Genomic DNA, 56,091 nt, shown 5'->3' with positions numbered 1-56,091 from the left:
CCGTGCGGGTTCTTCGGGGGGTTCTTCGCATCGACGGGCTGGTCGCTGATCGTGGTCGAGATGTCCGCCGCCGCCTCCCGCAGCCTGCGCAGCTGCTTCTTGACGGTCTTGGCGTCCTCGCCCGCGGTCCAGGACTTGTCCAGCTCCCGCAGATGCTTGTCGATCACATCGACGAGATGGTCGAGCCGTGCCTTGCCTTCGAGGAACTCGGCCGCGGCCTGGCCGATGAGCTGGGGCTTGTTCTTGGCCAGCGTGTCGCGGAGCAGATCCAGCGTCGCGCCCTCGAACTCGAGGCTGCCGATCTGGCCCCTGATAGGCGCCTGGTACTCGGCCATCAGACCTGCATCGCCTTCGACCGGCCCTCACTGTCCACCTCGGCGCCGTCGTAGTTCTGCAACGCCTGGTCGAGGAGGCCGATGACGTTCGCCACCTGGCCGGTGATGTTCGAGTAGGTGCTGGTGACGGTGGTGATGGCGTTGGTGGTGCTCTGACGGAAGCCCATGGCCGCCGGCCAGAACCCGCCCAGGGCGTCGTAGTCGCCGCTCAACTGCTCGACGGGACCGGAGCCCGTGAAGATGGCCTGCACGGCGCCGCTGCCGCCCGTCTTGCCGGCCTCATGGCCGGGGTCCAGCATGGCGAGGGCCTCTTCCAGGTCCGCCTTGGCCGCCTTGATCGCTCTCCGGCTGAGCTCAACCCCGCCGTTGTCGCTGCCCATGTTCCCCCTCTGGAGTCGGCCCCCGCGCTACGCCTTACTTGCCGTCGAAGATCTGGGAGTTGATCCTGTCGACCTGCTGCATGTTCATGTTCGTGACGTTGATGTTCTTCTTCATCAGGTCGATGAACTGCGACATGTCGTTGGCCTCGCGCTCCCAGAGCTGCCTGACCTCGTCGAAGACGGTCTTGGCCTCGCCCTGCCAGATCGCGCTCTTGGCCAGCAGGTCCCGCTCCAGGTTGTCCAGCTCGGTGACCATGTCGTTGAACGCCTTGGCGAAGTCGGTCTCACCCTGGCTGAGGCCGGAGTAGTTGACCTTTGTAACGTCGAAGATGTCTTCCGCGGGCATTGCGGCCTCCCCTTGCTGCTAGCTGAGACGCGAGTCGAACTTCTGGTTGATCAGGTTGGCGATCTGGTTCGCCGCCTCGGTCCGCTCTTGGTTGAACGCCTGGTAGTTCTTGTTGCTCGTGCCGATGTTGTCCGCCAGGCGGCGCAGGCTGCCCAGGATGACGTCCATCCGCTCGTGCCACTTCTTGTGGACGGCGTCGAACGCGGCCTCCGACTGGCCCAGCCAGTGCGTCTTGAGGCTGACGCCGGCCTGGTCGAGCTGCAGCTGGATGCCGCGCAGGCGCTCGGCGGCGTCCTCGATGCGGGTGACAGCGGCGATGAGATCGGATTCACTTACTTGAGCCTGCGGTTGTGCCCCCACAGTCCCTCCCTTGCTGGTCGGCTGACTCCCAGCCGACTACTGGAGTCGGCCCATTTGGTCACATTAGTGAACATCCATCACTAGCGTCGCATGTGATCACGTTAATTTTCCATATCTTCGAGGCGGATGGTGGGTGTATTGACAGAATGTAGGCATTTGGGGCCTTGCTCCTGGTGAGTGGTAACAGGCCGTATCTGTCTGTACGGCACATGTGGGGCTGGCGTAACGTATGGGCCGTTCGTGACAAGGGGGGCACGTGGCCGAGGACAGCAATCCCTACTCGAGCGCCCTGAGCGGGCTCGGCGGGCTCGGCGGCGGCGCCGTCGACCCGCGTACCAAGGATCCCGACTTCTCGATGAAGTACTCCAGCGTCAACACGCTGGGGAAGAACGTGGGCAGCTACGGCGACGACCTGACCTCGATGAGTCAGAAGACCGGCGCCATCGACATGCACCAGTTCACCTTCGGCGTGATCGGCGGCGGGCTCAACGTGGCGCATCGTTCGGTCCGCGACAACGCCGTCGAGGCGCTGAAACAGGCCAAGGAAGTGCTGGACTCGTGGAAGCAGGCGATCGCCGACGCGGCCGCCAACGGTAAGGACGCCGAGGAGGCCAGCAAGGCCGGCAAAGGCCCCGGAGGCCCCGGCGGGCCGGGCAGCGGTGGCCTGCCCAAGAGCGGGCTGGGCGGCCTGCCCAAGGGCGTCAACCCCGACGACCTGAAGATCGACAAGCCTTCGACGGACATCCCGAAGCCGGACATCCCTGGATCCGACATCCCGAAGCCGGACATCCCCGGGTCCGACATCCCGAAGCCGGATATCCCCGGGTCCGACATCCCGAAGCCGGACATCCCAGGGTCCAACATCGACCAGCCGAAGATCGATCAGCCGAACATTGACCAGCCCGACATCAAGCAGCCGGACGTCAAGCAGCCCGACCTGAGCGCCCTCAACCAGACGCCCAAGACCAACCTGGAAGGCCTCAACCCCAGCGTGCCGACCTCGACCACGCCGCAGGTCCCCAGCACCCCCGGCTACGACCCGCGCGCCTCCGTGCCGCGCACGTCGGTCGGCGTGCCGGACAGCGGGGTGGGCTACACCGCCGGCGGCGGCTCGCCAGGTACGAACGCGGGCGCGCCGGGGAGCATCGCCCGCGCACTGAACAGCGGGACGCCGCTCTACCCCATGACGCCCGGGATGGGCGGCGGAGCCGGCCAGGAGGAGAAGGACCGCGAGCGCGGTCCCCACCTCGGCGAGGACGAGTCGGTCTGGGAGACGGACGAGGACATCACGCCGGCGGTGCTCGGCAGGGAGGAATAGGCGAGCAGGTGGCTTACGAAGCGGATGTCTGGATGTTCCGCAGTGCCTGGGCGGCCACTGCGGCGGCGACGATCGTCATGCCGTACGCGGCGCCCATCCTCGGGCTCATGAGCCTGGTGATCGCGGACCCGGCCGAGCAGGCCCGGGCGGCGGACCAGTGGAACGACAAGACGCCGGTCAACATCGGGCAGGCCGACAACAAGGACTGGCACCCGCCGATGGCGGCGGGGGCGAAGCCCGCGCAGCAGAGCCCGCTCCTGGCCCCGGCCGGGAACTCGGGGGGCGCCAGCGACCTCGCCTACCTGCGCGGCGAGCTGAAGCGGATGGCCAAGGAGATCGGCGACAACAGCGACTGGGCCGGCCGGGGTTACGCGTCGTTCGTGCAGAAGGTCAACGAGCTCGACGCGCAGCTGGACAAGCTCGACAACAACCGCGTCGCCTGCGGGGAGACGCTCAAGTGCTCGGCCACCGCGTTCCACGTCGTGGCGGTGCTGTGCGACGTCATCGCCGGCATCCTGACGGTGATGGCGGGGATCGTGCTCGCCGTGCGTTTCATCCCAGGGGGGCAGGCGTGGGAGGCGGCGATCATCCGCGGGGTGATGAGCATCTACAAGTGCCTGCAGACGGTCTTCAAGAACCACTGGAAGCTCGTCATGAAGGTCACCCTCTACCTGGGACTCGCGGGGACGGCGTTCAACCAGTTCACCAAGGACCTTCCGTTCCTGAAGGCCATGCCGTCCACCGGCGCGCCCAACCTGGTGAACGCCAGCGCCATCTGGGACCCCAGCAAGGCGGACATCGTCAAGAACCCGACACCGCAGATGCCCAACGTGGACGACTCGATGATTCCGGAGTTCGGCTTCTAACCCGGCCCCGCCCCTGCCGGGACGCCGGGAGCCCGGCTGCGCATCACCGTGCCGCCGGGAAACCGGCTACGCCACCGTGCCCGCTGTGCACGTCGTGCCTGTAGGTCACTGGCTGGGCGCATCGGGTCGGCGGGTAACCGGTTACGCCCGCCGGCCCGGCCCGGCCCGCTCCTCGGAGAGGCGCACGCGAGCCCAGACGCAGACTCGAACTCGCTCCCGAACCGGACCCGAACACTCCTGAACCCGGATCCGAACCCATCCCCGGGACCGACCATCCCCGGAACCGAACCCATCCCCGGAACCGAACACTCCCGAACCCATCCCCGTGGCCGAACCCACCCCCGATGGGCCTACCGGCTGCCGACGGTCAGGGGCACCATGGCCGCGGCGGGATCCAGCGCCGGCCCCTGCGGAATCGCGTGCATGATGTTCGTCGGCACGGGCGCGATGTCCGCGGCGTCGTACCCGAGCTTCGCCAGCACGTCAGCCGACGGGACCGGATAGCGCACCCCCTGGTCACTGATCAGCGCCAGCGTGCCCGCCACCGCCCCGAGCTGGCCCTCGCCGGGCAGCACCCCGGCTACCACGGCGCTGCCCGGCGGAAGCAGCACCTGGTCGAAGCGGTCCTGTACGCCTGAGCTCGGCGGCGTCGGAATCGTGACCCTGCTGCCGACCGTCACCTTGGCCACGAGCGAGCCGGCCGCCGTGTTCGGATAAACCGAGCAGAGCGGCGTCGTCCCGGACACGTTGATCGCCTTGGGCATGGTCGTCGGCAGGGTGGGGTCCATGACGTTCTGGCGCGAGGGCGAGGCGTTGGCCGAGGCCGCGTCGATCTGGATCTCCCGCGCCACCCGGTTGCCGTAAGCCTTCTTGATGTTCGGGTCCTCCAGCAGCAGCCTGGCCTGGACGGGGGAGATGGGCGCCAGGCCGTCGTTGAGCAGCACGTACCACCGCGCGGCCGTACCCGGCATGGCCGGGACCACGAACACCTGCCCCACCGCCGCCGTGACCTTCCCGTTGGCCCGTACCTTCCTGCCGAGGTTCGCCACGTTCGGGCCCCTGAAGTCGTGGCCGACGGGCAGCGCGTTCAGCCATGCCGCCGGCACCTTCCTGGGCTGCGCGTTGAGCGCCCGCACGCCGTGCTCGTTGACGCGCATGCGGCGATTGCCCCAGATCACCCAGTTCTGCTGCCCGTCGGAGACCACCATCGCGTCCCCGCCCACGGGCCTCCCGCCGAGGTCGGTCCCCCCGACAAGGGTCGTGTACGGCTTGCGCCCGCCCGTGCTGTCGGGCCCCTCCACCACGCACACCGACCACGGTGCCTTGACCAGCTTCTTCCGATCCGGCAGCGAGTCGGGAGCCCCGGAGATCCCGATCAGCGGCCCTCGGGCGTACCCGGCCAGCGAGGCGGCGCTCACGCTCCGGGTCGTGATCTCCCCGGCATCCAGCACGAGCCGGGCCGACACGTAGTTCGCCACCGGCAGCAGCCGCCGCTGCTGCTGGCTGTAGATGAACTTGGCCCCGCTCTCCTCCTCGACCAGCAACTGCCCCGGGTCGGTCAGCTTGGTCGCGTTCCCGGGCCGCACCAGCCCCCAGATCCCGAACACCGCCATCACCAGGACCCCGATCAGGATCCCGCCGAACGTGGCGACGTTCTGCCGGCGCATGGGGGACTCGGGGACATCGGGCTCGGCCTGCAGGAGCGCCATGCCAAGCCTCTGCTGCATCAAGCGGTGTGCCTGATAGAGGTCCTTCTTGGTCTGCACAGCGCCTCCCCGCGTCAGAATCCGCGCATCAGCATAAACGCCTCAAACCCCACCCGCCCCAATCCCCCCAATTCCCGCCCTCTCTCACCCCTTCACCCACCCCACCCCCAACTTCCACCCCACCGCCCCATCCCACCCCTCTCAACCACCGCCCGCCCCAGGACTTGGACCCCACCCTCAGCCCGCCCGCTGCCAGGCCCAGCGCCCTGCGACCACCGCTCACCTCGCAGCTTCCAGCGCCACCGATCCGCCTCTCCGCCCCGCCCCTGGCTGGAGCCCTGCCGCCTGTCCGGCGTAGTCGCCGTCCCAGCGTCGTCTCAGCGCCTCGGATCACCGCCCGCCGGGGGCTTCCAACCCGCCCGCAGCCGATCCCGCCCGCCCTGCGACCACCCCCGCCAATCCACCCCAGCCCTTTCGATTGCCGCCCGCCCGGGGCTTCAGGCCGCCCTCAGCTCACCCGCCGCCGGCCCCAGCGCCCTACGACCGCCGCCCACCACGCGGCTTCCTCGCCTCATCGCCCTGCCGCCTACGGAAGGAGCAACCCCCAGTACAGTGCCCACGGAACGAACACGACGCCGCCCGCCATCAGGAGCCCAACCCGCACCCTCTCGCCGACCGGAGCAGACCGGGGCCACCGTACGAAGGTCAAGACGGTGCCCACGACGGTCGCGATCGCGAGAGCCTGGAGCGCGAGCCAGATGAGAGGCCGCTCCACCACCAGAGGCCCCGGCGAGGCCAGCTTCCCGCCAGTCATGATCGAGTAGAACAGGTAGAGGAACGCGCCCACGACCACCGCGAGCCCACCGGCACTCACCAGCCACGCCCCCTTGACGGGCGCCGCCTCACCCTGCCCCGCCCTGTCGACAGACGACCCCCCGCCACGCCGCCGGACCCGGCGTACCAGGGCCACCACCGGATACCCCCCGAACGCGACCAGGAACAACACCAGCGCTGCGCCCTGAACGCCCGCAGACTCCCACCACTCGGCAGGCGGCACCGCCACAGTGTCGTCCGCCTGGACCGGCGCGGGCCCCGTCACCTGCGCCACGGGTGCCCGCCCCGAGGTCGCCTCTCCCACCCAACTGCCGACCAGCTCCGGATAGCCAGGAGCGAGCTCGGGCAGCCGTGTGACCCCACCATCAGGTGTCCGATGAGCGGCATGATCGGCATCCGCGAAGAACCGGAACGTGTACTGCCGGTTTCCTCCCTTCTCCAAGGCCTTGGCGAAGATGGGCGGCGTCTCCCGGGGTGGCGTCAGCAGGTCGTGTACGCCCCAGATCCCGAGCACGGGCTGCCGCAGGCTCGCGATGACCGGTTCCGGATCGTAGTAGGGCTCGGGAAACATCCCGGCGTCCGTGATCACCCGGTACATCGTGGGCTCGGCCCGATCGACGAACGACCCGTGCACCCCCGCCTTCCGCAACCCTGCCGCCACCGCCCAGGTCTGCTGCCGTAGCGGCTGCAGCGCGTTGGCGCCCACCACGATCACGAACGAGATGTCCTTGGACCGCGACGCCGCCAGCGGCGCCACCCATCCACCCTCACTGAGGCCCCAGATCCCGACTTTCGCCGGATCGACCCCCGGTTGCCGCCGCAGCGTCTGTACGGCCCCCAGGGCGTCGTCGGCCAGTTGCGAGTACGACCTCTCGAACAGCGAATACCCCTCGGAACGCTTGTCGTAGATCAGCACTGACAGTCCTTGGCGGGCGAACGCCACGGCCTCGCCCAGCAGCTTGTTCCGTTTCGTCCCGGTCCCCGCCCCGTGCACCAGCACGACCCCGGCCCGCCCGCTCTGCGCCCGCACCGGACTGATCACGCTGCCGTGCAGCACCAGCCCACCACTCCCTCGGAAGCTCACCTCGGCGGCTGTCAGGTCGTCGGGCACGTCCAGCCCTCCATCGGGCGCAGCACCGGAGCGTGCCCCGACTCCACCTCCGAGCTGCCTGGCCCCGAGGCCCCGCTCCCGGACGGCCTGTCCGCCGACGTGTTGGGCCGAGAGTCCGACCGCTAAGTGTTCCGAAGGAGTGCTGGACGCAGCGGGTCCCACGGAAGTGCCGAGCAGTGAAGAACCACCAGAGGGTCCGGCCGCCAGAAGCGTGGCGGCGACGACCGCAAGAATCTTTTGCATATCGCCGAACCTACTCTGCAGAGAAGTCTCGGCAAAGAGAAGTCTGCAGATATCGTTCGGGAGGACTACCCTCCTCCTCATGAAGGAGGACGAGACGAAGAACGACCACGAGCCGTTCATCCTCGACGACCCGGACAAGCTCAAGGCCCTGGCCCATCCCATGCGCCGCCGCATGCTGACCCACCTCAACATCCACGGCCCCGCCACCTCCACCACGTTGGGCGAGCTGCTCGGCGCCAAGACCGGCACCACGAGCTACCACCTGCGCCAGCTGGAGAAGTACGGCTTCATCGAGGAGATCCCCGAACGCTCGACCGGCCGCGAACGCTGGTGGCGCCGCGCCGAGATCCCCAGGGACATGCGCTTTCCCAACCCCGACCAACTGGCCCCGGAGGACCGCGCGGTCCTGGGCGAGTTCCTGAGGGTCGGGTTCGAGGAGGACCGCGCCCTCATGGAACGCTTCCCGGCCGCCTACCGCGCCGACCCCGACTGGGCAAGGGGCTCAAGGGGCCTGGCCCGCATGACGAAGGAGGAGCTGAACGAGTTCTACAACGCGTACATCGCGCTGCTCCTCAAGTACAGCCACCGGCCGGAGGACGCCCCTCCGGACGCCCGCCCCGTCTACGTCCGCTTCTTCACCCTCCCCGCCGACGAGCCTTGACCCCTACGCCCAACACAGCCCTCCACGTCGACGAGCCCTGGCGCATCCTCCACGGCCCGCGCAACCGCACGCGCCGACGAGCCCTGACACACGCCCTTACACAACCCACGGCCCCACCTGGCAAGGGTCCGGGCACCCCCCGCAGCGCCGTCTGCTGAGGAACCGGGCGCACCCCCGACATCGCAAGGAGCCCTCTCACGGAGCACCACCATCACGCCGGGCACTACGACGACTGGGTGCTTCCGGGGCGGATGTCTGTGACGGGCAGGGTCCCGCCGTAGCCGGTGGTCCCGAGGGTGGTGGGGCTGGCCGCTCGGCCTCGTACGTCAGGCTTCGTCGGGGAGTGCCGCTTGGATGGGGGTGATGTTGCCCGTTCTCACCAGGAAGCCTCGGCCAGGGGGGCCGCCGACCGTTCCGCGGGGTAGGCGGATCGAGAAGATGTCGCCGTCGGCCTGGCTCTGGACGGCCAGCAGCACTCCGGTGCGGGCCTTGCGCGTCTCGGCGACGAACCCGCGATAGGCGACGGCCAGATCTCCGGTCGTGCCGGCGATCAGCAACCCGTGATCGCCGTCCCGGCCCGACCGGTGCACCTCCTCCAGGGCCATCCCCAAGGGACCGTCCGCGTTGATCAACTCGGCGTCGTCCACCAGCACCACGTACTGCTGCAGCTCCGCGACCAGCTCCGGCAGGTTGGCGGCGTTGCCGTCCAGCACGGCCAGTGCGCCGTTGAGCTCCCTTAACGGGCTGCGCCTGGGAGCGACGGCGATGACGGGCGTGCCCCGGGCGATGAGTGAGTGGGCGGCGGTCAGCAGGACGGACGAGCGGCCGGAGCGGGACGGACCGGCGATCACGGCGCCGGGCCCGTGGGCCAGCAGGTCGAGCCCGAGCGGCGCCAGGGAGTCGCCGCCGGCACCGATCAGTGCCCACAGCGGGGACGGGGACGTGAACGTGGCGTCCAGGGCGAGTGCTTGGGATGCCGTGACGCGCATGGGGAGGGCGTCTACCCGCAAGGGGGGCTCGCCGTTCCACTGCCGGCCGCCCTGGCCCGTGCTCGCGGACCGCCCGTGAGCGGGACCGGGACTCCGTCGAGGGCTCGCCGAATCCGCCGTCGACGTGCGGGCCAGGGATTGGAACGCGGCGACCTGGGCCGGGCCCGACGGGTCGGAGGAGAGCAGCGCGATGTGGTGCTCCACGATGCCGTGCTCGCCCATCGAGAGCGCGCGGCCAGGCGGCATCGACGAGGGCAGGCCCTTGAGGGGGAAGCCCGCCAGGCCGTAGTCGGAGGAGTCCGAGAGGCGCAGGAGCAGCCGGTCGTCGAAGACCGTCGAGACCTGGCCGAGCAGGCCCGACCGGTCGCTGGTGACCACGGCCCTGAACCCGACCGCCGGGCCTTCGCGCATGAGCTGGAGCAGCGACTCGATCAGGCGGCCGTAGTCGTAGCTCTCGAAGGCGGCGACGAAGCCCTCCCAGCGATCGAGCATGAACACCAGCCAGGGCAGGCGGTGGCCGGCTTGGCGGTATTCGGCCAGGGAGGCGTGCCCGGCCTCGGCCAGGAGCTGCTGGCGGCGGCCGACCTCGGCACGCAGGCGGGTGAGCAGGCGTTCGACCCTGTCGATCTGGTCGCGGGTCACGACGGCGCCGCAGTGGGGCATCGTGACCAGGGGCAGGAGCGCCCCGGAGCCGCAGTCGACCGCGTGGACGTGGACGTCTTCCGGGGAGGAGTGGGCCGCGATGGAGCCCGCGATCGTGCGTAGCGCCGTCGATCTGCCGGAGCGGGCGGCCCCCGCGATGAGCAGGTGGCCTCCGTGGGCCAGGTCCAGCGCGAGAGGGCTTCGGTCCTGCGCCCACGGACGGTCGGTCAGGCCGTAAGGCAGCGGTGGGACCTCGACGAACGCACCCGACGGGGATCCCGCGCCGTGAGGCTCCGGGTGGGAGGGGAAGTGGTCAGGTTGCGCACCGGCCGGTAGAGGGCCTTTGGCGCCTCCGGAGGGGCGGGGGGCCGATGGATGGAGATGGCCTGGGCCCGCTGGGTGAAGGGGCGCGGGGCGACTTATGGGTGGCTGTCCGGGGAGGCCGAAGGAAGGTTGGGCCGAGCCCTTCACGGAGACCTGGACGTGGTCATGGGCGGCGATCCCTGGAATGTGCTTGGAAGCGCCCTTTGTCGGGTTGGGAGGCGTCGTCTGTGGTGCGGGGGAGCCGGCGTCGCCGGAAGGTGAGGAGGCGGTGGGCGCGGTCGCCGAAGGTGACGTGGTGAGGGCCGGGAGGTCCAGGACGAAGTGGGTGGGGAGGGGATCGAGCCAGGGACTGGGCTGGACGGGGACCGCGGTCAGGTGGGTGGCCTCGATCAGGGCGTCGGCGACCAGGGTCAGGTCGGTGACCGTCGAGTCCTCCTCCGGCTCCGGAGGGGGCGGCAGAGGTTTGCCCAGTGAGCGCCAGCTCACGTCGAGCAACCTGATGGCAGCGCCCGGCCCGGCGGGCGGGCCGGTCGAACCTGGCGCGGGGCTGCGGCCTCCTACCCTGGCCGTCTGTACGGCGGTCGCGGCCCCCACGCCGGAACGGACGTAGCAACGGCCGGGCGTCGACTTGGAGATGTGGGCGGCGTCCGGAAGGTCGATGACGTCGGAGGACTCCGCGGGCTCGGTCACGCGCAGGGCGATGCGCAACGACGTGTTCGCCTGGATGTCGGCCGTGACCACGCCCGCGGGGCGCTGCGTGGCCAGGATGAGGTGGATGCCCAGCGAGCGCCCACGGCGGGCGATGTCGACCAGGCCCGTGACGAAATCGGGCAGCTCGGCCACCAGGGCGGCGAACTCGTCGATGATCAACACCAGGCGCGGCATGCCCGTGCCCGTGTAGTCCTCGATGTCCTTGGCCCCGGCCGCCGCCAGCAGGCGCTCTCTCCGGCGGATCTCGGCCGCCAGCGAGTCGAGGGCCCGCTGGGTCAGGTGGCCGTCGAGGTCGCTGACCATGCCGACTGTGTGCGGCAGGCGTACACACTCCTTGAAGGCGGCGCCGCCCTTGTAGTCGATCAGCACGAAGGTGAGCTGGTCAGGCCGGTTGGCCACCGCCAGCGAGCAGATCAACGTCTGCAGCAGCTCCGACTTGCCCGCGCCCGTGGTGCCGGCGATCAGGCCGTGGGGGCCGTCGAGCCTGAGGTCGACCGAGAACGGGCCCTCGGGGCCGATGCCGATCAGCGCGCTCGTGGAGCCCTGGGCGCGCCATCGCCCGGCCAGCTCCTGTCCGGACGGGCTGGGCATGCTCATCAGGTCGAGCAGGCGGACGGCGCCGGGGAGGTTGCCCGACGGGTCGTCCCTGCTCACGTCGCGGATCGGGGACAGGGCCCTGGCCAGCCGGTCGGACCAGGTGGGGGAGACGAGGTCGCCCAGGATCGGGCCGATGACGTCGAGGCCGCCGCCGCGCAGGCGTACGAGACCGTCCGTGCCGCACGCGGCCACGGTCTGGCACTCCTCGGGCAGCAGCCGCTGGTCGTCGTCGATGGCGAGCGTGAACACCCCTGAACGCGGGCCCTGGCGCAGCACCTGCGGCATGTTGGGCAGGCCGCGCAGCACCTGGGCGCCGTCGAGGATCACCAGGACGTCGTACGGGCGCACGTCGTACGAGGAGAAGGTGGGCTTCTCCGGGCCCCCGAGGTCGTCCCAGCCGGTGGGGATCTTGCCCAGCTCGGGGATCGCGGTGTTCTGGCGTTCGTCGATGAGGGCGGCGAGCTCGGAGACGCGGCGGGCGGCCGACTCGGGGTCGGTGCCGATCAGCGCCAGGCACTCCTCGCCCGCGCGGGGGGTGCAGTGCGGGAGCCAGCGCATCCAGCCCCAGCGGTGTTCGCCGTCGGCGTGCGCGGACACGATCACGATGGCCAGGTCACGGGGGCTGTGCAGGGTCGCGGCCTGGGCGATCAGCCAGCTCGCGAGGCTGGTCGACGCGGCGCGCGGGCCCGTGACGCCCGCCACGCCCAGCCTGCGCATGGGCAGTGCCACCGGAACGGAGTGGCACATCGGCGGATCGATGGGCCCGCCCTGCTCCTCCGACAGCTCCAGGTTGGCGGGCAGGTCGGCGAGCCCGACCCTGAGCCTGAGAGAGTCGGCGTCGTGGATCCGGCGCTCCCACAGCCGCCTGCGCGGCCCCGTGGCGGTGAGCAGCACCTGCGCCGGGTCGGGCGCGTCCGACCTGCGGGCGGCCTCGTCCGCCACCCTCGCCCGCTCGACGGCCTCGTCGTACGCCTGGAGCTGCTCGTTGTACTCCTTGAGCGCCTTTTTGTGCTGTTTCTTGCCATGGCGGCGGTCGCTCCACCACTGGCCGATCATGATGACCGGGGTCATGAGGGCGACGAGCAGGTAGTACGGCTGCTTCAGGGCGAACGCGAGCGTCACGCCGAGCACGGCGGGCAGGAGGGCGGCGAGCAACTGCAGGCGCAGGCCTTCGTTCCTGGAGGGCTCCTTGGGTTTGACGAACTTGCGCTCGGGCTCGGAGCGCCGGAGCCTGGGCGGGCGGTTGTAGGACACGCCGCCCTCGCTCCTGGGCGCCAGATGCGCGTCTTTGGGCTCGATCGACGTCAGCACGAACACCGACGAACCACACGTGAGCACGGCCTGGTCGGGCCATTCGGTCCGCTCCGTGAGCGGACGGCCGTCGAGCTCGGGCACCTCGCCGTAGTCGGCGGCCAGCTCGGCCGCCTCCCGCTCCGCGACCCGGGCCGTGAGCTCGGCTACCTCCTCGGCCCACCTGCCCTTGAGCTTCAGCCTGGGCGCCTCGCCGGGCGGCCGCCCGGCGCGCTCGATGGTGATCGCGTCCGGCGTCACGCGTACGGTCACCGCTTCCGGGGCGAGGACGGGGTCGGCGGTGGTCATGGCGCACATCGGGTCGGAGCCGATGACGTGCACGCCCAGGCCCAGCCGGTGTACGGCGCCGGCCGCGGGGCCGCCCACCACGCGCACCTCGGCCACCCCGCCCGGCTCCTCGATGAGGGTTTCGCGGGCGAGCGCGGGGTCCAGCGTGATCTTGTCGCCGTCGCGCAGCACGGCGGCCGCCCGGGCGCGGGGGTCGAGCGGGCGGCCGTCACGCCACAGGGCCGGCGCCGCTCCCGCTCCTGCGGCGCTCGGCTGCGCCGTGACCGCCTGTGTCGCGGTGCGCTCCGGCCGGCGGGGGCGTGGCACGTGGGCGCCGGTTTCTTCGGGGGTCGACATGCCGTAGGGGGCTCGTGCTTTGGGCAGGCGGACGACCTTCGCCAGCGGCCCGTGATCGTTGAGCGCCTCGCTCACCCTCGCCACTGTGGCGCCGTCGTCGCCGTCGATCACGACGTCACGGTCGCCCTGCCCGCCGAGCACGGTGAGCATGATCCGCATGATGCCGTCTCCTCGCTCGGACCTCGGGCGCCCAAAGGTAGCGCCCGAAGCGAGGGTAGGCGGGTTGGTTGACGGCAATGGCATGGCCGGCTGGTACTGGGGATGAGCGCGGGTTGGGGCTCCTGATGGCTGTGGACAACCGGTCTCCGCTCTTTGGCGGGGGTGGGTGGCTTGGTCGGGGCGGTGGGTGTTGGGGGCGCGGTGTATGGGATTGGTGTCCGTTTGGTTAGGTCGCGGGGCGTTGCGTCCAGCCATGGGCGTGGTTGGGCGATTGGTGGTCGTCGGGCCGAGTGGGATAGGGGCTTGGGGTGGGTGAGGTAATGGGAGTGAATGGTGTGGTGGGTGTTATTGGGGTGGTGGCTAGCCGGAGAAATGGTTGTTCGTCAACTCGGTAGAAAGAACCGGCATCGATTATTCGGCATTGGCGTCCCGTCACCTGCGAAACAAGCATGGGTCCTCGCATTCCGCCCCCACGCCCCCTCCCCGCCCCACATAATGGCGGCAATTCCACGATTCAATTGGGAGCCCCCCACCCATGAGGACCAGTGAAAAGCCTGCCGCCAACGCGGCGGCGGGGTTGTCCGGCCCGGCCTCGCGCAAGCTCCCCGTGCCCCCTCGCGAACGCAAACCGGCCCTCGCCGCCCTTGCCGTTCTGCTGATCCTGGGCGGCGCGCTGGCCACGACCCTGCTCGTGCTGCGCAGCGGCGATCGCGTCTCCGCGATCCGGGTGACGCAGCAGGTCGGCGCGGGCCAGAAGTTCACCGAGCAGATGCTGGAAGAGGTCCAGATCGCGGCCGACAGCGGCATCGACTACGTGAGCTGGTCGGAGCGGGGCAAGGTGGAAAACAGCTTCGCGACCGTCACGGTCCTCCCCGGCACGCTGTTCACGAGCCGGATGGGAGTCAGCCAGAGCAGCGAGCTGGGCCCGGGAAAGGCGACCGTCGGATTGGCCCTCAAGCCAGGGCAAATGCCCGCCGGAGTGGAAGCGGGTGACCGGGTCCAGGTGATATATGTGCCCAGCCGTTCAGCCCAGGGACAAACGCGGGTGCTGGCGGAAAGCGCTCTCGTGTTCTCGGTGGGCGACAAGTCGAGGACGGCGAATTCCGGCCAGATCACGGTAATAGTGGATTCATCAGCGTCACCGGAAATAGTGGCGTTCGCCTCCAGCGGCGAGATCGCGGTGGCCGAGCTACCGGGGGCACGCTGACGTGGCGCTGATCGTACTGGCCGCCGACAAGGGCGCGCCGGGTGTGACGACCGCGGCGACCGCCCTGGCGGCGGTGTGGCCGCGCCCCGTGCTGCTGGCCGAATGCGACCCGGCGGGCGGTGACCTCGCCTACCGGCTCCCGGCCGCCGACGGCGGCGTCCTGAACCCCGGCAAGGGACTGCTCACCCTCGGCGCCACGGCGCGGCGCGGGCTCGAGCCCGCCCAGATCCACCAGCACACGCAGAAGATCGTCGGCGGTCTCGACGTGCTGGTCGGGCTCACGCACGGCGAGCAGGCCGCCGGACTCACCTGGCTGTGGGGCCCGCTGGGCAGGGCGCTCGCCGGCATCCCGAACGCCGACGTGATCGCCGACTGCGGCCGCCTCGGCGCGCACGCGCAGCTCGGCGACCTGCTCGCCGAGGCCGAGCAGGTCGTGCTGCTCACCAGGGCCACCCTCGACCACGTCGCCCACCTGCGCGAACGCCTCCAGATCACCAAGGCGCACGGCGTCGCCGTGATCGCCGACCCGCGTAACTACCGCGCCTCCATCGACGACGTACGCAGGATCGTCGGCCCGGCCGTCCAGTACGTGTACGGCCTCGCGCACGACCCCAAGGGCGCCGAGCTGCTGCGCGGCCAGTGGGGCGGACGGCTCGACCGGTCCCTGCTCATCCGCACCGCGAGAGACCTGGCGGGAAGGCTGGTGAGCCACCGATGATCGATCACTCGCTGGTCAAGCGCTTCCGCCAGGAGGTCGGCGACCGCCTGGCCCACCAGCGCCGGCTCGACCAGGCCAACGGCCTGCCCCCGATGACGGGGGAGGACGAGCGCCAGTTCGCCCGGGCGCTGATCTCCCAGGTCCTGGAGGAGCACGCCCGCAACGAGATCGGCCTCGGCCGCACGCCCCCCACGGTCGAGGAGGAAGAGGCGCTCGCGGCCGGCATCCACGCCGCGCTGTTCGGCGTGGGCAGGCTGCAGCCGCTGCTCGACGACCCCCAGGTCGAGAACATCGACATCAACGGCTGCGACAGGGTGTTCGTCAGCTACGCCGACGGCCAGGAGCTCATGCACGACCCGGTCGCCGAGTCCGACGACGAGCTGATCGAGCTCATCCAGATCCTGGCGGCGTACTCGGGCCTGTCGAGCAGGCCCTTCGACACCGCCAACCCGCAGCTCGACCTGCGCCTCCCCGACGGCTCCAGGCTGAGCGCCGTCATGGACGTCACCGTCAGGCCGGCGGTCTCGATCCGCCGCGCCCGCCTCGGCAAGGTCTTCCTGTCCGACTTGGCGGGCAACGGCACGATAAGTCGGGACATATCGAGGTTCTTGACGGCCGCCGTCGCCGCCCGCAAGAACATCATGATCGCCGGGTCCACCAACGCCGGCAAGACCACCCTGCTGCGGGCCCTGGCCAACGAGATCCAGCCCACCGAGCGCCTCATCACCGTCGAACGAGCCCTGGAGCTGGGCCTCGACCAGTTCTCCGAGCTCCACCCCAACGTCGTCGCCTTCGAGCAGCGCCTGCCCAACTCCGAGGGCCAGGGCGAGATCTCCATGGCCGAGCTGGTCAGACGCTCCCTCCGCATGAACCCCAGCCGCGTCATCGTCGGCGAGGTCCTCGGCGACGAGATCGTCACCATGCTCAACGCGATGACCCAGGGCAACGACGGCTCCCTGTCGACCATCCACGCCAACTCCAGCATGGAGGTCTTCAACCGCATCTCCACCTACGCCCTGCAGGCCAGCGAGCGCCTGCCCATCGACGCGACCCACATGCTCATCGCGGGCGCCATCGACTTCGTCGTCTTCATCACGAAGCGCAACGACTACCACGTCGGCGGCACCCTGCGCCGCTACGTCTCCAGCATCCGCGAGGTCAACGGCTGCGACGGCCGCGTCCTGTCGAGCGAGGTGTTCGTGCCGGGCCCCGACGGCACCGCCGTCCCGCACGCGCCGGTCTCCTGCCTGGACGAGCTCGCCGCCCACGGCTACCTGCCGGGAGGGTGGTGACGAGGTGATCTTCGACCCGTTCGCGCTGCTGACCGGAGCGATCATAGGCGGCGGCCTGTTCCTGTTCTTCGTCTCCCTGTACGGCATGCGCCCCCGCCCGCCCCAGCCCAAGCGCCACCTGCTCAAGATGCTGACCACCCGCACCGCGATAGCCGCGGTCGCGGCCGGACTCGTCCTGATCATCACCGGCTGGCCGGTCATGGCGGTGGGCACGGTGCTGCTCGTGTTCGCCTGGCGCGGCCTGTCGGGCGGGGCCGCCGAGGAGCGCGCCGCCATGCGCCGGCTCGAAGGGCTCGCCGCCTGGACCGAGTCCCTGCGTGACACGATCGCCGGCGCGGCCGGGCTCGAACAGGCCATCCCGTCGTCCATCAGGGCCGCCGCGCCCATGCTCAGGCCCCACCTGCGCGCCATGATCGACCGGCTGCACACGAGGATGGCGCTGCCGGAGGCGCTGGCGCTGTTCGCCGACGAGCTCGACGACCCGTCGGCCGACCTCGTGGTGGCCGCGCTCATCCTCAACTCCCGGCTGCGCGGCCCCGGCCTGCGCGACGTGCTGGGCGCGCTGGCCGTCTCGGCCCGCGAGGAGCTCGACATGCGCCGCCGCGTCGAGGCCGAACGCCGCTCGACCAGGCGCAGCGTCCAGATCGTGGTGATCACCGCGCTCGTCTTCGCCGGGCTCCTCATCCTGTTCAACCCCTCCTACGTGGCCGAGTACGAGGGCCTGCTGGGCCAGGCCGTGCTCGTGGTGGTCGCGGGGCTGTTCGGGGCCGGGTTCGCCTGGATGAGGCGGCTGGCCAGGTTCGACAAGCCGACCCGGCTGCTCATGGGAGGAGGCGGCGGCGATGGTTGAGGGCGCGCTGGGCGGAGCCGTATTAGGGCTCGGCCTGTTCGTGCTGCTGCGGGCGCTCTTCCCGGCCCGCCCGGGGCTGGTGGCGCGGCTGCTCGCGCTCGACGCCGTCCGCGAGGACGCGGGAGCTCCGAGCATCCAGCTCCTGCTGCCCGAGGAGGAGGTCAGCGCGTTCCGCCGCGGCCTGGGCGCCCGCCTGGCCCGCCTGTACGCGGCCCGCGGCTGGGAGGTCAGGTCGATCAAGGCGGACCTGGCGCTGCTCGGCCGCTCGTTCGAGGCGTTCCTGGCCGGCAAGGTGCTGCTGGCGGCCAGCGGCCTGCTGGCCTTCCCGCTGCTGCTCGGCTGGCTGGTGCTCATGGAGTGGGGCACCTCGCTCGCCATCCCGTTCTGGGCCGCCGTGCTCGTCGCGCTGCTGTTCTTCTTCCTGCCCGACCTCCAGATACGCAAGGACGCGGCGGCCAGGCGGCGTGACTTCCGCCATGTGGTCGGCGCGTTCCTCGACCTCGTCTCCATGAACCTGGCCGGCGGCCGCGGCGTCCCCGAGGCCCTCATGATGGCCGTCTCGGTCAGCGGCGAGCAGCCCAACTGGGCGATGGGCCGCATCCGCGACGCGCTCAGCGGCGCCAGGATCGTCGGCATCACCCCGTGGCAGGCGCTCGGCCAGCTCGGCGAGGAGATCAACATCGACGAGCTGCGCGACCTGTCCGCCGCGCTCGGCCTGGTGGCCGACGACGGCGCCAAAGTACGCGCGTCGCTGACGGCGAGGGCCGCGACGCTGCGCCGCCGCGAGCTGGCGGAGATCGAGGGCAGGGCCGGCGAGCGGTCGCAGTCGATGCTCGTGGCCCAGCTGCTGCTCTGCGCAGGTTTCGTGATCTTTCTCAGTTTTCCCGCCGCTATGAAGATGTTGGGGTCCTGATGAACCATCCCTGGATCGTTTACCTCACCGCGTACCTGGGTGTCCGCATCCAGCGCGCCCGCACCGCCCCCACGCGCGGGGCCTCCGCCGTCGAGTGGGTGATCATCACCGCCATCATCGCCGGGGTCGCGCTCGGGTTGGCCACCTTGATCAAGTCGCTGGTCGAAGGAAGGCAGAACGATCTCCAAGGCACCTTCGGCGGTGGCGGTGACACCGGTGGTAATCCGTAGGAGGGGCGAGCGGGGCGCGACGGTGATCGAGCTGGCCATCCTCATGCCGATCATCCTGGCGGTCGCGCTGCTCATCGTGCAGGTGGCGCTCTGGTTCCACGCCCGCCAGGTCGCGGAGGCCGCCGCCCAGGAGGGCGCGCGCGTGGCCAGGGCGGCGCCGTTCGACTCCGGTGACTGGCCGGGCCAGGCCACCGCCAAGGCCACCGACATCATCCAGGCCGTCGGCCCGAAGCTGCTCCAGAGCGCCAAGGCCACGACGTCCGAGAAGGAACCGGACGAGCGCTTCGTCACCGTGACCGGCAGCGCCGTACAGGTCATCCCGCTGCTGCCCGAGCTGACGTTCACGATCACCGCCACCGCGGGCGGGCCGGTCGAGTGCTTCCGCCCGGACAACGGCGGCGGGGACTGCTCGTGAGGCGGGCGGAGCGCGGCTCCATGGCCGTGGAGACCGTGATGCTGGCCCCGCTCTTCCTGCTGTTCCTCATGTTCCTGGCGGGAGCGGGGGTGCTGGTGGAGTCGCAGGGGCGGGTCAACGGGGCGGCCAGGGACGCGGCCCGGGCCGCGTCGGTGCAGCGCACGCTCGACGACGCCGAGGCCGCGGCCAAGGCCATCGCCGACAGCACGCTGACCGGGCCCTGCGGGTCCCCGTCCGTGTCGCTGGACGGCTCCGCGTGGGAGCAGGGCGGCCAGGTCCAGGCCCAGGTGAGCTGCGAGCTGGACCTCGGCTTCCTGGGGTTCGGCGGCATCAAGCGGATGACCGGCACGGCGGTGGTGCCGATCGAGCAGTTCAGGAGGGTCGAATGAGGGAGCGGGGGTCGATGTCGGTGTTCACCGTGCTGTTCTCCGTCGTCGTGTTCCTGCTGGCCGGGCTCCTCGTGGACGGCGGCGCGGCGATCAACGCCCGGCTGCGCGCGGCCGACGTGGCCGAGCAGGCCGCGCGGGCCGGCGCCGACGAGATCGACGTCGACCATCTGCGCTCCACCGGCCAGACCCGGCTGCTCGGCGAGGACCAGGTGTGCGCCAGGGCCGACGAGATCGTCGCCGCGCAGGGCGGCGAGGGTGTGACCCGCGGCGAGTGCACTGTCGGCCAGGGGCAGGCACAGGTGACGGTCACCGTGTCGGTGTCCTGGAAGGCGTTCTTCCTGAGCGCGATCGGCTTTCCCGGCACCGAGATGACCGGCCGGGCCGTCGCCGCGCCCGAAGCGAGATAGACCGAAACTCACCGGTCGATGGATCGGTGAGCGTACGAGCACGACCCTGGACGGCGGAAGGGAGAGACGATGCCGACGCGAGAGCCCGCGCGCCCACACGGACGTCACACGCCCGTGCGCGTCAAGGCCAGGCGCAGCGCCGGAGATGTGCTCGCCGGCATCGGATCGCTGATCGTGCTGGTCGCGCTCGTGGGCGGGGTGCCGTACGCGCTGCTCACGTTCGTGGGGCCGCCGATCGCGCCCGAGCTGCTCGACCTCGACCTGCTCACCAGCCGCGTCGGCCCGAGCACCGTCGTGGCCGTGCTGGTGCTGCTGGTGTGGCTGGCCTGGTTCCAGCTGTTCGTGTGCGTGCTGGTCGAGGTGTACGCGGGCGTGCGCAGGGTCGGCATGCCGGCCCGCGTGCCGCTCTCCGGAGGCACGCAGGCGCTGGCCAACAAGCTCGTCGGCGCGGTGCTGCTGCTGTTCACGGCGGGTGCGATGGTCGTGCCGCTGGCCAAGCTGGCGCCCACGCCGGCCGCCACGCCCGTGACGGCGGTCGCGTACTCCGCGCCGATCGTCGAGAAGACGACCCTCGACACGCACAAGACCAAGAAGGTGTACGTGGTGCAGCCGCCGCACGGCCGGCACCACGAGAGCCTGTGGGAGATCGCCGAGAAGTGCCTCGGCGACGGCCGCCGATATCCCGAAATTTACCGGCTTAATCAGGCGAAGGAGCAGCCAGACGGCTCCCGCCTGCGCATGGCCGACCTGATCAGGCCCGGCTGGGTGCTCGACATGCCGGACGACGCCAGGCACGCCCACGTCGTCCCCGTCGACCAGCCCCGCGAGCAGACCCTGCGCGAGCACCCCGGCAGGGCGTCGGTGGGTCAGCACGCGGACCGGCACGCCGACTCGAAGACCGGCCAGGCCGAGAAGAAGGTCGAGGCCAAGCACCGCCAGCCGGATCAACAGCAGCAGCAGCCCGACCGGCCGCAGGCCACCATCCGGCAGAGCCAGACGACCGACCTGACCGACTACCTCGCCACGGCCTCGCTGGCCGCCGCGGGCCTGCTGGTCGTGCTGGCCAGGCGGCGCCGCGAGCAGCTCTGGCGCAGGGTGTTCGGCCGCCGGATCGCCCGCCCGCGCGACGACGCCGCCCAGGCCGAGGTCGCGCTGAGGCTGGGCGGCGACGCGCCGGGCGCCCGCATCCTCGACATCGGCCTGCGGCTGCTCGGCGCCGAGCTGGCCGCCCAGAACCGCACGCCGCCCACCGTGTACGGGGCGCACCTGTCGGCCCGCACGCTCGACCTGTGGATCCACCCGCCGGACGGGGACGCGCCCGCGCCGTGGATGGCCCAGGACGGCGGCCAGGTGTGGCGGCTGCCCGCGCACGAGGGCCGCCTGCTGGAGGAGCAGGCGGGCGGGGCGCCGTACCCCGGGCTGGTCTCCATCGGCACGGACGCCGGCGGGCGCGTGCTCATCGACCTGGAAGCCGCGCAGGGCCTGATCAACGTGCGCGGCCCGCAGACCACGGCCGCGCTGGCCGCCCTCGCCGTCGAGCTGGCCACCAACCGCTGGTCCGACCGCATGCGCATCACGCTCGTCGGCTTCGGCGAGGAGCTGACCGCCATCGCGCCCGACCGCATCAGGGCCGTGGGCGGCCTGGCCGAAGTGCTGCCCGAGCTGGAGGCGATCGCCGCGCCGCGCAGGGAGGTGCTGACCGGGCGCATCACCGGCAGCCCGCGCGACGCCCACTACCTGCTGTCCGCGGTCGCGCCCACGCACGAGGAGGCCCGGCGCCTGGCGCTGCTGGCCCGCCGGGACACCGCCGGTTACGTGCTGGCGGGCGAGGTCCCGCACGCCACCTGGACCCTGGAGATCGGCGACGACGGCCGGGCCAGGATGGCCGAGCTGGGCTTCGACGTGCAGGCCCAGCTCCTGCCCCGCCGCCACTACCAGGCGTTGATCGACCTGTTCCGCACGGCCTCCCAGGTCGACGGCGAGGCCGTCTCCGAGGCCGAGCCGCTGGCGGGGCTGCACCCGCCCGCCGTCGAGATCAGGATGCTCGGCCCCATCGAGGTCATCGGCCTGCGGCCCCTGGAGGAGGGCCGGCTGGCGCTGGCCGCGGAGCTGCTGGTCTACCTGGCCACGCATCCCGGCGGCGTGCATCCCTCGGTGCTGGGCGGGGTGCTCTGGCCGCGCGGCGTGCAGGACATGGTCAGGGACGCCACGATCGCCAGGGTCGCCGAATGGCTCGGGCGGGAGCACCTGCACACCGACGAGGCCGGCCGGATCAGCCTGGGGCCCGAGGTGCGTACGGACTGGGCGCTGTTCCGCGAGCTCGTACGCCGCTCGCACGGCGACCCGACGGCCCGGGCCGTCCTGCTGGAGAAGGCGCTCGGCCTGGTCAGAGGCCCGCTGCTGAGCGGCCGCCAGCCGGGCAGGTACGCCTGGCTGGCGGCCGAGGACCTGGAGTACGACGTGGCCGCCGAGGTGGCCGACGCGGCGCACCAGCTCTGCGAGCTGCGGCTCGCGCACGGGCAGCCGGACGCCGCGGTGGCCGCCGTACGCGCGGCCCTGCTGCTGGCGGTGGACGACGAGGGCCTCTGGCGCGACCTGCTGCGGGCCACTCACGCCACCGAGGACACCGTACGGCTGCGCGCCGTCGTCGAGGGGCTGACCCGCAGGGCGGCCTCGCACCCGTACGGCGGCGGGATGGCCCCGGAGACCGAGGCACTGATCGAGGAACTGCTGCCCACGTGGCGCATCCATGTGGTGAGGGAGTCGTCGGCATGAGACAAGTCGTGGTGCTGCTGATGATCGTCCTGGTGGGCTGCGGGCAGGCCGAGCGCCCGTACACGCCCGCGGCGGAGCCCACCCCGGCGAAACCCTCCGGTAAGGCCGCACAGCCGGAGGAGACCTTGCCCGCCGGCCCCCAGAGCATCGCCATCGGCGACGGCCTGCGCGTGCGGGTGGAGTGGCCGGCCGACCCCGACCCGCTGCTGAAGGTCATCGTCGACCAGTACGTGGGCACCCGCCAGGCCGTCGTCGAAGGGACCCGCGGCTACCGGCGCAATCTGGAGATCCAGGCCGAGGAGCAGGCGACGGAGTGGGTGAACGAGTTCATCGACGAGGAGCAGTCGATGCGCGGGACGGGCCGGCTCTACAACCTGCGGGTCAGCGCCCGCATGGGCAAAGGCGCTCAGATCAACGCGTGCGTGGACGAGTCGGGCGTGCGGATGATCTCCTCGCGCACCGGGAAGGCCGTCGCGCCCCAACCCGATTGGCTGCGCACCCCCTACGGCCAGAGCGTGGTCGCCCATCGCGGTGACGACGGGGTGTGGCGCATCAGGTCCTACATCACCTCCACAGAGAGATGCACGCGATGAAACCTTTGCTCGCGGTACTGCTCGCGGTGCCGCTGACGCTCGGTCCGACCCCGGGACCCGGCGATGTGGACGTCAACGGCAATCAGCGCGGGCGGACGACGACCCTGAGCCTGGAGGCCAGCACCATCAAGATCACCGGTGACGGCAAGGGCGGCTCGGGCGACGGCTACCGCATCCCGCGCCCCTGCTGGTACGAGCCCAGCCTGGACGCCGAGGAGATGTTCCGGCTGCACACCGAAGGCGCGGGCCCGGCCAGGCGGGCGGGCATCGACGAGGACAGCTTCCGGGCCTTCGTCCAGCAGTTCAAGGACAAGCTCGGCAAGCCGGGCCGGTGGTGGGTGCCCGCGTACAACAAGGCCGATCCGAACGGCGCCGCCTGCTGGGGCGGCCTCGAACAGTTCATCTTCATGCCCCCGAACACCACGCCGCCGTCCGGGATCACGATCGAGCAGCTGGCGCAGATCGCCAGGGCCGCGCTGACCGTCCCGGAGCCGACGGTCAAGCTGAACCCCGACGCCAAGAGCTTCGTCAACCTCCCGACCTACGTCTGGCTGGAGAACGTCGGTCAGCCGCGCCGCACGGTCACGGCGTCGATCCCCGGCGTCATGAGCGTGACCCTGGTGGCGACGCTCCAAGACATCAAGATCGACCCGGGCACGACCAAGGACCGGGCCGAGGTGCACGAGGAGGGCTGCGGGCCGTCCGGGAAGCCGTACACGAAGGGCGCCCAGTTCACCTGCGGCGTGCGTTACCTGCGCTCGGCGATCGACCAGCCGCGCGAGAAGTACACGCTGACCGTCACCACCGTCTGGCCGGTCCAGGTGGCCGACAACGTGGTGCCGTTCCAGTTCGCGCCCGTACAGGTCGGAGCCAGCCGGGACGTGCCGGTCGGCGAGATCCAGAGCAACGTCAAGCCGTGAGCGGCGGCCGGGCCGCTCAGGGGCCGCTCAGGCCCGGACCACCGCCACCAGCGGGGCCAGCTCGGGCAGCTCCGCCGCCTCGTCGAGCACTTCCTTCAGTACGCCGTCGTGCGTGGGACGGGCCCGCTCCAGCAGCTCGAACCCGGCCTGCGTGACCTCCGAGTAGATCCCGCGCCTGTCGTCCTCGCACAGGTAGCGTTTGAGCAGGCCGCGGTTCTCCAGGCGCGTCACCAGCCTGGTCGTGGCGCTCTGGCTGAGCACGACGGCTCTGGCGAGCTGCTGCATCCGCATGTGCCAGCCGTCCTGGCGGGCCAGCACGTCCAGCACTGTGTATTCGCTCACACTGAGCGAGTGCTCCTTCTGGAGTGATTTCTCCAGCCTGTCCTCGATTTTCGCGTGCAGCGCCGCGAGGGTGCGCCAGCCCTGGGCGCGCGCCTCCACGGCGTCATCGGCTAGGGGCATGTGACAGCCTCCTCGACATCCTTGTATGGTCAGTTAGTCGGCGTGTGCAAATAATGTCCACGCTTACTAACGTCGTCTGAGGAGTAGTCTATGCCTCTCGCCCTGTTCGCCCTCGCGATCAGCGCCTTCGGCATCGGGACCACGGAGTTCATCATCAACGGGCTGCTGCCCGAGGTGGCGGCCGACTTCCACGTGACCATCCCGGCCGCCGGCCTGCTCGTGTCCGGCTACGCGCTGGGTGTGGCGGTCGGCGGGCCCCCGCTGACCATGCTCGGCGGGCGCCTGTCGCGCAAGACCATGCTGTTGTCGCTGATGGTGCTGTTCATCGCCGGGAACCTGCTGTCGGCGCTGGCGCCCTCGTACGCGGTGCTGATGGCCGGCCGTTTCGTGTCGGCCTTCGCCCACGGCGCGTACTTCGGGGTCGGCTCCGTGGTGGCCGCCGACCTGGTGGCGCCGAAGAAGCGGGCCAGCGCCATCGCCATGATGTTCACCGGCCTCACGCTCGCCAACGTCCTGGGCGTGCCCCTGGGCACCTGGATCGGTCAGGCGTTCGGCTGGCGGGCCACGTTCTGGGTCGTGGTGGCGATCGGCGTGGCCGGTCTCGCCGGCGTCGTCGCCCTTGTCCCCCGGCAGCCGCGCCCGACCGGGAGCGTCGTGCGGGAGCTGGCGACGTTCCGCAAGGCCGGCGTCTGGCTGGCCCTCGGGATGACCGTCTTCGGCTTCGCCCCGGTCTTCGCCGTCATCACGTTCATCGCGCCCATCATGACCGGCGTGGGCGGCTTCTCGCCCGGCGCCGTGCCCGTGGTCATGGCCCTGTTCGGGGTCGGCCTCGTGGTGGGCAACCTGATCGGCGGCAAGCTCGCCGACCGCGCGGTCATGCCCAGCATCTACGGCTCGGTCGCCCTGCTCACCCTGCTGGCCGTGGCGGTGGCCCTGGTGTCGGGCAGCCAGGTGGCCTTCGTGATCACCATCACGCTGTTCGGCGTGGCCGCCTTCGCCACGGTCCCGCCCCTGCAGACCCGCGTCCTGGACGCCGCCGCCGGAGCTCCCACGCTGGCCTCGGCGGCCAACATCGGGGCCTTCAACCTGGGCAACGCGATCGGCTCCTTCGCGGCCGGCCTCACCATCGACGCCGGCTTCGGCTACACCGCCCCCGCCTGGACCGCGGCCCTGCTGGGCCTGGCGGGGCTGGCCGTGGCGGGGGCGGCGGGCCTCCAGGCCCGCCGCCTGGTGCCCGCCACCTAGACGGCGCGGGATTCGTGGGCGATCAGCCACTCCTTGACCGGCACGCCGTAGTAGTAGCCGCCGTAGCCTCCGCCGCTGGGCAGCACCCGGTGGCAGGGGACGAACGGCGCGATGAGGTTCTGCGCGCAGGCCGAGCCGGCCGCCCGGGCGGCCGTCCTGGGCATGCCGGCCCGCTCGGCCAGCTCCGCGTACGAGACCGTGGTCCCCGCCTTGACCTCGCGCAACGTGGCGTGGAGCCGCTTGCGGGTGGCCGTACCCGGCTGGGAGACCTGGACGGTGTCCAGGGCGTCCAGATCCCCGGCCAGGTACGCCCGGACCGCCGCGGAGGCGGCCCCGAGGTCGTCCACGACCTCCAGGCCCTCCGACTGCAGCTCGGGCGTGAGGCGCACGAACATCTCCGTCGGGTCGGCGGTGAAGCCGGCCGCCACCACGACCCCCTCGCGGGACAGCAGGGACAGCGGCCCCACCGGGGTCGGGATGAGCTGGGCAGCGATCATGATGAGCTCCAAAGGTGCAGGGCGGCGTAGGCCCGCCAGGGCCGCCACCGCTCGATGTGGTCGTCGGGGATGCCCAGGCAGGCCATGCGCTTCTTGAGCACGAGGTCGCCCGTGGGCCACGCGTCCGGGTCACGCAGCGCCCGGAGCGCGATGTAGCTGGCCGTCCACGGGCCGATACCCGGGACTTCGAGCAGGTCCGACACCGCCTCGGCGGGATCCTGACCGCCGTCGAGGTCCAGGCGGCCCTCCACCAGGTGGCCGGCCAGGTGCCTGAGCGTGTCGATCCGGCGGTTGGTCAGGCCCACGCCGGTCAGGTCCGTCTCCAGGAGTTCGGCGGGGGTGGGGAAGAGCGGGCCGGGGGCCTTGGCGACGATGCGGCCGAGGAGGGTGCGGGCGCCGGCCACCGAGATCTGCTGGCCCACCACCGCGCGTACGGCCAGTTCGAAGCCGTCGAACGCGCCCGGCACCCGCAGACCCGGACGGGCCGTCACCAGGGGCCCGAGCGAGGTCTGCTCCAGGATCTCCGAAATGGCGGAGGGGTCGGCGTCGAGGTCGAGGAGGCGGCGGCAGCGCGCCACGACGCGGGCGAGCTGCCGCGTGTCGTCCATCACGACGTCCAGGGCTATGTGGTCCTGTCGTGGTGTGAGCGTGATCGTCCCACCTGGTACGGCTCGCTCGTACGACGTCCGGTCCGCCACCTCCAGCCCCGGAATGGCGCGGGCCGCCAGGAACGCGAAGACCCCCTCCACGTCGTACGGCTCGCGCCGGTGCAGCCGCAGCCGCAGCGTCGCGTCGCAGACCCGCGGCCCCGCCGTGGCCCGCAGCTCACTGGGCGTGAAGCCGTACGTCTCCCGCATCGTCGCGTTGAACTGCCGCACGCTCCCGAACCCGGCCGCGAACGCCACCTCCGTGACCGGCAGCCCCGTCTCCGTCAGCAGCTGCTTGGCCAGCAGCAGCCGCTTGGTCCGCGCGACCGCCAGCGGCCCGACGCCCAGCTCGGCCACGAACAGCCGGTGCAGGTGCCGCTCGGTGATGTGCAGCCGCTGGGCCAGCCCGCCCACGCCCCGCTCGTCCGCCGCGCCGTCGTCGATCAGCCGCAGCGCCCGGCCGACCAGGTCGCCGCGCACGTCCCAGCCCGGGTCGCCGGGCGAGAGCTCCGGACGGCATCGCTTGCACGGTCGGAACCCCGCGGCCTCGGCCGAGGCCGCGTGCCGGTAGAAGCGCACGTTCCTGGAGGACGGCGTACGAGCCGGACAGATCGGACGGCAGTAGATGCGCGTCGTCGTCACCGCCGTGTAGAACCGCCCGTCGAACCGGGCGTCCCTGGCCGAGACGGCCCGGTAGCAGGAGTCGAAGTCGAGCTGGAGTGGTGACATGCCTCCGACACTAGGCGCTCCCCGAAGGCGCTGACTGGCGGAAATCGGACGTGAGCGTCGAACGGCAGGTCAGCAGGCCGAGCCGGGTGACCTGCGGAAATCGGACACCCGGCGCACGGCTACTTCGACGAGACGCCCACTCCCAGGTCGAACTCCCGGTAGACCCGGGCCCAGAAGCCGTCACGCAGCCACACCCGGGCCTCCGGGTAGGGCCGCAGCGAGTGGCCGAGCTCCTTCTCCGCCTCGATCAGCAGCTCGGTGTCGATCACGGTCGGCAGGATGGGCCCCGGCAGCAGGTCGCGGATGTTGTCGCGGCCACGGGTGAGGATCCACTTCTGTGCCACGTGCTCGCCCACGTCCTCCACGCGCGGGCGGCTCGGCCCGAGCTTGGCCACCTGGCCCGGCTTGGCGTGCGGCTTGACCGGCGTGCGCCCGGCGAAGACCTGGGCGGGCGACGGGGCCGCGGCCGGCGGAGTGACCGGCACGGGCTGAGGAGCACGGCTGAAAAAGGGCCTCAGGAAATCAGCGGAGATCACTTCCACGGTGTCGGACTCCCACACCAGGCGCTCGGCCTGGTTGGTGCCGTACGGCGGCTCGACGCCCCACAGGTGGATCCGCACTCCGTACGCCTGCGCCGCCTCGACCGCCGGAACCATGTCCTCATCGCCTGCCAGCAGGATGGTGTCGGTCACCGCATGGTGTCGGGCCAGCGCCTCCAGATCGCTCCTGATCTGCGCGTCCACGCCTTTCTGCTGGCCACGGGCGTTCAGGTTGCCAAGCCGCACCTTGACCCACGGGAGCTGGGCGATGACCCGCTGGTCGACGGTGGGCACACGGTCACGGGCGGCGTCATACCAATAGATCCGCAGAAGTTCGCCGGAAGTACGTTCCTCTGCATGTTTCTGTAGACTCTGGATGAGTTCATCGGCGGCCACCCGATATTCCTTGCGTTCCTTCGCACCGAGCAGCACTTCACCTGCCGCCGCGTACAGATAACCGACATCCACCAGGACGGCGTACTTGGCTGCCACAGGATGCGGCATGAGGTCTGGGATGGCCATGTCGTCCTCCAGGCCGCGGTGTTAGTTGATCGGCTGACTATATACGCCTACTTTCTCTAGATAGTCCCAACTCCCGGGGAACTTGACACCCGATTCTCAGGATCTATCTAAGGTAGAGCGCTCATCCGCCATGCCGACTTCCCTGGGACGACAGGCTTACGCATACCTCTGGCTGGGTTTCGCCACCTTTGCCGACGCGGCTCTGGAGACTCCTCGGGTTCGGCCTGCGAGCTCTGCCGCGCGACGAGTACGGCCACCAACGCCGCGATCTCCTCGGGCGTGGCGTCCCCCCGGACAATTCGCAGCTCTGGCGTCATAGCGGGATGTTCCCATGCTTCTTCGGCGGGAGCGTCGCCCGCTTGTTCCTGAGAGCCCTCAGCGCCCTGACGACCTGAACCCGGGTCTCGGACGGCCGGATCACCGCGTCCACATAGCCGCGCTCGGCCGCGATGTACGGATTGGCCAGCGTGTCCTCGTACTCGGTGACGAGCCGGGCGCGCTCGGCCTCGGGGTCGTCGGAGGCGGCGAGTTCGCGCCGGTAGAGGATGTTGACCGCGCCCTGTGCTCCCATGACCGCGATCTGGGCCGTCGGCCAGGCCAGATTGACGTCCGCGCCGAGGTGCTTGGAGCCCATGACGTCGTACGCGCCGCCGTACGCCTTGCGCGTGATCACCGTGATCAGCGGCACGGTGGCCTCGGCGTAGGCGTAGAGGAGCTTGGCGCCCCGCCGGATGATTCCGTTCCATTCCTGATCGGTTCCTGGGAGGAATCCCGGCACATCCACAAATGTCAGTATCGGAATATTAAAGGCATCACATGTTCGAATAAATCGGGCAGCCTTCTCCGATGCGTTGATATCCAGACATCCAGCGAAATGCATGGGCTGGTTGGCCACGACCCCGACCGGCTGGCCGTCCACCCGGCCGTACCCGACCACGATGTTCGGCGCGAACAGCGCGTGGACCTCCAGGAACTCCCCGTCGTCCAGCACGTGCTCGATGACCCGGTGCATGTCGTACGGCTGGTTGGCCGAGTCGGGGATCAGCCCGTCGAGCTCCGGATCGGGCTCCAGGTCGGTGGCGGGCTCGAAGGCGGGGGCCTCGTCCAGGTTGTTCGACGGCAGGTACGACAGCAGCGCCTTGACGTACTCCAGCGCGTCGTCCTCGTCGGTGGCCTGGTAGTGGGCCACGCCCGACTTCGTGTTGTGCGTGTGCGCCCCGCCGAGCTCCTCGAACGTGACCTCCTCGCCCGTCACCGTCTTGATGACGTCGGGCCCCGTGATGAACATCTGGGACGTCTGATCCACCATCACCACGAAGTCGGTCAGCGCGGGGGAGTAGACGTGCCCGCCGGCCGCGGCGCCCATGATGAGCGAGATCTGCGGGATCACGCCGGACGCGTGCACGTTGCGCTTGAAGATCTCCGCGTAGAGGCCGAGCGCGACCACGCCTTCCTGGATGCGCGCGCCGCCGCCCTCGTTGATGCCGATGATCGGGCACCCGGTCTTGATCGCCAGGTCGAGCACCTTGACGATCTTCTCGCCGTACACCTCGCCGAGCGAGCCGCCGAACACCGTCACGTCCTGCGAGAACACGCACACCTGCCGGCCGTCGACCGTGCCGTGCCCGGTGATGACGCCGTCGCCGTACGGCCGCCGCCTCTCCAGCCCGAACATCGTCGACCGGTGCCTGGCGAACTCGTCGAACTCCACGAACGAGCCCTCGTCCAGCAGCGCGAGCACCCGCTCCCTGGCGGTCATCTTGCCCTTGGCGTGCTGCTTGTCCACGGCCTCCGCGGAGCCCGCGTGCGCGGCCTCGTCGAGCCGCCGCTCCAGGTCGGCGATCTTCCCGGCGGTGGTGTGAATGTCCGGCCTGTCCGGCAGCTCCTCGGCAGCAGTGCTCATGCGCGCAAGGCTAGTCCTTCCTCCTAGAGTGGATCCATGACGGATGCGGTTCGCACGCACGGGCTGTTCAAGCGCTACGGGCCGCAGGTCGCGGTGGCGGGCGTCGATCTGGTGGTGCCGTCGGGGAGCTTCGCGGGCCTGGTCGGGCCCAACGGCGCGGGCAAGACCACCACGCTCAGCATGATCACCGGGCTGCTCCGGCCCGACGGCGGCACGGCCGAGGTCGACGGGTTCCACGTGTGGCGCGACCCCGTGGAGGTCAAGACGCGCATCGGGGTGCTGCCGGAGGGGCTGCGGCTGTTCGAGCGGCTGTCGGGCCGCGAGCTGCTCCTCTACAACGGGCGGCTGCGCGGCATCCCCAAGGCCGACGTCGAGCAGCGCGCGGGCGAGCTGCTGGCCGTGATGGACCTGACCGAGGCCGCCGACAAGCTCGTCGTCGACTACTCCACCGGCATGCGCAAGAAGATCGGCCTGGCCGCCGCGCTGCTGCACAACCCGTCCGTGCTCTTCCTGGACGAGCCGTTCGAGGGCGTCGATCCGGTCAGCGCCAACACGCTCACCGACGTGCTCCGGCGCTTCACGGCCTCCGGCTCGACGGTGATCTTCTCCAGCCACGTGATGGACCTGGTCGAGCGGCTGTGCGACTGGGTGTCGGTGATGAGCGCGGGCCACATCGTGGCGCAGGGCCCGCTGGCGGACGTACGCGGCGGGCGCAGCCTCAACCAGGCGTTCCTGGAGCTGGTCGGCGGATCGCGCGACAACGGCGAGGGCCTCACGTGGCTCGGCGCCAACCCCAGGTGACACCCGAGGAGTCCCGTTGACCACCGTGGCCCTGTTCGCGCAGCTCAAGCTCCGGCTGCTGGCCGGAAACCTGCGCGGAGACCTCCAGCGCAAGCTCGGCTTCGTCTTCACCCTGCTCATCGCCACCGGCCTGGCCGTGCTCGGCTTCTTCCTGATGAGCCTGCTCCGGCTGGCGCCCCACGACATCGCCGCCGACCTGGTGATCATCGCGTTCACGTCCTTCCTGATCGGCTGGATGATCGTGCCGCTGATGGCGTTCGGCCTGGACGACACGCTCGACCCGGCGAAGCTGTCGCTCCTGCCGCTGCGCACCGGGCAGCTCGCGGTCGGCATGTTCACCGCGTCCGTGACCGGGGTCTGGCCGCTCGCCATGCTGATCGTCACGGCCGGCGCGCTGGTGGGGGTGGCGACGGGCGTCGGCGGCGTGCTGCTCGGGGTGCCGGCCGTGCTGCTGCAGTTCGCGCTGTGCGTGGTGACGTCGCGGCTGATCACCACCTCGCTCTCCAGCGCGCTGCGCACCCGGCGGGGCCGTGACGTGCTGGCCGTGGCCGCGCTGCTGGTGGTGGTGCTCGCGCAGCTGCCCAACCTCGTGATGAACCGCGGCCTCGGCGACCCCGAGGCCATGCTGCGCCAGCTGGCGGGCGTGCTCCGGTGGACGCCGCCGGGCATGGCGGCGCACGCGATGGCCGACGGCGGCCTGGCCGGGCTGGCCGAGTTGACGCTGGTGGCCGTGATCGTGGTGGTGCTGGGCCTGCTGTGGGTCAAGGCGCTGGGCCGGGCCCTGGTGACGCCCGACGTCTCCACCCAGGCCGCGTCCGTGCGCAAGGAGAGCGGCCTGGTCGACAGGTTCCTGCCGGACGGGCCGCTGGCGGCCGTGGTGACGAAGGAGCTGAAGTACATCAGGCGGGAGCCCAGGTTCCGGGTCGGCTGGTTCAGCGCGGTCGTGGTCACCGCCGTGCTGGCGTTCTCGCTGAGCAGGAACACGGGCGGCGCGGAGGGCGTGCCGATCGTGCTCACCTGCGTCGGCGCCCTGATGATCGCGCTGCAGTCGGGCAACGCGTTCGGCATCGACGGCCGCTCGTTGTGGATGAACGCCGTGGTGTTCGGCTCCGAGCGCGGGCTGGCCATCGACCTGGCCGGGCGCCACCTGGCCAACGCGCTGATCGCCGTGCCGCTGCTCACCGTGATCGCGGTGGCCACCGGCCTGTTCACCGGCCATCCCGGCATGATCGTCCCGGCGGCGCTGGCCGGGTGGGGCGCGCTCGGCATCGGGCTCGGCGTCGGGTCGGTGACCAGCGTGGTGGTCCCGTACACCGTGCCCGAGCGGATGAACGCCTTCAGCGGCGCCGCGCCCGGGCAGGGCGGCCAGGCGTTCGCCTCCGCCATGGGGGCCACCCTCGGCATCGCGCTGCTGTCGCTGCCGTTCGTGGTGCCGCTGGCGTTCGGCTGGTTCTGGGTGTGCGCGGTGGCGCCGTTCTACGGGGTGCTGGCGGAGACGCTCGGCAGGCGCCTGGCCGCCAGGATCGGATTCGCCCGGATGCCGGAGCTGCTGGGGGCCGTTTCCAAAGGTAGTTGAATGGTCTAGTCCAATGGGCGAGACCGGTCTACGGCTTCCCCGAGCGACTCGATACCCTTCGAAACATGATTGACCAGGGGCTCGAGCGTCGCAGCGCCGCCGTTACCGAGATGCCGGACGAGCTACGCCACGATGTGCGGCTGCTCGGCAAACTGCTCGGCCAGGTGCTCGCCGAACAGGGTGGCGAAGACCTGCTGGCCGACGTCGAACGGCTGCGCAAGGCAGTCATCGCAGCACGTAAGGGCGAGGTCTCGGCCGACGAGATCACCGCCATGGTCGCCGAATGGGAGATCGAGCGGGCCGTGGCGGTCGCCCGCGCGTTCACCTGCTATTTCCACCTGGCCAACCTGGCCGAGGAACACTACCGGATCCGCACACTACGCGAGAGGGACGCCGAGGGCAGGGTCCAGCGGGAGTCGCTGGCCCAGGCCGTACAGGAGCTGGGCCACGAGCGGGTCACCGAGCTGCTGGAGGGCCTGGAGCTGCACCCGGTGCTGACCGCCCACCCCACCGAGGCACGCAGGCGCGCGGTCGTCACCGCCATCCAGCGCATCAGCGGCCAGCTCACCGAGTACAACACGCCCGGCCGCGGCGCCAGCGAGCGCGCCGAGAACAAGCGCCGCATGCTGGAGGAGATCGACCTCCTGTGGCGCACGGCCCAGCTCCGCTCGACCAAGCTCGACCCGCTCGACGAGGTGCGCACCGCGATGGCCGCCTTCGACGAGACGCTGTTCCGCATGGTGCCGCAGGTCTACCGCTCGCTGGACGCCGCGCTCGACGAGCGCACCGGCACGCGCCCGCCGCAGGCCAGGCCGTTCATCCGGTACGGCAGCTGGATCGGCGGCGACCGCGACGGCAACCCCAACGTCACGGCCAGGGTCACCCGCGAGACCATCCAGATCCAGTCCGAGCACGTGCTGACGGCCCTGGAGACCGCCTGCACGCGCATCGCCCGCACGCTGACCTCCTCCGTCCAGCTCGCCGCGCCCTCGCCCGCGCTCAAGTCGGCGCTGTCCGAGGCCGTGGACGCCTACCCCGACGTGGTCTCCGAGCTGGCCACCCGCTCGCCGCGCGAGCCGCACCGGCAGTGGCTGCTGTTCGTGGCCGCGCGCATCGCCGCGACCCACCGCCGCGATCTCGACCTGGCCTACCGCGCGCCGGCCGAGCTGCTGGACGACCTGCGCGTGGCGCAGGAGTCGCTGGCCGCCTCGGCGCCGCGGCAGGCGTACGGGGAGCTGCAGCACCTCATCTGGCAGGTCGAGACGTTCGGCTTCCACCTGGCCGAGCTGGAGGTGCGCCAGCACTCCCAGGTGCACGCGGCCGCCCTGGAGGAGATCAGGGCCGGCGGCGAGCTGTCGGAGCGCACCGAGGAGGTGCTGGCCACGATCCGGGTGATCGCCTGGATCCAGGAGCGGTTCGGGGTCACGGCCTGCTCCCGCTACGTGGTCTCCTTCACCCGCTCGGCCGACGACATCGCGGCCGTCTACGAGCTGGCCAGGCACGCGCTCGGCGAGCGGGCGCCGGTGCTCGACGTCGTGCCGCTGTTCGAGTCGGGCCAGGACCTGGCCAATTCGCCGGACGTGCTGACCGGGATGCTCGAGATCCCGGCGATGCGGGCGCGCCTGGAGACCAACGGGCGGCGCATGGAGATCATGCTGGGCTACTCCGACTCGGCCAAGGAGCTCGGCCCCGCGGCCGCCACGCTCCGGCTCTACGAGGCGCAGGAGGAGCTGACGGCCTGGGCGGCCAAGCACGACGTGAAGCTGCGGATGTTCCACGGCCGCGGCGGCGCGCTGGGCCGTGGTGGCGGCCCGGCCAACCGTGCGGTGCTGGCCCAGGCGCCGGGCTCGGTCGCCGGCCGGTTCAAGGTCACCGAGCAGGGTGAGGTCATCTTCGCCCGCTACGGCCACATCGCCATCGCCCGCCGCCACCTGGAGCAGGTGGCCAACGCCGTGCTGATGGCCTCCTCGCCCACGGTCGGCGCCCGCACGGCGGCCGCCGCCGAGCGCTTCCGGGGCCTGGCCGAGCAGGTGGCGACGGCGTCGGAGCAGGCGTACCGCGCGCTGACCGAGGCGCCGGGCTTCCCCGAATGGTTCGGCCTGGTCAGCCCGCTGGAGGAGATCGGCACGCTGCGCCTGGGCTCGCGCCCGGCGCGCCGCGGGCTCGGCGCGCCGCGCTCGCTCGACGACCTGCGGGCGATCCCGTGGGTGTTCGCGTGGGCGCAGACGCGGGTCAACCTGCCCGGCTGGTACGGCCTCGGCACCGGCCTGGCCGCGGTCGGCTCCCTGGAGGAGCTGCGGGCGGCGTACGCGGAGTGGCCGCTGTTCAACGCGATGCTGGACAACGCCGAGATGTCGCTGGCCAAGACCGACCGCTCGATCGCCAAGCGCTACCTGGCGCTGGGCGGCCGGGAGGACTTCGCCCAGCAGGTGCTGGAGGAGTACGACCGGACCCGCGACCTGGTGCTGCGGGTCACCGGCCACACGCGGCTGCTGGAGAACCGGAAGGTGCTCTCGCGCGCCGTCCAGCTCCGCGACCCGTACGTGGACGCGCTCTCCCACCTCCAGCTGCGGGCCCTGCGCGCGCTGCGCACCGGCAACCCGTCGGAGCAGGAGCGCGAACGCCTGTCCACGCTCCTGCTCCTGTCGGTCAACGGCGTCGCCGCGGGCCTGCAGAACACCGGCTGATCCGGCGGTCTAGCGGAGGCCCTCGAAGAAGGCGATGACGTCGGAGGTGAGGGCCTCCGTCGCGGTGTGCGCGGTGTAGTGGCCGTGCGCCGGGGCCGGCAGCGTCTTCCAGGAGACGATGTTGGCGTGGTCGCGCTCGGCGAAGCGGCGGATCGACGTGAAGTCGCCCTCGGCCATCGCCAGCGCGGTCGGAACGGTGGTGGGCTCCTTGGGCTGCTCCGCGCGGGCGTTCTCCCAGTACTGCCGGATGGCCGAGCCGGCGGTCCCGGTGAACCAGTAGATCGCGGCGCTGGTGAGCACGAAGTCGTCGTCCAGGTCCTCGTCGAAGAGCTGGGCGAGCCAGCCCAGGAGCCCGGCGGGGGAGTCGGCGAGGGCGTGGGCGAGGGTCTGCGGCTGCTGCGAGTGCAGCACGTTGAAGGCGCCCTTCTCCTTCCAGAACCAGTCGAGCACGGCCAGCCCGGCCTGGTCCTCCTCGCTCAGTCCGGCGAACTCGGCCGGGTCGCCGGAGGGGAAGGAGAACAGCTGCGTGACGTGCACGCCCACGACGTGGTCGGGGTCGATCCTGCCGAGCTCGGGCGAGATCATCGAGCCGCCGTCGTTGCCGACCGCGCCGTAGCGGGTGTAGCCGAGGCGGGCCATCAGCTCGGCCCACGCCCTGGCGATGCGCTGGTTGTTCCAGCCCAGCTCGACGGTGGGGCCGGAGAAGCCGTAGCCGGGGACCGACGGGATGACCAGGTGGAAGTGGCGCGACAGGGGCTCGATGGCGTCGAGGTACTCGGCGACCGAGCCGGGCCAGCCGTGGGTGAGGATCAGCGCCAGGGCGTCGGGGTTGTCGTTGCGTACGTGGATGAAGTGGATGTTCTGGCCGTCGATCTCGGTGGTGAACTGCGGGTGGGCGTTGAGCCTGGCCTCCTGCGCGCGCCAGTCGAAGCCGTCCCGCCAGTAGCCGACCAGGCGCTTGACCCGCTCAACGCTGACACCCTGGTCGACGCCGGGGATCTCGTGGGTGAAGCGGGTCAGGGCGAGGCGGGCCTGGAGGTCGTCGAGGTCGGCCTGGGAGATCTCGACGCGGAAGGGGCTGATGCTCATGGAAGGCTCCCGGAACGTGCGGAACGGTTTGTTCTGTTCCAGAATAGCAGAACGGAATAGTTCATTCCACTAGAATCCGCTCCGATCCCGCGTAGACGTTGCAGCGCTCTCCGCGCAGGAACCCCACGAGCGTGATGCCGAACTCCCTGGCCAGCTCCACCGCGAGCGACGACGGCGCCGAGACCGCGCACACCGCCGGGATCCCGGCGGCCAGCGCCTTCTGCATGATCTCGTAGCTGGTCCGCCCGCTGACCATGAGCACGTGCTCGGCCAGCGGCAGCCGCTCGTTCAGCCCCGCCCAGCCGACCAGCTTGTCCACCGCGTTGTGGCGGCCCACGTCCTCCCGCACCGCCACCAGCGTGCCCGTGGCCGAGAACAGCCCTGCCGCGTGCAGGCTGCCGGTCTTGCCGAACCCGCCCTGGGCGGCGCGCAACGCGTCAGGCAGCCCGTACAGGAGCTCGGGGGTGAGGTCGAGCCGGCCCCTGGGGACCGGCTTGCAGCGGTCGTGCAGCGCCTCCAGGCTGGCCGAGCCGCAGACGCCGCACGCGCTGGAGGTGAGGAAGTGGCGGTCCAGCGCGGGCAGGTCGGGGATGGGGCCGCGCAGGCGTACGGTCACCGTGTTGTAGCGGGCCTCGGGCGGGAGGTCCTCGTCGGTGCAGTACGCGATGGCGGCGATGTCGCCGGGACCGGCCAGGCCCTCGCCGTGCAGGAACCCGGCGGCCAGCTCGAAGTCGTGCCCGGGGGTGCGCATGGTGATGGCCATGGTCTTGCGCGTGCCGTCGGGCGCGGTGAGCCGGATCTCCAGCGGCTCCTCGGTGGCCAGGTAGTCGCGCCGCTCCCTGGTGGCGGAGCCGGACAGCTCCATGATCCTGACGCGCGTGGTGGGCCCGGGGCGCGTGGTCACAGCGGCCGCACGGTGACGAGGGCGTTGTAGTCGGGGATCCGCGCGTCCGGGGAGCGGCGGGACTCGTCCAGCAGGACGTTGCCCTCCGGCCAGTGGATCTGCAGGTTGCCCGGCATGAGCGGGGCCCGCAGGATCTTGCCGCGGTAGGTGCGCTCGCCGGAGCGCAGCTCGACCGGGGTGCCGTCGGGCAGGCCCAGGCGGTCGGCGTCGTACTCGCTCATCAGCACGGCCTCGCGCATCGCGCCGTTGAAGCCGTCGCGGCGCTCGTGGACCATGCTGTTGAACTGCTTGCCGCGCCTGGTGGCCACCATGAACGCGCCGTCGGGGCGCTTCAGCGCCGGAGGCCGGACATTGCTGAAGCGGCCCAGCCCGTCGGGGGTCTGGAAGCGGCCGTCGGCGAACAGGTGGCGGCCGCCGTACTGGACGTTGTCGCCGAACTTCCGCAGGTCGGCGATGCCTCGGTAGAAGGGGACGGCGCGCTCGATCTCGGCCCGGATCTGCGGAGTGCCAGTGAAGGCGATTTTTGACGAAATTTCGGGGTTTGTGCGGGCGGCCAGCTCCGTGAAGATCTTCCACTCCGGCCACGCCTCGCCGATGCGTGGCCCCTCGACCTCGGGGGAGAAGATGATCCGGCGCTCGGTGGAGGTCTCGGTCACGCCGCCGACCATCTCGTAGCGGGTCTGCGCGGGCAGCAGCAGCACGTCGCCCTCGCCCGGGACCAGCATCTGCGACGACAGCACGATGTCGATGTGCACCCGCAGCCGCAGCCGCGACAGGGCCTCGCGGCAGTAGGCCGGGTCGGGCAGGACCTCCAGGAAGTTGCCGCCGCTCGACACCAGCGCGTCGAGTTCGCCGCGGTGGGCCGCGTCGATCATGTCGGTCGCGGTCAGACCGGGCGTGGTCGGGACCTCGAACCCCCACATCTCCGTAAATTTCGCGGCATTCTCTGGCGTGATCGGCAGCCCGCCGGGCAGGCCGGTCGCGTACGCGCCCATCTCGGCCCCGCCCTGCACGCCGCTGTGCCCCCGGATCGGCATCAGCCCGCACTTGTCGCGCCCGACGAAGCCCCTGGCCAGCGCCAGGTTCACGATCGAGCGGACGTTGTCCTCGCCGTAGCTGTGCTGCGTGATGCCCATCGACCACACCAGCACCGCCGACCTGGCCTCGCCCAGCAGCGTGGCCAGGCGGAGCATGTCGTCGCGGGAGGCCCCGGACAGCGCCTCCAGCTCCTCCCACGTCTGCCCCGCGAGCTCCCGGCGCAGCTCCTCGAAGCCCGTGGTCCGCTGGTCGACGAACTCCTTGTCCACCCAGTCGTTCTCGATCAGGTGCTTGAGCACGCCGTTGAGGAAGCCGATGTCGCCGCCCACGTTCACGCCGAAGAACTCGTCGGTGATCTTCGTGCCGAACACGGCGGACTCGGCGTTCGACGGCACCCAGTACTTGTCCATGCCGGGCTCGCGATAGGCGTTGACCATCGCGATCCGGGTGCCGGCCTTCTTGGCGTGGTAGAGGTACTTCATCGCGACCGGCTGGTTGTTCGACGGGTTGGAGCCGATGAAGACGATCAGGTCGGAGCCGATCCAGTCGGTGTACGAGCAGGTCGTGGCCGCCGCGCCGATGGTCTGCTTGAGCGCGACCGTGGAGGGCGAGTGGCAGATCCTGGCGGCGTTGTCGACGCTGTTGGTGCCGAGCGCGCGCACGGCCTTCTGGGCCGCGTAGTAGTTCTCGTTCGGCACGCCGCGGCTGGTCAGGTAGGCCCCGAAGCGCGCGTCCCGCAGGCCGTCCGCGGCCACGCGCAGAGCCTCGTCCCAGGAGATCCGGGTGAAGCCGGGCTCGCCCGCGCGGCGCAGCATGGGGTACGGCAGCCGCCCCAGCTCGCGGAGCTCGGCGCTCTTCTTGCCGACGAGTCCAGAAATATCCCGCAAAAGTGTGGTGTCCAGGGCGGGCATCGTGTTCAGCGGCAGCAGCCGCAGCCTGATGTTGCACAGATGGATCTCGTCCATCGTCCAATCCCTCATGCCTTGGGTGCCCAGCGCGCACCCGTCACACGTGCCCTGGTTGAGTATCCGCCACGCGTAACCCCGGTTGCCCTTGACCGACCTGAACGCCTTCCACAGCTCCAGGTAGTTGTTCGGCTTGCGCAGCCCGATGCCGAACGGTCGCCAAGAGGCCCAGTTACGCGGATCCAGGAGCTTGCTCATCTCTTTATCTTCCTCCTGGCTGCAAAGATAGAGGGATGCCCGACTCGCGTTACTCCGACCTCGACCGCCCGCCGCTCTCCGAGGCGGCGCTCAACCGCGCGCTGGTCCGCCCCGGCTCCCTGTGGACCGGCATCACCGTCGTGGAGAGCACCGGCTCCACCAACGCCGACCTCGCCGAGGCCGCCCACGCCGGAGCCCCGGAGGGGACGGTGCTGGTGGCGGAGTCGCAGCTGGCGGGCCGCGGCCGGCTGGGCCGTACCTGGACGGCGCCGCCGCGCTCGGGCCTGACGTTCTCGATCCTCCTCAAACCGGACGTGCCGGCCACCGCGCAGGGCTGGCTGACGCTCCTGTACGGCGTCGCCGCCGCCTCCGCCCTGCGCCGCCTGGCCGAGGTGGACGTACGCGTCAAATGGCCCAACGACCTGCTGATCGGCGAGCGCAAGCTGGCCGGGATCCTGGCCGAGCGGGCGGAGAGCGGCGTCGTCATCGGCATGGGCCTGAACGTGTCGCTCAGGCCGGAGGAGCTGCCCGTCGAGACGGCCACGTCGCTGGGCATCGAGGAGGCGGCCTGCCTCGACCGCGACCCGCTGCTCAGGGCCGTGCTCAGGGAGGTCGAGAGCCACTACAGGGAGTGGACCGACGCGAAGGGCGACGCCGAGGCGTGCGGGCTGCGCCCGGCGTACCTGGCGGCCAGCGCCACGGTCGGGCGGCGGGTCAGGGTGGAGCTGCCGGGCCGGCAGGCGGTCACCGGGACGGCCACGGGGGTCGACCAGTTCGGGCACCTGCAGGTGGAGTCGGAGGGGGAGCGCTACACGCTGAGCGCGGGCGACGTGGTGCACGTCCGCCCGGCGGACCGACCTGATCCGCCGGGAGCGTAGCCGCCGCGGCGGCGATGGTGGCACGATTTGGCCATGACCCTTCCCGACCATCATCTGACGCAGGGTGAGCGGCGCATCCGGTCCTTCCATCCCCATTGGAAGCGCCTCGTGCTCCCCTTTCTCGCGCTGGTTCTCGTCGTCGCGGCCGCGGGCGCGGCGATGTTCTTAATCCCCGGCGGCTGGGAGTACGCGTTCTACGCCAGGATCGCCGTCGTCGTCATCGGCCTCATCCTGCTGACGATCTGGTCGCTCGTCCCCTACCTGCGGTGGGTCAACACCGGCTACGTGCTCACCACCCACCGCTTCACGATCAGCACCGGCGTGCTCAACAAGTCGACCGACGAGATCCCGATCACCAAGGTCAACACGGTCAGCTCCGACCAGACGTTCTTCGAGCGCCTGCTCGGCTGCGGCACGCTGACCGTCGAGTCCGCGGGGGACCGGGGCGAGATCGTGCTGCGTGACATCCCCAAGATCCAGGACGTCCGCACCGACCTGTTCAGGCTCGTCGAGGACGCCTCCGACGGCGAGCTCGACGGCCAGTGAACGCGTGAGCCGTCCCCCCAGCCGGCCCACTGCCGAAGAGATCGAACGCCTGCTCGTCGGCTCGCCGGCCCGCTTCACGAAAGAGCAGGTCACGGCCAAGGCCGGGGTGTCGCAGGAGCTGGCCGAGCGCATCTGGCGGGCGCTCGGGTTCGCGCAGCGGGCCGACGGCGCCGTGGCGTTCACCGACGCCGACGTGGCGGCGCTGCGCCGGGTGCGCCGGATGCTCGACGGCGGCCTGCTCGACGAGCAGACCGTCATCCGCATGGCCCGCGCGCTCGGCCAGACCACGGCCAGGCTGGCGCAGTGGCAGGCCGAGATCATGATCGGCGCGATGCTGCCGCCGGAGCCCTCGGAGGACGACCTGGCCAAGGTGCTCGGGGCGGCGCAGGAGCTGATGCCCGACTTCGAGCAGGTGCTGGTCCACGTCTGGCGGGCCCAGCTCGCCGCCGCCGGCACCCGGCTGCTGGCCATCGCCGACGGCAGCGACGAGCTGGTGCCGACCCGGGTGGCGATGGCGGTGGGGTTCGCGGACCTGGTCTCGTTCACCAGGCGCAGCCGCGAGCTCGACGAGAAGGAGCTGGCCGAGCTGGTCGAGGGGTTCGAGGCGCGGGCCTCCGACGTGGTGGCCTCCCACGGCGCCCGGCTGGTCAAGACGCTGGGCGACGAGGTGCTGTTCACCGCCCCGAGCCCGGCCCAGGCCGCGGGGATCGCGCTCGACCTGGTCGAGTCGGGTGTCGAGCTGCGCGTCGGCCTGGCGTACGGGCCGGTCCTGCCCACCATGGGCGACGTCTTCGGCACCACCGTCAACCTGGCCGCCCGGCTCACCGCCATCGCCCGGCCGGGCACGATCCTGGTCGATTCCGCGCTGGCAGAAGGGCTGGAGGGGTTCGATCTGCACAAGATCAGGCGCCGGCCCGCGAGAGGGCTCGGCGTGGTCCAGCCCTATGTCTTGCGGAGATCATCCTCCTGACACAAGATGGCTGGCATGCCGTACGAAGTGCAGGGCGTCGTCGCCCGGGCCAAGGGTCAGGAAGTTTCGCTCGAGACGGTCGTGGTGCCGGACCCAGGTCCCGGCGAGGCGGTCGTCAACGTGCAGGCCTGCGGGGTCTGCCACACCGACCTGCACTATCGCGAGGGCGGGATCAACGACGACTTCCCGTTCCTGCTCGGCCACGAGGCCGCGGGCGTCGTCGAGGCGGTCGGCCCGGGTGTCACCGAGGTCGAGCCCGGCGACTTCGTGATCCTCAACTGGCGCGCGGTATGCGGCCAGTGCCGCGCGTGCCTGCGCGGCCGCCCCTGGTACTGCTTCGCCACCCACAACGCCACGCAGAAGATGACGCTCAAGGACGGCACGGTGCTGTCGCCCGCGCTGGGCATCGGCGCGTTCCTGGAGAAGACGCTGGTCGCCGCGGGCCAGTGCACCAAGGTCTCCGCCGAGGCGCCCGCGCAGGTCGCGGGCCTGCTGGGCTGCGGCGTCATGGCGGGCATCGGCGCCGCGATCAACACCGGCGGCGTGGCGCGCGGCGACTCGGTCGCCGTCATCGGCTGCGGCGGCGTCGGCGACGCCGCGATCCTGGGCGCCTCACTGGCCGGGGCCGCGAAGGTCATCGCCGTCGACGTGGACGACCGCAAGCTGGGCTGGGCGCGCGACTTCGGCGCCACCCACACCGTCAACTCCCGCGAGAGCGACCCGGTCGAGGCGATCCGCGACCTGACCGGCGGCTTCGGCGCCGACGTGGTCATCGAGGCGGTGGGCCGCCCCGAGACGTACAAGCAGGCCTTCTACGCCCGCGACCTGGCCGGCACGGTCGTGCTGGTCGGCGTCCCCACGCCTGACATGACGCTGGAGCTGCCGTTCCTCGACGTCTTCGGGCGCGGCGGCGCGCTGAAGTCCTCCTGGTACGGCGACTGCCTGCCCTCGCGCGACTTCCCGATGCTCATCGACCTGTTCCTGCAGAACCGGCTGCCGCTCGACAAGTTCGTCTCGGAGACGATCGGGATCGGGCAGGTCGAGGAGGCGTTCGCGAAGATGCACCGCGGCGAGGTGCTGCGTTCGGTGGTGACGTTCTAGATGATCGACAGGGTCATCACCTCGGGCACGTTCTCGCTGGACGGCGGCACCTGGGACGTCGACAACAACGTGTGGCTGGTCGGCGACGCCCGCGAGGTCGTCGTCATCGACGCCGCCCACGACGCCGCGACGATCGCCGAGCGGGTGGGCGGGCGCACGGTCAAGGCCATCGTCTGCACGCACGCGCACAACGACCACATCAACGCCGCCAAGCCCCTCGCCGACCGCACCGGGGCGCCCATCCGGCTGCACCCCGCCGACCAGGTGCTGTGGGAGCAGCAGTACGGGGCCGCGGCGTCGTACGAGCCGCTGGCCGACGGCGAGAAGATCGAGGTCGGCGGCATCGCGCTGGAGGTCGTCCACACCCCCGGCCACGCGCCCGGCGCGGTCTGCCTGTACGCCCCCGACCTCGGCGCCCTGTTCAGCGGCGACACGCTCTTCAAGGGCGGTCCGGGGGCGACCGGCCGGTCCTACAGCTCGTTCGACACGATCATCGACTCGATCAGGGAGCGGCTGCTGACCCTGCCGCCGGAGACCGTCGTGCACACGGGACACGGCGACTCGACCACGATCGGCGCGGAGGCGCCCCACCTGGAGGAATGGATCACCCAAGGTGGATAGCGTGATGTGGCCGACCTAACATAGGCAAGCCTTACCGAAGTGAGGTAGCTTAGGTGTGCCTTACCTAAAGGTGCCCCCACTTCGCTCGCGAGAGGCCTGTCCCCGGATGTACGTGTGCATTTGTCGTGCTGTGACCGAAAACGAGGTGCACGACTGCATCGCCTCCGGGGCCAAGAGCGCGAAGCAGATTCGCGACACCACTGGTGCCGGTGGTGACTGTGCCCGATGTGTACGGAAGATCTGTGCAATCCTGAAACGGTCTGAAGAACTGACGACCGCATAGCGAGGGGCCCGTTTCATGCAGGGCGACAAGCAGATCATCGAGCTGCTCAACGAGCAGCTGACCGCCGAGCTCACCGCCATCAACCAGTATTTCCTGCACGCCAAGATGCAGGAGAACTGGGGCTACACGAAACTCGCCGAGCACACCCGTGCGGAGTCGATCGACGAGATGCGCCACGCGGAGCGTCTGACCGATCGCATCCTCTTCCTGGAGGGCCTGCCCAACTATCAACGCCTGGGCACCCTGCACATCGGCCAGACCGTGGAGGAGCAGCTCAGGGCGGACCTCGAGGTCGAGCTCTCAGTCGTGCAGCGCCTGCGCCCGGCGATCGCGCTCATGCGCGAGAAGGGCGACGTCACCTCGGCCCGGATCTTCGAGGAGATCCTGGAGGACGAGGAGGAGCACATCGACTATCTGGAGACGGAGCTCAGCCTCATCCGCAGCCTGGGCGAGCAGCTCTACCTGGCCCGCTACGCCGAACCGCCCTCGTCCGACGACTGAGCGGCTCAGTAGCGGCTCTGTGGCACCGAAGGCGCCCCGTCCCCGGACGGGGCGCCTTCCCTTTACCTCCAGAGCCACGCCTGCTCTCCCGTGTCCCTGCACGTCCACTGGATGATCCACTTACCCTTCTTGCGCTCGCCCTTGCCGACCGCCAGGCACAGGCCGCTGGCCCGGTTGCGCAGGCGCTGCATGTCGTCGTAGATCCACTCCTGCTCGATCCCGCCGTCCGTGCACGGCCACTGGATCGCGTACTTGCCCTTGACCTGGGAGCCGCGCGCGATCGCCAGGCACATGCCGGTCTTGGCGTTGACGAGCTTGCGCCCCTTGTAGATCCACTGCTGGTCCTTGTTGTCGGAGCAGGTCCACTGGATGACCTTCTTGCCGGCCTTGACCTCGCTCTTGCCCACGGCCAGGCAGAGGTCGGTGGCGCCGTTCATCAGCCGCCCGCTGGCCCCCGCCGAGGCGGGAGCGGCGGCCAGGGACAGCGCCAGGGCGGCGGTGGCGGCGACGGCGAACAATCTGGTGGGGGTGGCGTCCACGTCAGTGACCCTTTCCGTTGAGGTATTGATCACTGAGACGCGCGCGATTCCCGTTTTGTTGTGATCGGATCCCTTATGGGGTCAGCCCTGGGGTTGGGGTGAGCAGTCGGCGACGGTGGTTTCGGAGATGACGTCCTCGTACACGCCGACCTTGTAGGTGATGAGGTCCAGGCAGCGGTTGAGATCGCTCATCTGGCGCAGCACGCGCTCCCGGTGCTCCAGCATGATGGTGAGGCGTTCCGCCTCGTTCCCGGTCCCGTTCCTGACGAGGTCGGTGTACTCCCGGATGGCGGGCAACGGCATCCCCGAGGCGCGCAGGATGATGCACGTGGTCAGCCAGTGCGCGTCCGCGTCGCTGTAGATCCGCCGCCCGCCCGGCCCGCGGCGCACGGGGTTGAGCAGGAGGCCCTCACGCTCGTAGAAGCGCAGCGTGTGCACGCTCAGCCCGGTGAGTTCGGCGAGCCGGCCGATGCTGATCTCCGATGACATGCCGCCCAGGATACGAGCCGGCTCTAGCTCCCCAGGATGGTGTAGGCCGTCCCGGCCTGGGCGTCCCAGCTCAGCGTGTCCCCGGAGCGCCGCGCGTCGCCGGACACCTGGCAGCGTCCGGCCAGGTCCGTCCGTACCGTGACCGGGCCCGAGCGCCCCACGTGCAGCGTGATCCGCTCGGCGGCGCCGTCCCGCCAGGAGACGTCCACCGTCACGTCGCCCCGGGCGCGCAGCCCGCGCACCGACCCCGTGGGCCAGGCGGAGGGCAGAGCGGGCAGTACGTGGATCTCGCCGTGCTGGCTCTGCACCAGCATTTCCGCCATACCGGCGGAAGCCCCGAAATTTCCGTCGATCTGGAACGGCGGGTGCGTGTCCCACAGGTTGTCCAGCGTGGACGTCCTCAGCTGCTCGCTCAGCATCCGGTGCGCGTGGTCCCCGTCGAGCAGCCGAGCCCAGAAGTTGATCTTCCACGCCTTGCTCCACCCGGTGCCGCCGTCCCCGCGGGCGGTCAGCGACACCTTGGCCGCCTCGCCCTCGCGGCTGCCCGCCGCGATCTGCCGGCCGGGATGCAGGCCGAACAGGTGGGACACGTGCCGATGCGTGTTCCCGGGGTCGTCCCGGTCGGCCTTCCACTCCTGGAGCTGCCCCCAGGACCCGATGCGCAGTCCCGGGTCCAGCTTCGCCAGCGCGTCGCGTACCCGCCCGCCGAACTCGGCGTCCCCCAGGACGTCCGCGGCCTCCGCCACGTTCGTGAACAGGTCCCGGACGATCTGCTGGGACATCGACGCCCCGGCCGAGAAGTCCCCGTGCTCGGGGGAGTAACTGGGCGAGACGACCAGCGTCCCGTCACGGGGGTCGGTGCGCAGGGTGTCCAGCCAGAACTCGGCCGCCCCCTTCATCACCGGATAGGCGGTCTCGCGGAGATATCCCGCGTCTCGGCTGAAGCGGTAGCGGTCGTAGAGCTGCTGCGTGAGCCAGGCCCCGGCCTCCGGGAACCAGAACGACGTGGCCCAGTCGTGGACGCCGGTGAAGCCGAACGGGTTCGTCTCGTTGTGCACGAGCCACCCGCGCGCCCCGAACATCTCCCGCGCCGTGATCTCACCCGGCTTCACCAGGCCCGCGACATAGTCGACGTACGGCTGCGCCGTCTCGGCCAGGTTCGTCTGGTCGGCGAGCCAGTAGTTCATCTGCAGGTTGATGTTGACGTGGTAGTCGCCGGCCCAGGGCGGGGTGGTGGAGTCGTTCCAGACGCCCTGCAGGTTCGCGGGCAGCGATCCGGCCCGCGAGGAGGCGATCAGCAGATAGCGGCCGTAGGAGAAGAAGAGGGCTTCGAGCGCGCGGTCGTCGGCGGAGGCGCCCCCGGTGTAGGCCGCCCGGAGCCGGTCCGTGGGGACCGGCGGCGTCCGCTGGCCGAGGTCCAGCCGTACGCGGTCGAACAGCTCCCCGTGGTCGGCCTGGTGGGCGCGGCGCAGGCCCTCGTACCCCTGGGCCACCGCCTGGTCCACGGCGGCGGTGACGGCGGCGTGCGGGTCCTCGCCGCGGTAGTCCGGATGGGCGGGGGCGTAGTCGGTGCCGGCGGACAGCACGAACACGGCGCTGTCGGCCCCGGTGACCGTGATCCGGTCGATCCCGTCCGTACGGGTGCCGCCCTCCGTGACCACCCGTACCTGGGCCTCGAACGCCATCCCGTTGTCCGCGAGCCGCCCGCGGATCGTCAGCCGCCCGTCCGAGACGCTGACCCGCCCGTCCTCGTGCGGCGAGGACACCCGGAGCGTGAACGACACCTGGCCCGCCCGATCGGCCGTGACCCGCCCGGCGATGACGTTCCCGGGGTGGCTGGCGAAGTACTCGCGCGAGTGCCGCACCCCGTCCGCCGTGTACGTCACCCTGGCCACGGCCTCGCTCAGGCTCAGCTCCCGGCGGTAACCGGCGGGGGAGCCCGGCTGCCCGGCCAGGTCCAGCCAGAGGTCGCCGAACGGCTGGTACGCGCCGAACCCCGACTTCGGCTGCCCCAGCGCGGCCGCCACCTCCTCCGGCGCCATCCGCCCGTCGCGATCCAGCGCCTCCTGGACCTCGGCGAGCGCGTCCGGCCGGGGAGCGGTCCAGTCGCCGAAGTCGTATCCCTCCCGCGATCCCGGGCCACCCGTCCACAGGCTCTTCTCGTTGAACTGGAGCCGCTCGGTGTCCGTCCCGCCGAACACCATCGCCCCGAGCGCGCCGTTCCCGATGGGTAACGCCTGCGTCTCCCAGTCGGTGGCCGGCCGGTCGTACCAGAGGGTCAGATCAGTCACGGGGGACAACGTTAACAACATTATTTCTTCCGGACGGCAGAGGGCCGGGGACTCCATTGCTTTCGTTTCTCGGTAATCGCGGTAATTTAATCCCGACTAACCGATATTTAGCCGCGTTTGCCCAGGTCAATGGATAGGTCAACTGCGAGTCAAACCGCGCGCTGTGCCCGGGAAACGATCGCTTAAGGTCCTACGATCGCTTCATGACCTGCGTACTTCTCGCCGAGGATGACACCTCGATCTCTGAGCCGCTCGCGCGTGCATTGCGCCGTGAGGGCTATCAGGTCGAGGTGAGCCCCGACGGCCCGCAAGCCCTGGAAAGGGCTCTGTCGGGCGGCATCGATCTCATCGTTCTTGACCTTGGACTGCCCGAAATGGACGGTTTGGAGGTGGCTCGTCGCATCCGGGCCGAGGGCCACGGCACTCCGGTCCTGATTCTCACCGCTCGCGTCGACGAGGTGGACACCGTCGTCGGCCTCGACGCCGGCGCGGACGACTACGTGACGAAGCCGTTCAGGCTGGCCGAGCTGCTCGCCCGGGTACGGGCGCTGCTCCGGCGCGGCACCTCCGAGACTCCGGTCGTCCAGGGCGTGCGTATAGACGCCGACTCCCGCCGCGCGTGGATGGGGGAAAAGGAGCTGCATCTGACAACGAAGGAATTCGACCTGCTGCGTGTGCTCGTCCGCGACGCCGGAAAGGTGGTCACGAGGGAGCAGATCATGCGCGAGGTCTGGGACACGAACTGGTGGGGTTCGACCAAGACCCTCGACATGCACATCTCCTGGCTACGCCGCAAACTCGGCGACGACGCCGCGAAACCGCGTTACATCACGACCGTCCGGGGAGTCGGCTTCCGGTTCGAACGCGAGTAGGAGATGCGCCGCCGACTGCTCTCCTCAACCCTGGTCGTCGCGGTCATCGCGGTTCTGCTGCTGGGGGTCCCCCTGGGTGTCGTCGTCAGCCGGCTGATCGTCGACGAGGCGGCTCAGGAGCTCGGGGCGGAGGCCAAGCGTCTCGTGGGAGAGGTCGAGTACGCCCGTGTCCAGGAGACGCCGCTCGACCCCCAGCAACTGGAGCAGAAGTATCCCGGCAGGTACATCCAGATCTGGGAACGCGGAACCCCCTTGCGGGTGACCGTGGTCGGCAGCGCACCGCCGTCCGGTCACCTGATGACCGAGGACGCGCAGACCAACACCGGCGTCTATGTCCGCATAAGTCGCGATCGCGACCAGGTTGAACAGGACGTACGGGCCCGGCTCCTGCTCATCGTGGCCCTGGCCGTCGCCGCCCTGGCGGTGGCCGTGAGCCTGGCCGTCGTACAGTCCCGGCGGCTGACGCTGCCCTTGCAGGACCTGGCGAAGATCGCCGAGCGGCTGGGCTCCGGAGACGCCCGGCCGAGCAAACACCGCTACGGCATTCCCGAACTCGACCGGGTGGCCCAAGTGCTCGACCGCAGCGCGACCCGCATCTCCGACCTGCTCACCCGCGAGCGCGAGTTCGCCACCGACGCCTCCCACCAGCTCCGGACCCCCCTGACCGGTCTCACCATGCGCCTGGAGGAGATCGTGTCGGCCGCGGACGAGCCGGAGGTCGTACGGGAGGAGGGCGAGGCGGCGATCGTGCAGGCGGAGCGGCTCACCGCCGTGATCGACGAGCTGCTGGCGGCGGCGCGGCGCCAGCGCCACGCCCAGGCCGAGCCGGTCGCCATCGACGACGTGATCATCCAGCAGATCAGGGAGTGGGAGCCGGTGTTCCGGGAGGCGGGGCGTATCCTGCGGCTCGAAGGCGCCCGCGGTCTGAAGGCGATGGCCACCACCGGCGGCTTCGGCCAGGTGATCGCGTCGCTGCTGGAGAACTCCCTGCGCCACGGCGGCGGCGACGTCACCGTCACGTCGACCAGCGGCGACAACTACGTGGTGATCGAGGTCGCGGACGAGGGTCCGGGCATCGCCGACGAGATCGCCCCCAAGATCTTCGAGCGGAACGTCAGCGGCGGCGGAGGCACCGGTCTCGGGCTGACGCTCGCCCGCGCGCTGGCCGCGGCCGACGGCGGCAGGCTGGAGCTGGTACGGCGCCGCCCGGCGACGTTCGCCATCTTCCTGCGCCCGGCCGAGGACGACGGCGCGAGGACCCGCGTGGTCAGCGGTCCTGCTTGACCCCGGTCTCGGGCAGCTCCATCGGGATGGGCTCGGTGGCCTCCAGGAACACCCACTTCTTGTACGACCAGTAGCGGAACAGCGTGCCGAGCCCCACGCCCACGATGTTGGCGATGTTGAAGCTGAGCGGGTCGTGCAGGTCGAGCGTGTAGGTGGTGAAGCCGATCGTCAGCATGCCGAACAGCAGCGCGATGCCGTTGAGCAGGAAGAACAGGAAGTATTCGCGCCTCAGCCCGCTCTGGTCGCGGTGCCGGAAGGTCCAGAAGCGGTTGCCGATGTAGGCGAAGGTCGTGGAGATCGTCGTCGCCACGACCTTGGACGTCAGCGGGCCCCAGCCCAGGCCCACGTTGCAGAGGTTGAGGAGGCCGGTGTCGATCAGGAAGGCGACGGCCCCGATGCTCCCGAACTTGGCCAGTTCGTACACAAGGGAGGAGAACCGCTCGTAGAGGCGTTTGGCGAGGTCCACGTCTCTGCTCGGTCCCTTCCTTCGGCGAGCCTGACCCAACTCAGCGTACCGGCCACCGTGTAGGCCCGACGTCAGGCTGGTGAACTTACCACTTAGAAATATCGTCCTATGCCCGGCATTTACGACAGTTGGGCATTACGCTGCGTTGCACATCGCCCGCGACCCAGCATGAGCGGGCGGAGCGGAACGCTGGGCGGTCGTGCCTGCGAAGGCGACCCGGAACGGCCGCCCAGCCCGGGGAGTCCGGGAAAGTCGTTCCGTCCCGGTAAGCTCACCTGGCGTGAGTTCCTACAGCCCCATCGGGCCGGTCGTCGGCATCGTCGGCGCAGGCCAGCTGGCCAGGATGTCGCAGCCGCCGGCCATCGCGCTCGGCGTCGAGCTGCGGGTGCTGGCCAACTCTCCGGAGGAGAGCGCCGCACGAGTGATCGTCGACACGCGCGTCGGAGATTACCGCGATCTGGACGATCTGCGCGAGTTCGCCAAGGGCTGCGACGCGATCACGTTCGACCACGAACACGTGCCCACCGAGCACATCCGAGCCCTGACCGAGGCCGGCCACTCCGTGCACCCCGGGGCCGACGCCCTCGTGCACGCCCAGGACAAGGCCGTCATGCGCGAGCGGCTGACCGCGATCGGCGTGCCGTGCCCGGCGTGGGCGCGCGTGTCGTCGCCCGAAGAGGCCACGCGCTTCGCGGAGCAGCACGGCTGGCCGATGGTCCTGAAGTCGGTGCGCGGCGGCTACGACGGCCGCGGCGTGTGGGTGTGCAGGTCGGCCGAGGAGGTCGCGGAGGCGTTCGCGACCGGGGTCGAGCTGCTCGCCGAGGCGTTCGTGCCGTTCGAGCGGGAGCTGGCGGTGCTGGTCGCCCGCTCGCCGCACGGGCAGGGCGTCAGCTACCCGGTAGTGGAGACCGTGCAGCAGGACGGCATCTGCGTGGAGGTCATCGCGCCCGCTCCCGGGCTGGACCCCGAATACTCCGCGCAGGCGCAGCGCATCGGTCTGAAGATCGCCCACGAGCTCGGCGTGACCGGGCTGCTCGCGGTCGAGCTCTTCGACACGCCGAACGGGCTCGTGGTCAACGAGCTGGCCATGCGCCCGCACAACAGCGGCCACTGGACCATCGAGGGCTCGACGACGTCGCAGTTCGAGCAGCATCTGAGGGCGGTGCTGGACCTGCCGCTCGGCTCGCCCAAGATGACCGCCCAGGTCGTCGTCATGGCCAACCTGCTCGGTGGCGAAGAGCCCGACCTGTTCAAGCGCTACGAGCACGTGCTGGCCCACGATCCGGGCATCAAGCTGCACTTCTACGGCAAAGAGGTGCGCCCCGGCCGCAAGATCGGCCACGTGACGGCCCTCGGCTCCAACCTCGACGAGGTGCGCGCCCGCGCCCGCCACGCCGCCGTCTACCTCACCACCGGGGAGTACACGTGAGAGAGCGAAGCGAACGAGCAATGAGACACAGCAGCATCCCGATGCTCACGATGCCGACGAAGGCGGCATCGTGAGCATCGGGATTGTGATGGGGAGCGACTCCGACTGGCCGGTCATGAAGGCCGCCGCGGAGGCGGTCGCCGAGTTCGGCGTGCCCTTCGAGGCGGACGTGGTCTCGGCGCACCGCATGCCGACCGAGATGATCGACTACGGTCGCCAGGCCGCCTCCCGGGGCCTCCAGGTGATCATCGCCGGGGCCGGGGGAGCCGCGCACCTGCCCGGCATGCTGGCCTCCGTCACGCCGCTGCCGGTGATCGGGGTGCCGGTGCCGCTGAAGTACCTCGACGGGATGGACTCGCTGCTGTCGATCGTCCAGATGCCCGCCGGGGTGCCGGTGGCGACGGTGGCGGTCGGCGGGGCCCGCAACGCGGGGCTGCTGGCCGTACGCATCCTCGCCGCGTCCGACCCCGGGTTGCGGGAGCGGATGGAGGAGTTCCAGGTGCGGTTGAAGGAGCAGGCGTACGCCAAGGGCGAGAAGCTCCGCGCGGAGGCCGCGAACCTCGGGTTGTGACGGGGGGTGCGCCTACGGCGGCCGGGGGTCGTGATGGGGGGGTGTGCCTACGGTGGCCCAGGGTCGTGATGGGGGTGCGCCTACGGCGGCCGGGGGCTGTCGTAGGCGGGGGATAGGTCTGTCAGGGGCGGGGCCGGGGTAGGTCGTAGGCGGAGGATTGATCCGTCAGGGGCGGCCGAGGGCGCGGTAGTGCCATCCGGCGGACCGCCACGTCTCGGCATTCAGGGCATTACGCCCGTCCACGATGCGCCGGGTCGCCACCACAGTTCCCAGCTCCTCGGGGTCGAGCTCCACGAACTCCTGCCACTCGGTGAGCAGCAGCACCACGTGCGCTCCCCGTACCGCGTCCAGGGCTGATTCGCCGTAGTTCAGCTCGGGGTGAGCCTTACGGGCGTTGTCGAGCGCGATGGGGTCGTACACGGTGACCTGTCCGCCCTGGTGGCCGATGGTCACGGCGACGTCCAGTGCGGGGGAGTCGCGGATGTCGTCCGAGTTCGGCTTGAACGCGGCGCCCAGCACGCCCACGGTGCACCCGTGGAACGAGCCCCCGGCCAGCTCCCTGGCCAGATCGACCATGCGGGCGCGCCGCCGCAGGTTGATGGCGTCCACCTCGCGCAGGAACGTCAGCGCCTGGTCCGCTCCCAGCTCCCCGGCCCGCGCCATGAACGCCCTGATGTCCTTGGGCAGGCAGCCGCCGCCGAACCCGAGGCCCGCGTTCAGGTAACGTCCGCCGATCCGGTCGTCGTACGACAGCGCCTCGGACAACTGCTTGACGTCGGCGTGCGCGGCCTCGCAGACCTCGGCCATCGCGTTGATGAACGAGATCTTGGTGGCCAGGAACGCGTTCGCGGCCGTCTTGACCAGCTCGGACGTGGCGAAATCGGTCACCACGAACGGAACCTCGCCCAGCGGCTCGTACACCTCGCGCAGCACCTTCTCCGCTCGCTCGGTGCGAACGCCGACCACGATGCGATCCGGGTGCATGGTGTCCTGAACCGCGAACCCCTCCCGCAGGAACTCGGGGTTCCAGGCCAGCTCGGCCTGCCCACCGGCGGGCGCGAGGCGGGTGAGCTTGTCCGCGAGCCGCTCGGCGGTGCCGACGGGCACGGTGGACTTGCCCACGACCAGGCACTGGCGGTCGAGGAACGGGGCGAGGGACTCGATCGCGTTGTCCATGTACGTGACGTCCGCGGCATATTCGCCGCGTTTCTGGGGAGTGCCTACGCAGACGAAATGCACGTCGCCGAAGGCGGCGGCTTCCTCGTACGAGGTGGTGAAGCGGAGGCGGCCGGATTCGAGCCCGCGGCGGAGCACAGGCTCGAGCCCGGGCTCGTGGATCGGGAGCTCCCCTTGGTTGAGGCTGCGGATCTTGTCGGCGTCGATATCAAGGCCCAGGACGTCGAATCCGAGATCAGCCATGCACGCCGCATGGGTGATGCCCAGGTATCCGGTCCCGATCACCGTGAGGCGATATGGCACGAGTGAGCTCCTTTCGATCGCGCAGGCATGCTACCGGCCCTAGCTACCTCGTACGTGCCACCTGCATCTCTTCGCAAACCGTACCGACTAGTAACAAGAAGGTCGGACCTCCGGATATCTGACACCCTCTACGCCGTCGCCGACAAGAAGATCACGCCGGGACCAACGGCGCGGTCCTCGCGGCGGGGCGCTTCGCGCCGAGGGCAAAGGCGCGGTCCTCGCTTGGGGGGCGCTTCGCGCTAGGGGGCTCAGGCTGTGACATTGGGGGGGCGCAGCCCCCCAAACCCCCAGCCAAACCCCGCTTCGCCGACTCGTTGAGCACGTGAGCCATAGAGAGAAGCACGGCCAGGGGCAAGGAGGCGCTGAGGCCACCACGAGGCCCTGTTCGTGAGCTCGGGAGATGGGACCGGTCCGAGCTCAGTCCTTTGCCGCGAGGCCGACGTCGAACCGCACCTCGACCTCATCGCTCAGCTTGAGCGCGCCGAAGAACGCGGAATACGGTCGAATCCCCCACCGGGACTGCACGATGGCCGCCGAGCCCCGTACGCGGTCATCGGCGACCATGCCCTGGACCGTCACCAGCCGGGTCACCCCGAGGATGGTGAGGTCGCCCTCGATGTGGAACGACTCCGCGGTCCCGTCGACCCGTGTCGACCGGAAGGTGATCGCCGGATGTCGGCCGGTGTGCAGGATCTTCTCCCGGATGGTTCGCTCGATCTCCTCGCGGTCGGAGTCCGTGAGCGGCTTGATGCCGCCGGTCCCTGCCCGGACTTCGAGCGAACCCGGGTCGACCTCGACGGTCAGCGAGGAGTTCGCCGGGGCGGCGGTGTCGATTGTGGCGTCGCCGCTCCAGCGCGTGACCTCGATGGTGAGATCGTGGCCGGCCTTGGCGCCCAGACCGGTGCGGGTCGTGTGGATGAGGAGGCGGCCGGAATCGGGTCCGAATGTGTAGCTACCAGCGGTAATGCTCACCTTGTCAGGCTAACTCGCACCACGCGTCCGCCTTCTGACCGAGGGGCGTGTCCGCCGCCGTGGGCGAAAACTTGCTGGCGGGTGGTGGAGATGCGGCTTTCGACCGGGGGCGTGTCCGTCAACGTGGTGAGACCTGCTGGCAGGCGGTGAAGATGTCGCTTCTGACCGGAGGGCGTGTCCGTCGGCGTGGTGAAAACCTACGGGCAGGTGGTGGAGATGCCGCCGCGTCCCCAGGTACAGCCGTCGATCTTCTTGAGGTCGCTGCTCCGGTAGAGGCCGGCCGTGTCCCCGTCGTTGTTCCAGACGTACCACTTGCGACCCCAGTACAGGGTGGTCGAGGTGTCGGTCCCCTGGCCCGAGCGTACGGTCACTGATTTGCCGGGCTTGAGGGTGAAGCTGGGGAATCGGTACTTGTAGCCGGTCTCGTCCCGCAGGATCCAGTTCTCGAGCTGGATGCTTCGCCTGCTCATGTTGCGCAGCACCGCGTATTCGCCGTTGAGCGAGACGTTGCCGCCCCGGTCGGACCCTGGCGAGTCGTAGTAGATCTTGACGATCTGAACGACCGGGGTCGCGGCCTGGGTGGGCGTACTGGCCGACGGCAGGATCACGGCGGCGACGCCGGTCGCCGCGAGGAGGCGCTTGAGCACTGCGGGCTCCATATGGCTAGAGATGGAACGTGACATCAGTGGGACGGCTGCTGTGATTGCCGGGTTGGCGATCAACGGCGTCCGCATCCGGCCAATCTCGCGAAAGGCGCTCCGCGTCCGGCCG

53 protein-coding genes (1 of these 53 only partly in view) are annotated in these 56,091 nt (G+C 70.4%); 30 read left to right on the top strand and 23 right to left on the bottom strand.

The features are described from left to right. The 4 genes in view from ACWDRB_RS15425 to ACWDRB_RS15410 are tightly spaced (at most 34 nt apart) and all read right to left on the bottom strand, a layout consistent with a single transcriptional unit that may run on beyond the window. A protein-coding gene (locus tag ACWDRB_RS15425) for a hypothetical protein (RefSeq protein ID WP_449894206.1) crosses the window boundary here: on the bottom strand, positions 1–335 show its 5' end (the start). The gene continues 1,099 nt to the left of window position 1, outside the view; only the first 335 of its 1,434 coding nucleotides appear in the window; its start codon is at positions 333–335; its stop codon lies off the left edge, out of view. Beyond that, the gene (locus tag ACWDRB_RS15420; RefSeq protein ID WP_355190621.1) at positions 335–715 is read right to left on the bottom strand and encodes a hypothetical protein; all 381 of its coding nucleotides are present in this window, start codon (positions 713–715) and stop codon (positions 335–337) included. Before ACWDRB_RS15420 ends, ACWDRB_RS15425 begins: the two co-directional genes overlap by 1 nt. Before the next feature lie 34 nt (positions 716–749). After that, a complete protein-coding gene (locus tag ACWDRB_RS15415; protein ID WP_350731440.1) occupies positions 750–1,061 on the bottom strand; it encodes a WXG100 family type VII secretion target in 312 nt (103 codons plus the stop codon). 18 nt (positions 1,062–1,079) lie between these two features. After that, positions 1,080–1,421 (bottom strand): WXG100 family type VII secretion target, encoded by a 342-nt coding sequence (locus ACWDRB_RS15410; protein ID WP_449894204.1) that lies wholly within the window; start codon positions 1,419–1,421, stop codon positions 1,080–1,082. A gap of 256 nt (positions 1,422–1,677) precedes the next feature. Between ACWDRB_RS15410 and ACWDRB_RS15405 the strand changes: the two genes are divergently transcribed. Together ACWDRB_RS15405 and ACWDRB_RS15400 are read left to right on the top strand one after the other, a co-directional pair. After that, on the top strand, positions 1,678–2,739 hold the full coding sequence (locus ACWDRB_RS15405; protein ID WP_449894202.1) for a hypothetical protein: 1,062 nt from the start codon (positions 1,678–1,680) through the stop codon (positions 2,737–2,739). Positions 2,740–2,771: 32 nt separating this feature from the next. Further along, positions 2,772–3,605 carry a hypothetical protein gene (locus tag ACWDRB_RS15400; RefSeq protein WP_449894200.1) on the top strand — a complete coding sequence of 278 codons (834 nt, stop codon included), beginning with the start codon at positions 2,772–2,774 and terminating at the stop codon, positions 3,603–3,605. A 350-nt stretch (positions 3,606–3,955) separates the two neighbouring features. On the opposite strand, the gene eccB is transcribed toward ACWDRB_RS15400, so the two are convergent. Both eccB and ACWDRB_RS15390 read right to left on the bottom strand, forming a co-directional pair. Continuing rightward, entirely contained in the window at positions 3,956–5,371 is a 1,416-nt protein-coding gene (gene eccB, locus ACWDRB_RS15395; RefSeq protein ID WP_449894198.1) for a type VII secretion protein EccB, read from the bottom strand. A gap of 526 nt (positions 5,372–5,897) precedes the next feature. Beyond that, complete coding sequence (locus tag ACWDRB_RS15390; RefSeq protein ID WP_449894196.1) at positions 5,898–7,256, bottom strand: alpha/beta hydrolase family protein; 1,359 nt, start codon at positions 7,254–7,256, stop codon at positions 5,898–5,900. 322 nt (positions 7,257–7,578) lie between these two features. On the opposite strand from ACWDRB_RS15390, the gene ACWDRB_RS15385 reads away from it, so the two are divergent. Beyond that, positions 7,579–8,160, top strand: a complete 582-nt coding sequence (locus tag ACWDRB_RS15385; RefSeq protein WP_449894194.1) for an ArsR/SmtB family transcription factor — start codon at positions 7,579–7,581, stop codon at positions 8,158–8,160. Between the two features lie 326 nt (positions 8,161–8,486). Here ACWDRB_RS15385 and ACWDRB_RS15380 read toward each other — a convergent pair whose 3' ends face one another. Beyond that, entirely contained in the window at positions 8,487–13,517 is a 5,031-nt protein-coding gene (locus ACWDRB_RS15380; RefSeq protein WP_449894192.1) for an FtsK/SpoIIIE domain-containing protein, read from the bottom strand. 535 nt (positions 13,518–14,052) lie between these two features. Here ACWDRB_RS15380 and ACWDRB_RS15375 point away from each other — a divergent pair. The 12 genes from ACWDRB_RS15375 to ACWDRB_RS15320 all read left to right on the top strand — a co-directional run bounded on the left by ACWDRB_RS15375 (position 14,053) and on the right by ACWDRB_RS15320 (position 24,226). Then, on the top strand, positions 14,053–14,724 hold the full coding sequence (locus ACWDRB_RS15375; protein ID WP_449894190.1) for a hypothetical protein: 672 nt from the start codon (positions 14,053–14,055) through the stop codon (positions 14,722–14,724). A 1-nt stretch (position 14,725) separates the two neighbouring features. Continuing rightward, entirely contained in the window at positions 14,726–15,442 is a 717-nt protein-coding gene (locus ACWDRB_RS15370) for a hypothetical protein (protein WP_350728306.1), read from the top strand. Further along, positions 15,439–16,734 (top strand): CpaF family protein, encoded by a 1,296-nt coding sequence (locus ACWDRB_RS15365; protein WP_355190641.1) that lies wholly within the window; start codon positions 15,439–15,441, stop codon positions 16,732–16,734. The genes ACWDRB_RS15370 and ACWDRB_RS15365 overlap by 4 nt, the downstream gene beginning before the upstream one ends. Before the next feature lie 4 nt (positions 16,735–16,738). Further along, positions 16,739–17,584 carry a type II secretion system F family protein gene (locus ACWDRB_RS15360; protein ID WP_363962405.1) on the top strand — a complete coding sequence of 282 codons (846 nt, stop codon included), beginning with the start codon at positions 16,739–16,741 and terminating at the stop codon, positions 17,582–17,584. Further along, a complete protein-coding gene (locus ACWDRB_RS15355) occupies positions 17,577–18,497 on the top strand; it encodes a type II secretion system F family protein (RefSeq protein WP_364243157.1) in 921 nt (306 codons plus the stop codon). Before ACWDRB_RS15360 ends, ACWDRB_RS15355 begins: the two co-directional genes overlap by 8 nt. Beyond that, entirely contained in the window at positions 18,497–18,727 is a 231-nt protein-coding gene (locus ACWDRB_RS15350) for a hypothetical protein (RefSeq protein WP_350728310.1), read from the top strand. The genes ACWDRB_RS15355 and ACWDRB_RS15350 overlap by 1 nt, the downstream gene beginning before the upstream one ends. Continuing rightward, positions 18,714–19,142 (top strand): TadE family protein, encoded by a 429-nt coding sequence (locus tag ACWDRB_RS15345; RefSeq protein WP_350728311.1) that lies wholly within the window; start codon positions 18,714–18,716, stop codon positions 19,140–19,142. Before ACWDRB_RS15350 ends, ACWDRB_RS15345 begins: the two co-directional genes overlap by 14 nt. Next, positions 19,139–19,531, top strand: coding sequence for a TadE/TadG family type IV pilus assembly protein (locus tag ACWDRB_RS15340; protein WP_449894185.1), 393 nt, complete (start codon positions 19,139–19,141; stop codon positions 19,529–19,531). Before ACWDRB_RS15345 ends, ACWDRB_RS15340 begins: the two co-directional genes overlap by 4 nt. Beyond that, positions 19,528–19,938 (top strand): flp pilus-assembly TadE/G-like family protein, encoded by a 411-nt coding sequence (locus tag ACWDRB_RS15335; protein WP_363962408.1) that lies wholly within the window; start codon positions 19,528–19,530, stop codon positions 19,936–19,938. Before ACWDRB_RS15340 ends, ACWDRB_RS15335 begins: the two co-directional genes overlap by 4 nt. Positions 19,939–20,007: 69 nt before the next feature. Continuing rightward, positions 20,008–22,713 carry a BTAD domain-containing putative transcriptional regulator gene (locus ACWDRB_RS15330; RefSeq protein ID WP_449894183.1) on the top strand — a complete coding sequence of 902 codons (2,706 nt, stop codon included), beginning with the start codon at positions 20,008–20,010 and terminating at the stop codon, positions 22,711–22,713. Then, positions 22,710–23,306: a hypothetical protein gene (locus ACWDRB_RS15325; RefSeq protein WP_449894181.1), complete on the top strand. Its 597-nt coding sequence runs from the start codon at positions 22,710–22,712 to the stop codon at positions 23,304–23,306. Before ACWDRB_RS15330 ends, ACWDRB_RS15325 begins: the two co-directional genes overlap by 4 nt. Beyond that, entirely contained in the window at positions 23,303–24,226 is a 924-nt protein-coding gene (locus tag ACWDRB_RS15320; RefSeq protein WP_449894179.1) for a hypothetical protein, read from the top strand. Before ACWDRB_RS15325 ends, ACWDRB_RS15320 begins: the two co-directional genes overlap by 4 nt. Positions 24,227–24,253: 27 nt before the next feature. Here ACWDRB_RS15320 and ACWDRB_RS15315 read toward each other — a convergent pair whose 3' ends face one another. Then, a complete protein-coding gene (locus ACWDRB_RS15315; RefSeq protein WP_350728317.1) occupies positions 24,254–24,688 on the bottom strand; it encodes a MarR family winged helix-turn-helix transcriptional regulator in 435 nt (144 codons plus the stop codon). 90 nt (positions 24,689–24,778) lie between these two features. On the opposite strand from ACWDRB_RS15315, the gene ACWDRB_RS15310 reads away from it, so the two are divergent. Continuing rightward, positions 24,779–25,933 (top strand): MFS transporter, encoded by a 1,155-nt coding sequence (locus ACWDRB_RS15310; RefSeq protein WP_449894176.1) that lies wholly within the window; start codon positions 24,779–24,781, stop codon positions 25,931–25,933. Here the strand turns inward: ACWDRB_RS15310 and ACWDRB_RS15305 are convergent. The 5 genes from ACWDRB_RS15305 to ACWDRB_RS15285 form a co-directional block, all read right to left on the bottom strand. Continuing rightward, positions 25,930–26,430: a methylated-DNA--[protein]-cysteine S-methyltransferase gene (locus ACWDRB_RS15305; RefSeq protein WP_449894173.1), complete on the bottom strand. Its 501-nt coding sequence runs from the start codon at positions 26,428–26,430 to the stop codon at positions 25,930–25,932. The genes ACWDRB_RS15310 and ACWDRB_RS15305 overlap by 4 nt on opposite strands. Continuing rightward, complete coding sequence (locus ACWDRB_RS15300; RefSeq protein ID WP_449894171.1) at positions 26,427–27,806, bottom strand: AlkA N-terminal domain-containing protein; 1,380 nt, start codon at positions 27,804–27,806, stop codon at positions 26,427–26,429. The genes ACWDRB_RS15305 and ACWDRB_RS15300 overlap by 4 nt, the downstream gene beginning before the upstream one ends. Positions 27,807–27,925: 119 nt before the next feature. Continuing rightward, positions 27,926–28,867 (bottom strand): NYN domain-containing protein, encoded by a 942-nt coding sequence (locus ACWDRB_RS15295; protein ID WP_192790143.1) that lies wholly within the window; start codon positions 28,865–28,867, stop codon positions 27,926–27,928. A 107-nt stretch (positions 28,868–28,974) separates the two neighbouring features. Then, positions 28,975–29,184 (bottom strand): acyl-CoA carboxylase subunit epsilon, encoded by a 210-nt coding sequence (locus ACWDRB_RS15290; protein WP_449894169.1) that lies wholly within the window; start codon positions 29,182–29,184, stop codon positions 28,975–28,977. Further along, the gene (locus ACWDRB_RS15285) at positions 29,181–30,770 is read right to left on the bottom strand and encodes an acyl-CoA carboxylase subunit beta (protein ID WP_355190657.1); all 1,590 of its coding nucleotides are present in this window, start codon (positions 30,768–30,770) and stop codon (positions 29,181–29,183) included. The genes ACWDRB_RS15290 and ACWDRB_RS15285 overlap by 4 nt, the downstream gene beginning before the upstream one ends. 36 nt (positions 30,771–30,806) lie before the next feature. On the opposite strand from ACWDRB_RS15285, the gene ACWDRB_RS15280 reads away from it, so the two are divergent. From ACWDRB_RS15280 to ACWDRB_RS15270, 3 genes are all read left to right on the top strand, one after another. Then, the gene (locus tag ACWDRB_RS15280) at positions 30,807–31,571 is read left to right on the top strand and encodes an ABC transporter ATP-binding protein (protein WP_350728324.1); all 765 of its coding nucleotides are present in this window, start codon (positions 30,807–30,809) and stop codon (positions 31,569–31,571) included. Positions 31,572–31,596: 25 nt separating this feature from the next. Next, a complete protein-coding gene (locus tag ACWDRB_RS15275; RefSeq protein WP_449894687.1) occupies positions 31,597–33,147 on the top strand; it encodes a hypothetical protein in 1,551 nt (516 codons plus the stop codon). Positions 33,148–33,212: 65 nt separating this feature from the next. Continuing rightward, a complete protein-coding gene (locus ACWDRB_RS15270) occupies positions 33,213–35,834 on the top strand; it encodes a phosphoenolpyruvate carboxylase (protein ID WP_449894166.1) in 2,622 nt (873 codons plus the stop codon). Between the two features lie 9 nt (positions 35,835–35,843). On the opposite strand, the gene ACWDRB_RS15265 is transcribed toward ACWDRB_RS15270, so the two are convergent. From ACWDRB_RS15265 to ACWDRB_RS15255, 3 genes are all read right to left on the bottom strand, one after another. Beyond that, entirely contained in the window at positions 35,844–36,923 is a 1,080-nt protein-coding gene (locus tag ACWDRB_RS15265; protein ID WP_449894164.1) for an epoxide hydrolase family protein, read from the bottom strand. Between the two features lie 61 nt (positions 36,924–36,984). Beyond that, positions 36,985–37,827 carry a formate dehydrogenase accessory sulfurtransferase FdhD gene (fdhD, locus tag ACWDRB_RS15260; protein ID WP_449894162.1) on the bottom strand — a complete coding sequence of 281 codons (843 nt, stop codon included), beginning with the start codon at positions 37,825–37,827 and terminating at the stop codon, positions 36,985–36,987. Beyond that, positions 37,824–40,028, bottom strand: coding sequence for an FdhF/YdeP family oxidoreductase (locus ACWDRB_RS15255; RefSeq protein WP_449894159.1), 2,205 nt, complete (start codon positions 40,026–40,028; stop codon positions 37,824–37,826). Before ACWDRB_RS15255 ends, fdhD begins: the two co-directional genes overlap by 4 nt. Positions 40,029–40,063: 35 nt before the next feature. On the opposite strand from ACWDRB_RS15255, the gene ACWDRB_RS15250 reads away from it, so the two are divergent. The 7 genes from ACWDRB_RS15250 (at position 40,064) to bfr (ending at position 44,928) form a co-directional block, all read left to right on the top strand. Continuing rightward, the gene (locus ACWDRB_RS15250) at positions 40,064–40,906 is read left to right on the top strand and encodes a biotin--[acetyl-CoA-carboxylase] ligase (protein ID WP_449894157.1); all 843 of its coding nucleotides are present in this window, start codon (positions 40,064–40,066) and stop codon (positions 40,904–40,906) included. Between the two features lie 33 nt (positions 40,907–40,939). Further along, the gene (locus tag ACWDRB_RS15245) at positions 40,940–41,452 is read left to right on the top strand and encodes a PH domain-containing protein (RefSeq protein ID WP_449894155.1); all 513 of its coding nucleotides are present in this window, start codon (positions 40,940–40,942) and stop codon (positions 41,450–41,452) included. 4 nt (positions 41,453–41,456) lie between these two features. Beyond that, positions 41,457–42,422 (top strand): adenylate/guanylate cyclase domain-containing protein, encoded by a 966-nt coding sequence (locus ACWDRB_RS15240; protein WP_449894153.1) that lies wholly within the window; start codon positions 41,457–41,459, stop codon positions 42,420–42,422. Between the two features lie 15 nt (positions 42,423–42,437). Continuing rightward, positions 42,438–43,523, top strand: coding sequence for an S-(hydroxymethyl)mycothiol dehydrogenase (locus tag ACWDRB_RS15235; protein WP_350728332.1), 1,086 nt, complete (start codon positions 42,438–42,440; stop codon positions 43,521–43,523). Next, positions 43,524–44,144: an MBL fold metallo-hydrolase gene (locus ACWDRB_RS15230; protein ID WP_449894150.1), complete on the top strand. Its 621-nt coding sequence runs from the start codon at positions 43,524–43,526 to the stop codon at positions 44,142–44,144. Positions 44,145–44,250: 106 nt separating this feature from the next. After that, entirely contained in the window at positions 44,251–44,427 is a 177-nt protein-coding gene (locus tag ACWDRB_RS15225) for a (2Fe-2S)-binding protein (RefSeq protein ID WP_138669932.1), read from the top strand. 15 nt (positions 44,428–44,442) lie between these two features. Then, positions 44,443–44,928, top strand: a complete 486-nt coding sequence (gene bfr / locus ACWDRB_RS15220) for a bacterioferritin (protein ID WP_355190676.1) — start codon at positions 44,443–44,445, stop codon at positions 44,926–44,928. Positions 44,929–44,990: 62 nt separating this feature from the next. Here the strand turns inward: bfr and ACWDRB_RS15215 are convergent, their stop codons facing one another. The 3 genes from ACWDRB_RS15215 to ACWDRB_RS15205 all read right to left on the bottom strand — a co-directional run bounded on the left by ACWDRB_RS15215 (position 44,991) and on the right by ACWDRB_RS15205 (position 48,247). Then, complete coding sequence (locus ACWDRB_RS15215; RefSeq protein WP_350728334.1) at positions 44,991–45,467, bottom strand: RICIN domain-containing protein; 477 nt, start codon at positions 45,465–45,467, stop codon at positions 44,991–44,993. Between the two features lie 81 nt (positions 45,468–45,548). After that, positions 45,549–45,956, bottom strand: a complete 408-nt coding sequence (locus ACWDRB_RS15210) for a MerR family transcriptional regulator (RefSeq protein WP_449894146.1) — start codon at positions 45,954–45,956, stop codon at positions 45,549–45,551. 23 nt (positions 45,957–45,979) lie between these two features. Further along, positions 45,980–48,247 (bottom strand): glycoside hydrolase family 95 protein, encoded by a 2,268-nt coding sequence (locus ACWDRB_RS15205; protein ID WP_449894143.1) that lies wholly within the window; start codon positions 48,245–48,247, stop codon positions 45,980–45,982. A gap of 203 nt (positions 48,248–48,450) precedes the next feature. On the opposite strand from ACWDRB_RS15205, the gene ACWDRB_RS15200 reads away from it, so the two are divergent. Together ACWDRB_RS15200 and ACWDRB_RS15195 are read left to right on the top strand one after the other, a co-directional pair. Continuing rightward, complete coding sequence (locus ACWDRB_RS15200; RefSeq protein WP_043620820.1) at positions 48,451–49,119, top strand: response regulator transcription factor; 669 nt, start codon at positions 48,451–48,453, stop codon at positions 49,117–49,119. Between the two features lie 3 nt (positions 49,120–49,122). Continuing rightward, on the top strand, positions 49,123–50,403 hold the full coding sequence (locus tag ACWDRB_RS15195) for an ATP-binding protein (RefSeq protein WP_449894141.1): 1,281 nt from the start codon (positions 49,123–49,125) through the stop codon (positions 50,401–50,403). Here ACWDRB_RS15195 and ACWDRB_RS15190 read toward each other — a convergent pair. After that, positions 50,387–50,869, bottom strand: coding sequence for a GtrA family protein (locus ACWDRB_RS15190; protein WP_397371230.1), 483 nt, complete (start codon positions 50,867–50,869; stop codon positions 50,387–50,389). The two genes, ACWDRB_RS15195 and ACWDRB_RS15190, sit on opposite strands and share 17 nt — an antisense overlap. A gap of 280 nt (positions 50,870–51,149) precedes the next feature. On the opposite strand from ACWDRB_RS15190, the gene ACWDRB_RS15185 reads away from it, so the two are divergent. Next, the gene (locus ACWDRB_RS15185; protein ID WP_350728339.1) at positions 51,150–52,298 is read left to right on the top strand and encodes a 5-(carboxyamino)imidazole ribonucleotide synthase; all 1,149 of its coding nucleotides are present in this window, start codon (positions 51,150–51,152) and stop codon (positions 52,296–52,298) included. Positions 52,299–52,386: 88 nt separating this feature from the next. Further along, entirely contained in the window at positions 52,387–52,869 is a 483-nt protein-coding gene (purE, locus tag ACWDRB_RS15180; protein ID WP_397371238.1) for a 5-(carboxyamino)imidazole ribonucleotide mutase, read from the top strand. A 165-nt stretch (positions 52,870–53,034) separates the two neighbouring features. Here the strand turns inward: purE and ACWDRB_RS15175 are convergent, their stop codons facing one another. From ACWDRB_RS15175 to ACWDRB_RS15165, 3 genes are all read right to left on the bottom strand, one after another. Continuing rightward, entirely contained in the window at positions 53,035–54,348 is a 1,314-nt protein-coding gene (locus ACWDRB_RS15175) for a UDP-glucose dehydrogenase family protein (protein ID WP_449894138.1), read from the bottom strand. Positions 54,349–54,765: 417 nt separating this feature from the next. Continuing rightward, complete coding sequence (locus tag ACWDRB_RS15170; RefSeq protein ID WP_397371232.1) at positions 54,766–55,320, bottom strand: YceI family protein; 555 nt, start codon at positions 55,318–55,320, stop codon at positions 54,766–54,768. A 197-nt stretch (positions 55,321–55,517) separates the two neighbouring features. Beyond that, positions 55,518–55,967: a lamin tail domain-containing protein gene (locus tag ACWDRB_RS15165; RefSeq protein ID WP_449894135.1), complete on the bottom strand. Its 450-nt coding sequence runs from the start codon at positions 55,965–55,967 to the stop codon at positions 55,518–55,520. Between the last annotated feature and the right edge of the window lie 124 nt (positions 55,968–56,091).

This window comes from Nonomuraea sp. NPDC003707, from assembly GCF_053587055.1.
The sequence above is the reverse complement of the archived record's forward strand: the minus strand, read 5'-3'. Positions and strand labels throughout refer to the sequence as shown.

What these genes read in the sequence shown, in the direction of transcription:
- ACWDRB_RS15265 (WP_449894164.1), bottom strand. Translation starts at nt 36,923, where the DNA reads ATGAGCATCAGCCCCTTCCGCGTCGAGATCTCCCAGGCCGACCTCGAC.
- ACWDRB_RS15290 (WP_449894169.1), bottom strand. Translation starts at nt 29,184, where the DNA reads ATGACGCCAGAGCTGCGAATTGTCCGGGGGGACGCCACGCCCGAGGAG.
- ACWDRB_RS15235 (WP_350728332.1), top strand. Translation starts at nt 42,438, where the DNA reads ATGCCGTACGAAGTGCAGGGCGTCGTCGCCCGGGCCAAGGGTCAGGAA.
- purE (WP_397371238.1), top strand. Translation starts at nt 52,387, where the DNA reads ATGGGGAGCGACTCCGACTGGCCGGTCATGAAGGCCGCCGCGGAGGCG.
- ACWDRB_RS15325 (WP_449894181.1), top strand. Translation starts at nt 22,710, where the DNA reads ATGAGACAAGTCGTGGTGCTGCTGATGATCGTCCTGGTGGGCTGCGGG.
- ACWDRB_RS15210 (WP_449894146.1), bottom strand. Translation starts at nt 45,956, where the DNA reads ATGTCATCGGAGATCAGCATCGGCCGGCTCGCCGAACTCACCGGGCTG.
- ACWDRB_RS15330 (WP_449894183.1), top strand. Translation starts at nt 20,008, where the DNA reads ATGCCGACGCGAGAGCCCGCGCGCCCACACGGACGTCACACGCCCGTG.
- bfr (WP_355190676.1), top strand. Translation starts at nt 44,443, where the DNA reads ATGCAGGGCGACAAGCAGATCATCGAGCTGCTCAACGAGCAGCTGACC.
- ACWDRB_RS15250 (WP_449894157.1), top strand. Translation starts at nt 40,064, where the DNA reads ATGCCCGACTCGCGTTACTCCGACCTCGACCGCCCGCCGCTCTCCGAG.
- ACWDRB_RS15320 (WP_449894179.1), top strand. Translation starts at nt 23,303, where the DNA reads ATGAAACCTTTGCTCGCGGTACTGCTCGCGGTGCCGCTGACGCTCGGT.
- ACWDRB_RS15230 (WP_449894150.1), top strand. Translation starts at nt 43,524, where the DNA reads ATGATCGACAGGGTCATCACCTCGGGCACGTTCTCGCTGGACGGCGGC.
- ACWDRB_RS15195 (WP_449894141.1), top strand. Translation starts at nt 49,123, where the DNA reads ATGCGCCGCCGACTGCTCTCCTCAACCCTGGTCGTCGCGGTCATCGCG.
- ACWDRB_RS15270 (WP_449894166.1), top strand. Translation starts at nt 33,213, where the DNA reads ATGATTGACCAGGGGCTCGAGCGTCGCAGCGCCGCCGTTACCGAGATG.
- ACWDRB_RS15305 (WP_449894173.1), bottom strand. Translation starts at nt 26,430, where the DNA reads ATGATCGCTGCCCAGCTCATCCCGACCCCGGTGGGGCCGCTGTCCCTG.
- ACWDRB_RS15255 (WP_449894159.1), bottom strand. Translation starts at nt 40,028, where the DNA reads ATGAGCAAGCTCCTGGATCCGCGTAACTGGGCCTCTTGGCGACCGTTC.
- ACWDRB_RS15375 (WP_449894190.1), top strand. Translation starts at nt 14,053, where the DNA reads ATGAGGACCAGTGAAAAGCCTGCCGCCAACGCGGCGGCGGGGTTGTCC.
- ACWDRB_RS15245 (WP_449894155.1), top strand. Translation starts at nt 40,940, where the DNA reads ATGACCCTTCCCGACCATCATCTGACGCAGGGTGAGCGGCGCATCCGG.
- ACWDRB_RS15295 (WP_192790143.1), bottom strand. Translation starts at nt 28,867, where the DNA reads ATGGCCATCCCAGACCTCATGCCGCATCCTGTGGCAGCCAAGTACGCC.
- ACWDRB_RS15335 (WP_363962408.1), top strand. Translation starts at nt 19,528, where the DNA reads ATGAGGGAGCGGGGGTCGATGTCGGTGTTCACCGTGCTGTTCTCCGTC.
- ACWDRB_RS15315 (WP_350728317.1), bottom strand. Translation starts at nt 24,688, where the DNA reads ATGCCCCTAGCCGATGACGCCGTGGAGGCGCGCGCCCAGGGCTGGCGC.
- ACWDRB_RS15385 (WP_449894194.1), top strand. Translation starts at nt 7,579, where the DNA reads ATGAAGGAGGACGAGACGAAGAACGACCACGAGCCGTTCATCCTCGAC.
- ACWDRB_RS15365 (WP_355190641.1), top strand. Translation starts at nt 15,439, where the DNA reads ATGATCGATCACTCGCTGGTCAAGCGCTTCCGCCAGGAGGTCGGCGAC.
- ACWDRB_RS15355 (WP_364243157.1), top strand. Translation starts at nt 17,577, where the DNA reads ATGGTTGAGGGCGCGCTGGGCGGAGCCGTATTAGGGCTCGGCCTGTTC.
- ACWDRB_RS15225 (WP_138669932.1), top strand. Translation starts at nt 44,251, where the DNA reads ATGTACGTGTGCATTTGTCGTGCTGTGACCGAAAACGAGGTGCACGAC.
- ACWDRB_RS15400 (WP_449894200.1), top strand. Translation starts at nt 2,772, where the DNA reads ATGTTCCGCAGTGCCTGGGCGGCCACTGCGGCGGCGACGATCGTCATG.
- ACWDRB_RS15280 (WP_350728324.1), top strand. Translation starts at nt 30,807, where the DNA reads ATGACGGATGCGGTTCGCACGCACGGGCTGTTCAAGCGCTACGGGCCG.
- ACWDRB_RS15310 (WP_449894176.1), top strand. Translation starts at nt 24,779, where the DNA reads ATGCCTCTCGCCCTGTTCGCCCTCGCGATCAGCGCCTTCGGCATCGGG.
- ACWDRB_RS15200 (WP_043620820.1), top strand. Translation starts at nt 48,451, where the DNA reads ATGACCTGCGTACTTCTCGCCGAGGATGACACCTCGATCTCTGAGCCG.
- ACWDRB_RS15285 (WP_355190657.1), bottom strand. Translation starts at nt 30,770, where the DNA reads ATGAGCACTGCTGCCGAGGAGCTGCCGGACAGGCCGGACATTCACACC.
- ACWDRB_RS15300 (WP_449894171.1), bottom strand. Translation starts at nt 27,806, where the DNA reads ATGTCACCACTCCAGCTCGACTTCGACTCCTGCTACCGGGCCGTCTCG.
- ACWDRB_RS15420 (WP_355190621.1), bottom strand. Translation starts at nt 715, where the DNA reads ATGGGCAGCGACAACGGCGGGGTTGAGCTCAGCCGGAGAGCGATCAAG.
- ACWDRB_RS15415 (WP_350731440.1), bottom strand. Translation starts at nt 1,061, where the DNA reads ATGCCCGCGGAAGACATCTTCGACGTTACAAAGGTCAACTACTCCGGC.
- ACWDRB_RS15380 (WP_449894192.1), bottom strand. Translation starts at nt 13,517, where the DNA reads ATGCGGATCATGCTCACCGTGCTCGGCGGGCAGGGCGACCGTGACGTC.
- ACWDRB_RS15350 (WP_350728310.1), top strand. Translation starts at nt 18,497, where the DNA reads ATGAACCATCCCTGGATCGTTTACCTCACCGCGTACCTGGGTGTCCGC.